Source organism: Streptomyces sp. B1866, from assembly GCF_031932565.1.
In the GTDB taxonomy this organism is placed as follows: domain Bacteria; phylum Actinomycetota; class Actinomycetes; order Streptomycetales; family Streptomycetaceae; genus Streptomyces.
On the sequence record NZ_JAVSCF010000001.1, the window covers coordinates 1 to 57,671 of the forward strand.

Genomic DNA, 57,671 nt, shown 5'->3' on the forward strand with positions numbered 1-57,671 from the left:
TCAGCTCGGTCGTCATCTCCAGCTCCGTAAGGTCCCAGGCGGTGAGCTGCTCGCGGACGTACTTGCGCGCCTGGGAGGCGGCCACCGGGTCCTCCGGCAGTGACCAGGACGCCATGGCCTCGGGCGCGAGGGCGCGCGTACGGGCGATGAGCAGGGCGGTGTCGTCGGGCGCCGGGCGGTCGGCGGGCAGCAGCGCGGCGATGACCGCGTCGCACAGCCGCTCCGGCGCGCCGCTGCCGTCCGGTGCCGGTCCGCCGCCGTCGGCCAGGGCCGTGGACAGGGTCCGGGTCAGCCGGGCCATGCCGTCCTCGATGTCCCCGCCCGGCACCTCCACGAGGCCGTCGGTGTACAGGACGAGGTGGCTGCCCTCGGGCAGGCGCACCTCGTGCGTCTCGAACGGCGGCGCGGCCACGCCCAGCGGCGGGTCGGGCACCAGGGACGGGAAGGACACCGTGCCGTCCGGCAGGGCGACCGCCGGGGGCAGGTGCCCGGCGTCGGCGTAGGCCAGGACGCAGGTGGTGGGGTCGTACACCCCGTACAGGCACGTGGTGAACGACTCCTCGCCCAGCTCGGCCACCACGTCGTTCACCCGGGCCAGCACCTCGTCCGGCGGCAGCTCCAGATCCGACAGCGTGCGCACCGCCGTCCGCAGCCGGCCCATCGTCGCCGCCTCCGGCATCCCGTGCCCCATCACGTCCCCGATCACCAGCGCCACCCGGTCCGCCGACAGCGGGATCACGTCGTACCAGTCCCCGCCCACGTCCGAGCCCCGGGCCGCGGGCAGGTAGCGGACGGCGGCGGTCAGCGCGGGCAGCGACGGCAGGACGCGCGGCAGCAGCGCGCGTTGCAGCTCCTGCGCGCGGGAGGTGGCCGCGTCGTACAGGCTCGCCCGGTCCAGCGCCTGCGCCACCAGGCCGCTCAGCGCCGTCAGCAGCGTCCGCTCGTCCTCGGTGAAGTGGTGCGGCCCGTCGTAGGAGATCACGCACACGCCGATGGGCCGGCCCGAGGCGATCAGCGGCAGGAACGTCGCGGCCTGCTTCCCGCCCGCTTTCGCCAGGTGGCTCGGGTGCCGGGCGCGGAACTCCGCCGGCGACTCGGAGAACTCGGCGGTACGGGTGGCCAGCGCGTCCCGGGTGACGGCGCCCGACAGCGGCGTGCCGTGGATCTGGTCGAGGTACGCGCGCGAGTAGCCGACCGAGCCGACCACGTTCAGCCGGTCGCTCTCCAGCGCCTGCACGATCAGCCCGGTGGCGCCGAACGGCGGCAGCACGCTGGCGGCGACGGCGTCCACCACGTCCTGGGCGGTGACCGCCTCGGCCAGCGCCCGCGTCACCCGCGACATCAGCGCGGCCCGCTCGGTGGCCGCCCGCTCCGCCGCCTGCCGCTCGGCCTCCCGGCGCCGCCGCTCGGTGACGTCGGCGACGTACACCGTCAGCCGGTCGGGTACGGGCACCAGGCGCAGGTGGTACCACTGGTCGCGGCCGGGGCCCGGCACCTCGAAGCCCTCCGGCTCGTTCCGGGCCATGGCCTGGCGGCACCGCTCCCGCACCCCGGGCACGTCCCGCAGGGCGGGCACGTCCCACAGCAGCCTGCCGATCATCTCCCGCGCCGGGCCCAGCAGCTTCTCGGCCGCCGCGTTGACGAACCCGACCCGGCCGTCGCCGCTCAGGGACAGGAAGCCGTCGCTCATGTGCAGCAGGGCCCGGCCCACCGACTCCAGGGCCTCGTGCGTGTCGGTGGTGTTCCAGGCGGTGCCGAGGAAGCGGATCGGTTCGCCGTGCTCGTCGACGACGGTCTCGCTGCGGATACGGGCCCAGGCGTACGTGCCGTCCGCGCGGCGCACCCGGACCTCCAGGTCGTACACGCCGCGGGTGCGCAGGGCCCGGTCGGTCTCGGGTACGGCCCAGGCCAGGTCGTCGGGGTGGATGAGGTCGACCCAGTCCTGGACGTGCCCGTGGAACGCGTCCGGGTCGATGCCGAGGGAGTCCAGGAACTCCGGGTCCAGGTACATCTCCCCGGTGCGCAGGTCCCACTCGCCCCGCCAGCCCGGCGCGGGCTCCGGCGCCCGCTCCGTGCCCACGCCCTCCCGGTGCACCAGCGTGGGCGACACGCCGCCGGGGCCGCCCGGGGCCAGCCGCAGCCGCTCGGCGGCCCAGTCGGCCACCTCCTCGAAGAACGCCCGCTGCGCGGGGCGCGGCGCCGCGCCCGGCCGGGTCACCACGGACAGCGTGCCCAGCGGGTCGTCCGGCCCGGCCAGCACCACCGCGGCCATCCCGGCGCCCGGCGGCACGGCGGCGGGGTCGGGGGCGACCGGCGTGTCCCCGTACGTCGGCTCGGGCACGGCGAGGGCGGGCTGGTAGACGTAACCGCCCTCCCGCAGCGCCCGCGCCGGAGCCGCCGAACCCTGGTCGGAGATCGCCGTCCAGGACCGGGTGAAGCCGGATGACAGGCCGCAGCTCACCACCAGCCGCATGGACCCGGCGGGCCTGCGCGCGTACACGTGCCCCATGCCGCCCAGCCCGCCCAGCTCGGCCGTCACGTGCAGCAGGGCGTGCAGCATCACCTCGACGTCGCCCTGGCCCTCGTCCACCGTCTCCAGCAGCCGCAGCCGCAGGGCCCGCGTGGGCTCCCGGCGCCGACCGGGGCCCTCACTCCGCGGGGAGGCCACGGCCGTCGCCTCGCTGCGCTATCGGCTGCTCGGTCCAGATGGACTTGCCGGTCGCGGTGTACCGGGTGCCCCAGCGGGCGGCCATGGCCGCCACCAGCTGGAGCCCCCGGCCGCTCTCGTCCAGCGCGGACGGGTGCCGGATGTGCGGCGTGGTCAGAGAGCCGTCGGACACCTCGCAGATCAGGGTCCGGCTGCGCAGCAGGCGCAGCGCCACCGGGCCCCGGGCGTGCCGGACCACGTTGCCCACCAGCTCGCTCACGATCAGCTCGGTCGTCGTCTCCAGGTCCTCCAGGTGCCAGGCGGCGAGCTGCTCGCGGGTGTACTTGCGCGCCTGGGAGGCGGCGACCGGGTCGTCCGGCAGCGGCCAGGAGGCCACCGCGTCGGCAGGCAGGGCACGGGTACGGACGACGAGCAGCGCGGTGTCGTCCGGGGCGGGCCGGTCGGCGGGCAGCAGGGCCGCCGTCACCGTGTCGCACAGCTCCTCCGGCCGCACGGCCCGCCCGTCGCCGTCACCGCCCTCGCCGTGCAGCGCGGTGGCCAGGGTGCGGGTCAGGCGGCCCATGCCGTCCTCGATGTCGCCGCCCGGGACCTCCACCAGGCCGTCGGTGTACAGCGCCAGCACGCTGCCGTCCGGCAGGGCCACCTCGTGGGTCTCGAACGGCGGGTCGGCCACGCCCAGCGGCGGATCCGGGTCCAGCCTGGGGAAGGACACCGAGCCGTCCGGCAGGGCCACGGCGGGCGGCAGGTGCCCGGCGTCGGCGTAGGCCAGGACCCGGGTCGTCGGGTCGTACACCCCGTACAGGCAGGTGGTGAACGCCTCCTCCCCCAGCTCGCCCACCAGGTCGTTCACCCGGGCCAGCACCTCGTCCGGCGGCAGCTCCAGATCGGACAGGGTGCGTACGGCCGTCCGCAGCCGGCCCATCGTCGCCGCCTCCGGCATCCCGTGCCCCATCACGTCCCCGATCACCACCGCGACCCGGTCGGCGGACAGCGGGATGACGTCGTACCAGTCGCCGCCCACCTCCGAGCCGCGCGTGGAGGGCAGGTAGCGGGCGGCGGCGGTCAGCGCGGGCAGGGACGGCAGCGCCCGGGGCAGCAGGGCCCGCTGGAGGTCGCGGGCCCGGCCGGTGGCCGCGTCGTACAGTCCGGCCCGCTCCAGCGCCTGGGCCACCAGGCCGCTCAGCGCCGTCAGCAGCGTCCGCTCGTCCTCGGTGAAGGCGTGCGGGCCGTCGTACGCGATCACGCACACCCCGACCATGTGGCCGGAGGCGATGAGCGGCAGGAACGCCGCCGCCTGCTTGCCGCCCGGGATCAGCTCGGCCGCCTGCGGGTGCCGGGAGACCAGTTCCTCCGGCGATTCGGCGAACTCCGGTGTCCGGGTGCGCAGGGCGTCCCGGGTGATGGCGTCGGCCAGCGGCGTGCCGTGGACCCGCCGGACGAACGCGTCCGGGTAGCCCGCCGAGCCGACCACGTTCAGCCGCTCCTTTTCCAGCACCGCGACGATCAGGCCGGTGGCGCCGAACGGCGGCAGCACGCTGGCGGCGACGGCGTCCACCACGTCCCGGGCCGTCACCGCCTCGGCCAGCGCCCGGGTCAGCCCGGACACCAGGGCGGCCCGATCGGCCGCCGCCCGCTCGGCCGCTCGGTGCTCGGCCTCCCGGCGGCGCCGCTCGGTGACGTCGGTGACGTACGCCGTCAGCCCGCCGGGTACGGGCACGAGCCGCAGGTTGTACCACTGGTCACGGCCCGGACCCGGCACCTCGAAGTCCACCGGCTTCCTCCCGGCGAGGGCCGGACGGCACCGCTGCGCCACCTCGGGCACGTCCCGCAGCGCGGGCACCTCCCACAGCGGCCGGCCGATCATCTCCCGGGCCGGGTCCAGCAGGCGCTCGGCCGCCGCGTTCACGAAGACGACCCGCCCGTCCCCGGTCGTCGACACCAGGCCGTCGCTCATGTGCAGCAGCGCCCGGCCCACCGACTCCAGCGCCTCGTGGGTCTTCGAGGCGTTCCACATCCGGCCCTCGCTGCGGAGCGGTTCGCCGTGCTCGTCGACGACGATCTGGCCCTGGAACTGCGCCCACGCGTAGGAGCCGTCCGCCCGGCGCAGCCGGTTGGCCAGGTCCAGCCGCCCCGCGGTCCGGATCGCCCGGTCGGTCTCCCCCGCCACCCAGGGGAGGTCGTCGGGGTGGATGAGGTCCGTCCAGGACTCGATCGTGCCGTCGAACGCCGCCGGGTCGACGCCCAGGTCCTCCAGCACCGACCTGTCCAGGACCACCTCGCCGGTGCGCACGTCCCACACCCAGTTCGGGGCGGCCACCGGGCCCGCGGGCCGCGGGGCCTCCTCCTGCGGTCCCGGCGGGCCGAGCAGGTTGGGGGACACGCCCTCCGGGCCCAGCGGGGTCAGCCGCAGCAGCCCGCCGGCCCACCGGGCCACCTCCGCACAGAACGCCCGCTGCCTTGGGTTCGGCGCCCGGGACGCGGGCAGCAGCACCGACAGGGCGCCCAGCAGCCTGCCGTCCGGGCCGGGCAGCGGCGCCGCGGCCATTCCCGCGCCCTCCGGGACGGGGACCGGCTCGTAGAGCTCCGGGACCCGCCCGAACCGCTGCTCGGGCACCCCGGCGGCCGGCAGGTAGACGAACGCGTTCTCCCGGACGGCTCGCACCGGAGCCGCCGAGCCCCGGAGGGCGATGCCGGCCCACTCGCGGGTGAACGCGTAGGGCAGCCCGTTGCTCGTCACCATCCGCAGGTGCTCGGGGCCCCCCGCGTACACGTGCGCCATGCCGCCGTACCCGCCCAGCTCCGCCGTCACGTGCAGCAGGGCGTGCAGCAGCACCGCCGAGTCGCCGTGGCCGACGTCCACGGCCGCGAGCAGCCGCAGGCGGTCGGCCCGTACGAGGTCGGGCCGTACGGTGCCGGGCCGCCGTCCGCGCCCCTCGTCACGTCCGCGGGTCATGGCCGCCACCTGCCTCCCAGCCGCAGGTCCCCGGCGATGTTCGGCGCGCGCATGTGCGCGAGGCCGCCGAGCCCGCCCAGCTCGGCCGTCACGTGCAGCAGCGCGGGCAGCAGCACCTCGGGGTCCCCCTGGCTGCCGTCCACGGTCGCGAGCAGGCCGAACCGGTCGGCCCGCACCGGGTCCGACGGGTCCGGCGACGTCTCGCGCGTGGTGCTCATGGCCGTCCTCGCCCTCCAGGGGTCCCCACCATGCTCCCGTCAGATGACCTCCTTCGCCATATACATACTTTTATTACTCCGTAATCGATGAAAACGCCGCGAGAGTGCCGGCCGGTGACGGCTCTGGTGCGGTGCGGGACCCGGCCCGGCGCCGCCGCCCGGCCCTCCGCACCGCGCCGTACTCACCGCCCTGACAAGGTCCGAATACGGTCTTGTCGGATACCGAGGAAATCGCCCCGGTCTGTAGGAGCCGCGGGGCGCCCGGGTTAGCGTCGGCGGCGAGCCGCGGCCGGAGTACGGGCCCGGCGCGGGGCGGGTGGTACGGGCCGGGGTGCGGCCCGGCCCGAACCATCCGGTCGCACCGCCCGCGCGGCCCCTCCGGCGCGTGACGGCTCGGCGTGCGGACCGGCCGTGCCGCTCGGGGGCACGGCCGGTCCGCACGGGCGCTCCGTACGGCCGGCCCGTACGGGCGGCGGCGTGGGCGGTCCGTACGGGTGCGGTCCGTACGAGTGCGGTCCGTACAGGCGGCGGCGTGGACCGGGTGGCGGCGAGGCGAAGGGACGTGGGCGGTGGGCGGCACCCGGCTGTACGCGGCACTCGCGCTCGTCACCCTGACCGGCTTCATCACCACCCTCGACAACACCGTCGCCAACGTCGCCCTGCCCACCCTGCAACGCGTCTTCTCCCTCGACTCCCAGAAGCTGGAGCAGGTCGGCGTCTCCTACGTGCTCAGCTTCGGCGCGCTGCTGCTGCTCGGCGGCCGTCTCGCCGACCTGTGGGGGCGGCGGGCGCTGCTGGCCTGGGGGCACGCGCTGTTCGCCGGGGCGTCCGTGCTCGCCGGGCTCAGCGGCAGCGCGGACGTGCTCATCGCCGCCCGTACCGCGCAGGGCGTGGGCGCAGCGCTGCTGGTCCCGGCCGCCCTGTCGGTCGTGGCCGCCGACCTGCCCGCCAACCGACGGCCGCTCGGCGTGGGCCTGTGGACCGCCGCGCTCGCCGTCGCCCTGGCGCTCGGCCCGCTGACCGGCGGCCTGGTCACCGAGCACTGGAGCTGGCGCTGGGTGTTCCTGATGAACGTGCCGTTCAGCGCGCTGGCGCTGCCGCTGATCGCCCTGCTGCCGGGCCGGGAGAAGCCGGCGCGCGCGGCCGCCGGGGCGCGGGTGCGGCTGGACCTGCCGGGCGTGGTGCTGTCCGGCACGGCCCTGTACGCGCTGACGTACGCGCTGCTGCGGGCGGGCGAGTCCGGGTTCGGCGACCCGGCCGCGCGCGCCTGGTTCCTGCTCGCCGCCCCGGCCGGAGTGGCGTTCGTGCTGGTGGAGCGGCGGGCGCGGGACCCGCTGGTGGACGCCGGGCTGTTCCGCAGCCGGCTGTTCAGCGGCGGCACGGCCGCGCAGGTGCTGTGGGGCGTCGGCGTCAACGGCGTCTTCTTCTTCACCGCCCTCTTCCTCCAGGACACCCTCGGCTTCTCCCCGGGCAAGGCCGGACTCGCCTTCCTGCCCCTGGCGCTCGCCCTGATGGCGACCACGCCGCTGGCCGAGCGGCTGTCCGCCGCGTACGGCGCGCACCGGGTGGTGTCCGTCGGCCTGCTGCTGGTCGCGGGCGGGCTGCTGCTGGTGGCGGGCCAGGGGCACGGCGCCACGTACCTCTCGCTTCAGCCGGGCCTGCTGGTCATCGGCGCGGGCTCGGGCCTGACCGTCCCGCTCACCCTGCGGTCGATGGCCGAGGTGCCGCCCGCCGCCACCGGCATGGCCTCCGGGGTGATCAGCGCGGCCCGTGAGGTGTCCGGCGCCATCGGCATCGCCCTGGTCGGCCTGGTGCTCCAGACCAGCCGCCGCGACAGCCTGCACGACGGCACCCCGCCCGCCGACGCCTTCCTGCACGGCTACCGCGACGGCCTGCACGTGGCGGCGGGCTGCGTGGCCCTGGGCGCCCTGATCACCTTCACGACCCTGCGCCTGCGCGGCCGCCACCGCCGGACGGCTCCGGCCCGGGTCCGTACCCTGCCGGTCGGCGCCGTCCCCATCGGCGTGGACCCGGACCCCACCACCGCCGGGCGGGCCGGGGCACGCCGGGCCCGTGCGGGAGGCGGCCGGGCCACCGGGCCCCGGCACGCCGCCCGGTGACCGGCACGCCGCCCGGTGGTCCAATGATCCAATGCGGCCCGGTCCGGGGCGCTTTGTGGGAATCCGGTGGAACCACTGGGCCGTGGGCCGCGTGGTGTCCTACGGTGCCTGACGACGCGAGCGGACGGTGAACAGCGGGCGGCCGACAGCCGGATGGGGGAGGTGCTGGGTGGGCGACGCGACCAGCACAGGCGGTGCGACCAGCACAGGCGGTGCGACCGGCACAGGCGGTGCGACCGGCACAGGCGGTGCGACCAGCACGGGCGACGCGACCGGCACGGGCGGCACACAGGGCGCGGCCGGAGGGGGGCGGGCCTGACATGGGCGACGGCAAGGACCTGAAGGTCGACCCGCACAGCGTGCAGCAGATCACCCGCGGCCTGCGGGCGGCCGTGGCCGAGCTGCGGGACGTCGGCGGCGGCACCGGCGCCGTGCTCGGCAAGGGCCTGTCCGACCTGGCCATGACCGGCATGGAGGCCGGGCACCACGGCCTGTCCGTGGACTTCGAGGACTTCTGCGAGCGGTGGGAGTGGGGCGTGCGGGCGCTGGTCCAGGACGCCAACGCCATCGCCGCGAAGCTGGGCCTGGCGGCGGGCAGGCACTGGGAGGAGGACCAGTACCGCCAGGGCACGTTCAAGATCGCCGTGAACGCGGTGGTCGGCAACCCGCACGCCTCCGAGGAGGAGATCGTCCGGCAGGGCTGGGGCGACGTGCTCACCCCGGACTTCGTGCACCCGGACTACAGCGCCGCGTCGTTCCGGCAGTCGGGCGAGGACATGGCACAGACCTGGAAGGACACCGGCCGGGCCCTGGTGACCGAGGGCAACGGCGGTCGCCAGGCGCGCCTCATGAACGACCTGCTCGGCGTCGACCAGCAGCAGTTCGACCAGCAGGTGGACCGGACGTTCGGCCCCTCCCCCGAGGAGCGGGCCGGGCAGGGGCGGCCGGACGGCGAGAACGGGGGCGGCTGACCGGTGGGCTTCGGGGACTTCATCAGCGACATCACCCCCGACTCCGTCGAGAACGCGATCGAGGACGGCACCGAGTGGCTGGGCGACCGCGTCGAGGACGCGGGGAACTGGACCGCGGACCGGCTGGAGGACGTCGGCTGGGAGTCGGGCGCGGACTGGGTCCGCGAGCACTCCCGTTCACTTGCGAACCGCATGGGCGCGGAAGTGGACGAGATGGACCTCGGGCAGACCGAGGACAAGGACAAACTGGTGTACGGCAGCCCGGGGAAGATCCGGTCGGCCGCTTCCCACCTGCGTGACTTGCAACGTGCGTTCGACGACGTCGGCGGCGGGCTGAAGGGCCTGGACGCCGAGTCGCTGCGGGGCAGGACGGCGGACGCGTTCCGGGAGTCGGTGTCGATCCAGCCACCGAAGTGGTTCAGGGGCGCGGACGCGTTCGAGAAGGCGGCCGGCGCGCTGGAGTCGTTCGCCGGGACGGTGGAGTGGGCGCAGGGCCAGGCGCAGACGGCGATCGACACGTGGAAGGCCGGCACCCAGGCGTCCGCGGACGCGCGGGACGCGCACAAGAAGAAGGTCGACGCCTACAACAGCGCCGTCGACACGTACAACGCGAAACCCGCTGACCAGCGCGACCCGTCCTCCCTGCCGCCCAGGCCGGGGGCTTTCACCGACCCGGGCAAGGCGCAGATGGACGAGGCGCAGGAGATCCTCGCCGAGGCCAGGCGGCAGCGGAACACCGCCGCGGAGACCGCGCGCTCCGCCATCCGCGCGGCCCGCGACACCGCCCCGCCCAAGCCCTCGTACGCCGAGCAGGCCACGGACGGCCTCGAAGAACTGCCCGTGATGTACGAGCACTTCCAGGGCGGCGTCATCAAGGGCACGGCCGGGCTGCTGACCTTCGTACGCGGGATCAACCCCACCGACCCGTACAACCTCACCCATCCCGCCGAGTACGCCACCAACCTCAACAGCACCGCGGCCGGCCTGGTGCAGGTGGCCAACGACCCGTGGGGCGCAGGCCAGCGGATGGTCTCCGAGTTCATGAAGGACCCCTCCGAGGGCCTGGGCCGGCTCGCCCCGGACGTGCTGCTCACCGTCGCCACCGGCGGCGCGGGCGCCGGTGCGCGGGCGGCCCGGATCGCCAAGGAGGGCGCCGACCTGGCCGCCGACGCGAACCGCGCCCGCCGCCTGGTGGACGACGCGCCGCGCGGCACCCACGACCGGCCGCACGGCGAGCGGACCACCACCGGCACCGACCCGGTGGACCTGGCCTCGGGCCGGATGTTCCTGCCGCAGACCGACGTGGCGCTGCCCGGCGACCTGCCGCTGGTCTTCACCCGCCGCGTGGAGTCCGGCTACACGGCGGGCCGGTTCTTCGGCCCGTCCTGGTCGTCCACGGTGGACGAGCGGCTGGAGATCGACGCGACCGGCGTCGTGCACGTCACCGCCGACGGCCTGCTGCTCGCCTATCCGCACCCGGCGCCCGGCCTGCCCACGTGGCCGCTGACCGGCACCTGCCGCCGCGCGCTGGCCCGCGGCCCGTCCGGCGACTACACGGTCACCGACCCGGACACCGGCCTCGTACGGCACTTCAGCGGCCCGGCCGGAACGCCGCCCGGCGGCGACGGCGAGGCGTGGCTGGCCGAGACCGCCGACCGCAACGGCCACCGGATCACCGTCGACCGGACCGCCGACGGCACCCCGCTGGCCCTGGTGCACTCCGCGGGCCACCGCCTCACCGTGACCGCCGTCGGCGGGCGGATCACCGCGCTGACGCTGGGCACGGGCCCGGGCGCGCACATCCTGATGACGTACGGCTACCGCGGCGGCGACCTCACCGCCGTCACCAAGCCGTCCGGCGCCACCCTCGCCTTCACCTACGACGACCGCCACCGGGTCACCTCCTGGACCGATTCCAACGGGCGCCGCTACGCCTACGCCTACGACGACCGGGACCGGGTCGTCGCCGAGGGCGGCGAGGCCGGGCACCTCCAGCTCACCCTCGACTACGGCGCGCCGGACCCGGCCACCGGCCACCGGGTGACCACCCTGACCACCGCCGCCGGGCACGCCACCCGGCACCTGATCGGCGACGGCTGCCGGGTGCTGGCCACCACCGACCCGCTCGGCCACACCACCCGCTTCACCTACGACGCGCGCGGCAACCGGCTCAGCGGCACCGACCCGCTCGGCCGCACCACCGCCTACGGCTACGACGGCGACGGCAGGCTCACCGCCGTCACCCGCCCGGACGGCGCCGAACTGCGCGCGGAGCGCGACGAGGCGGGCCGGATCACCGCGTTCACCGGGCCGGACGGGGCGGTGTGGCGGCAGGAGTACGACGCGCGCGGCAACCGCACCGCGGTCACCGATCCGGCGGGCCACACCACCCGCTACGCCTACGACTCACGCGGGCGCCTGACCTCCCTCACCGACCCGCTGGGCGCCGTCACGCGCGTGCGCTGCGACGCGGCGGGCCTGCCCGCGGAGGTGACCGACCCGCTCGGCGCGGTGACCCGCTACGACCGCGACGCCTTCGGCCGCCCGGTGCGCGTCACGGACCCGCTGGGCGCGGCCACCACCCTCCAGTGGACCGCCGACGGCGACCTGGCCCGCCGCACGGCCCCGGACGGCGCGGCCGAGTCGTGGACGTACGACGGCGAGGGCAACCGCACGGCCCACACCGACGCCGCCGGCCACACCACCCGCTTCGAGTACACCCACTTCGACCTGCTCGCCGCGCGCACCGACCCGGACGGCACCCGCCACGAGTTCACCCACGACGCCGGGCTGCGCCTGACCGGCGTGACCAACCCGCAGGGCCTGACCTGGAGTTACGCCTACGACCCGGCCGGCCGCCTGACCTCGGAGACCGACTTCGACGGCCGCACCACCGCGTACGTACGCGACCCGGCCGGGCAGCTCACCGCCCGCACCACCCCGCTCGGCGAGACGATCGGCTACGAGCACGACGCGCTGGGCCGCCTGACCCGCAAGGACGCCGCGGGCCGCGTCTCGGCGTACGCGTACGACCCGGAGGGCCGCCTGCTGCGGGCCGAGGGACCGGACGGCGAACTGGTCCGCCAGTACGACCGCGTGGGCCGCCTGAAGACCGAACTGGCCGACGGCCGGGCCACCACGTACGCGTACGACGCCGCGGGCCGCCGCACCCGCCGCACCACCCCCACCGGCCAGGTCACCACCTACACCCACGACGCGGCGGGCCGCACCACCGAACTCACCGCGGGCGGCCGCCGCATCGCCTTCACCCACGACGCGACCGGCCGCGAACGCGAGCGCGCCATCGGCGACTTCCTGCGCCTGACCTCGGCCTGGGACGCGGCCGGCCGCCTGGCCACCCATTCCCTGACCGCAGGCGACCGCGTCCTGAACCGCCGCGCCTACACCTACCGCGCCGACGGCGCCCTGGCCGCCCTGGACGACACCCTGCGCGGCCCCGCCCGCTTCGCCCTCGACCCGGCCGGCCGGGTCACCGAGGTCACCGCCGAAGGCTGGCAGGAGACGTACGCCTACGACGCCGCCGGCAACCTCACCACCGCCACCTGGCCCGCCTCCCACCCCGGCCAGGAGGCCACCGGCCCGCGCGCCTACACCGGCACCGCCGTCACCCGCGCGGGCGGCGTCCGCTACGAACACGACGCCGCGGGCCGCATCACCCTGCGCCAACGCACCCGCCTCTCGCGCAAGCCGGACACCTGGCGCTACGAATGGGACGCCGAGGACCGCCTCACCGCGGTGACCACCCCGGACGGCACCCGCTGGCACTACCGCTACGACCCGCTGGGCCGCCGCACCGCCAAGCAGCGCCTGGACGCGGAGGGCCGGGTGGTGGAGGAGACCCGGTTCACCTGGGACGGCACCAGCCTGTGCGAGCAGACCACCACCTCCCCCGACCTCCCCCACCCCGTCGCCCTCACCTGGGACCACCAGGGCCTGCGCCCCCTGGCCCAGACCGAACGCCTGCTGCCGGCGGACGACTCCCGCGCGGCGGTGGACGAACGCTTCTTCGCCATCGCCACCGACCTGCTGGGCACGCCGACGGAACTGGTGGACGAGTCCGGGGGGTTGGCCTGGCACACCCGCACCACCCTGTGGGGCACCACGACGTGGGCGAAGACCAGCACGGCGTACACCCCGCTGCGCTTCCCCGGCCAGTACTACGACCCGGAAACCGGCCTCCACTACAACCTCCACCGCCACTACGACCCCCAGACGGCCCGCTACCTGACCCCGGACCCCCTGGGCCTGGCCCCGGCGCCGAACCCGGTGGCGTACGTGCACAATCCGCACACGTGGGCGGATCCGCTGGGGCTGAGCCCCTACCGGCCCGGTCCTCCCCAAGGGGTTTCTCCTGAGGACTTTGGCGAAGCTGGCCGGATGCTGCGCGAGGGGACGGGACACCTCGGCGACGACGTCGTGGTGCAGGGCAGCCGCGCCGCCGGAACTGCCCGCCCGACCTCCGACATAGACTTCGCGATCCGCGTCGACTCCGATCGCTTCGACCAGTTGATCAGGGAGCGCTTCGGCACTCCCAATCCGGACAGCGCGAAGGAGAGGACTATGCTGCACGCCATGGAGACTGGGAAGATCCAGGCAGGTGAGGCAGGACTGCGGAGCCTGAGAAAGGCGTTGGAGGCCCAACTGGGAATGGATGTCGACCTGTCCGTCATCCGGCGCGGCGGCCCGTTCGACAACCCTCCTTTTGTTCGGATCCCGTGAGCGCCATGAGTCGGTACTCGTACTGCAAGATCCTGGTTATCGGCCTGGGAGTCGAGGAAGCGCAGGCCCTCCTGAGCGAGTCGTTCGAGGGCACCTTCGAACGGCACACCATGACTGTGGGCGGTCTCGACCTGGAGGTGCGTCGGAACCCGGATTCCCGGACGGACGCGGTACCTGCCGACGACTTCGTCTGGTGGCCCGTGCAGGTCGAGTTGGAGCCGGTGGCTCCGCACGGTGAGGCAGCCATGGTGGAGACGGTCACGCGCACACTCGAAGCGCTGTGGGGAGTGAACGCGCAGGCTGTGGCCGCCTGCGACTTCGAAGACGAGTTGCCCTGGAACGGCGGTATCCAGTTGCTCAGGCAGTCTGGATCGCCCTAACGAATCTCTAAGCACCTCCTTTGCCGCAACGGAGGCGCCCCAGCGAGTGTGGGGATCGACACCGAGGGGCTCAAGTCCGGAACATGGAGAACTGCTGGCCATTCGGGCGACCATTGACGAGTGACATGCAAGCGCCGCCGAACGCAGCCCACTATTCCGTACACATGGCCAGTCAGCTGTACGGTCCGAGAAACCGTTCCCCATTGAAGTGGATCAAGTGAGTGGGATTGTCGGCGCACCACACATCCGTCTCCCACGCGATATCCTTGAGATATTTGCGAATTTCAACGCGGGACGGCAGTGCAGAAATGAAGACCAGACCTGCCGTCGAACCACGGAACAGTTCCTTCAGTTCTCGGTACCTTTTATGGTCTACCGGCCCGTGGCTTGACGCCGCCTCGATGAGTACAAGCCAATTCTTCTTACGGAGGTAGACAACGACGTCAGGCATTTTCCCGTGGGAATCAATCTCCACCCCCAGCGACCCGAGCACGTCCTCTTCAAATACTGCCCACTTGTCGTCAGCGTCCCCGATGTAAAGCACCTCCCCGTTGGGCGTGTATCGTTCACAGAACTCATTGATGATCTGGACGATGAGCACATTCTGACCGCCAGGACTGAGGCTGACCTCACCCCCGCCGGGAAGCCGAAGAGGGATCCTGTTCATATCACGCTCGCGTGCATAGAGGGCCTGCAAGCCAGGGCGTTCAACAAGATACCTGATCAGTCTTTCCTGGAAGTCTCTCTGCTTGAAATCCGCAAGGAGCCCGTAAGCCACTGGTTCTATCTGGTAGCACCACTTCGGCGAGTTGGTGGGGCGATCCGGCTGGTCGGGATTATGAATGACAAGTCCCGCTTCTGCAAACTGATGGAGGGTGAACCGGCGAATGGCCTCCCGAGTGTTCGGCTTGTAGTCCTTTCCGTACTTCTCGCGAAGCCACCGCATGATCTGGACCGTGCGCAACATAGGCCGATCAGCTTCATACCACTCCGCCATAGGATCCAATTCAAGCAAGGCCAGCAACACCAGAGCAGAGCGCTCGTTGCAGCGTTCGGCATCGAATCCCAGCATGCCGAGAATTTGTTGCGCCTCAGCAATCTTCCCCTATCGCGGACCACCGGGAACATTCATTACGTCCTGCTCTCTCACCTGTTTCCGGCCCTTGTCTTTCATTTTACGTTCTGGCGGATCAGCTCATCGATCTCTTCCTGCCCTGGCCAGACATCACGCCTGCACGAGCGGCCCATCGCCGAAAGCTGCTCCATGCTCGGATAACGCAGATTTCTCAGATCGGTTGCGTTGACCTGCGTGTGCCCGTTGAACCGCCGGATAAAGCGGTCGAGTATGGTGGAATTCAGCCAGATACACAGCCCCCTGGCCGTCTCTGCGGGTAGGCCAGCGCCGTCCATATGGAAGACGTTCACGTGGTTCTCGAATCCAATCCGCTCACAGGGAACCTGTTCGGGGTCGAACACGGCAGCGACCACACGGTGCTTCTCCTCCTTCGAGGAAAGCCGCTTGACAACAACGTAATGCCCCAACGGGAAAGTCAGTTTCTCCGTCTCCTCGTTGAGCAGGATCGCGTTATTCTTCTTCGCTCCAAGTGCCGGCCACTTCACGGCGCCCTCACGCATGTGAAGTGGATAAATCAACGGCACCGCCCCGTCAACCATATGAGGGCGGAGATATTCCTTGCTTCGGAAGTCGACGACGCGCCCCGTCGAGACCTTGAGCCTCAAGTCGGGGAGAGTGGCCGACAAACTCGCGTGCGCGGCGGCGAGTTCAGTGCCCTCTTCGTCTGCACTGATGTGAATAAAGGACTCAGGATCGCCCGGGTGCACCATCTCCGCATAAGGCACCGAACGCTGGCGCACCTCTTCCGAATAGCTACGACTGGCCGACACCACGACAGGTTTTCGTTCAACATCGACCATTCGCGTTGCCACAGTGATCACATTCTCTTGCAGCACCGCCGCGTCAGCGAAAACTTTGTTTCGGGTCTCAAAAACATGCACGCGATCAATATGCATCCGTTTCAGGAAGTACTGACGGAAGGGCCGGAAATAGGGGCCGTTAGCAAAACTGCGCGGGGTAATCGCCAGGAGCTGGCCCCCAGGACTCAAGAGGTGGACCCCGAGTGCCATGAACGCCGAATAAAGATTCGATGTCTCGGCGCAGACCGCCGAGACAAGGTTCCGCTCACGTGAGCTTGCCGCGAGCTTCTTGTACGGCGGGTTCATGACGACCAAGTCGAACAGCTGAGGCGGCTGGCCGAACAAGCCGTCGCCTTCCGTGGCCCACGCGATGAAGTCGCCGAGGACGAGGTTCACTTCAAGGGATGCACCATAACCAATCGCCGTGTTGACGCAGTCGTCGAGCGTGGCTTGCAGCGCAGGGTGCAGCTGCGGGTCGACCTCGCATGCCGTGACGCTGATCTCCGCCCCGGGACGTTCTTCGAGGACTCTTGCGACGAGGGACGCGGTGAGAGAGCCAGTACCCGCCCCGGGATCGAGGATGCGCAGAATTCCCGCCTCGGGCAGCCTGGCCAGCGACGCGATGAAGTCAGCGGCTGGCGATGGCGTGAAGAACTGGCCGAGCTTGCCACGCCGGACTGAATCCAGGGCGACCGAGGATTCCTGTCGCCGCTTCTCCGTCCGGAGAACGAGATCCGTCGCCGGTGCAGGTGCCTCCGTTGCCATGCGCACAGCCTACGTACCCTGAGGGCACTGGTGTGCCCTCGTCTGTCCGACCGCCTCGGCTCTCCTATGCGGGACTTCGACGCAGCCCCTGGGGTGGGCGAGCCGTGCGGGGCATTCGGCAGCCCGCACGGGTGGTGGCAGGGGGCCTATCGGGCAGCGGGACGACGACGGCCCCCGTGGTCACGGGGGCCGCCTCTGAAGGGTGATGGCGTGGCTCAGGCGGGGAACTCCCCGCACCTGACGGCGGTCACGAACGACGACCACGCGGCCGACCCGAAGACCAGCGCGGCGCGGTCAGGGTCCTTGCTGTCGCGGACGGGCACGACAACCGGGAAGCCGTCAGCCACCTCGACGCACTGGCCGCCGTCCTGGTTGCTGTACGAGCTCTTCCGCCACGCCGCAGTGCTCAGGTCGATGGGTCGCACGGCGATTCCTCCAACATCTGGATGACGAACTTCCGCGACTCGTCAGGAGACAGGGCCAGGTCGCGTACAAGATCGTACCTGAGCTGGAGCTTTTCGACGTCTGTCGCGTCCTGGACCAGCTCTCCCGAGTACCCGGTCTCCACCCACGCCACAGTACGGCCATCCGCGCCGCGCAGGAACATGGTGTCGATGTTCGTCAGCGCATTGAGCCCCACGGACTGCGGCAGCACATGCACGGCCACGTTCTTGCGCTCGCTCATGCTCACCAGGTGTTCGAGCTGCTTGTGCCACTCCGCGGCGTCCCGCAGCGGCGTGCGCAGGACCGTCTCGGAGATGATCGTGCGGAACCGGGGCGCGTTGTCGCCCGTCAGCAGGTCGCTGCGCCCGATGCGCGCGTCGACCTGCCGGGCCAGCTCCTCACCGTCGAGGCCGCCGACCGCGAGCAGCTCGCGCGCGTAGCCCTCGGTCTGGAGCAGCCCGGGCAGGGCGCACACGGCGTAGTGCCACAGGCTCACCGCCTCGGCCTCCAGGGCCATGTACCGGCGGTACTTCTCGCGGAACTGCGTCGTGTCACTGACCGCCAGCTCCCAGAGGGCCAGCAAGAGGCCGGGCGTGCCGTAGTACTGGTCCAGGGCTTCGGCGACTTCCGGGCCGCCGATGGTCTCCCCGCTCTCGATCTTGCTGAACAGGGACGGATCCCATCCCAGCGCCTCGCCCAGCTTTCGCAGGCTGTCTCCGCGCTGTGTGCGCAGGAGGCGGATCTCCTCCGCGTAACGACGGCGCGGTTCCTGACTCCGTCCGGTGATCACTCGCCTCGGTGGCACGATGCCTCCTCGTCGGAAGTGGAAGCAGTGCCGCGTGACGGGAAGACAGATTCCGCAGCGGCGTTCCTGCCCGGTCCCGGGTCCGTGCTTGTAGCACCCGGACCACGCACAGTAATCCAAGCCCCGCCCCTCACACGGGGATTGGCCGGACGGAGCGGAGCCCACGGCGGTACGGCGGCCGGGGGGACCCGAGGGGGCGGAGGTCCGTGACGCTTCGGTTCCGGCTCCCGAATCCCGTTTCCATGAAGGGGAGTTGACGCACGCTGCACCACTCAGCCGCGCGGCCCTGGCGAGGCTGCCGAGGCCGCTGCCACCGGGGTGGCTGACCGTTGCGCGGGCAGGCGCGCCGACGCGCCGTGCGCCGCCGTCCGCGCGGGCGGGCGCCCGGCACGGCTGCCGCGCCGGGCCGAGGGCAACCCGGGCGTCGCCCGGGGAACGTACCGGGCGGCGGCGGCAGCGGCGGCATGTCGGCGTCGTCATCGGCGGCGGGCGCGGTGGCTCGCCGTGCACGGCATCGGTCCCGGGCCGCGCGCGTACCCCTCGGTTTGACTACTATTGTCACGTTACGTAGCGATCAGGCTTCCCGCGCCAGGCCAGCGCTGATCGGAGGCGGAGACGGCCGTGGACGCCAGGCGCCAGCACGACGCGCAGGGTGCGCAGGACTCGCCGGGGCCCGTGCGGGCCGACCGGCTGCGGATGCTCGCGGCCGTGGACGAGTCCCGCGGGGACACCGGCGTGCTGCTGGCCGCCCTTCAGCACCTGACGACCGAGCTCGGCGGGCTCGGCGGGATGGCGCATCTGCGGCTGAAGGACTTCCCGCGCGGCGTGCTGCGCATGGTGGCCGGCAGCGGGCTGCCGGAGGGCTTCACGCGGGCCTGGGAGGCCATCGCGGACGGCGGGTCGTCGGCGCCGGCCAGGGCCGCGCGGGAGGGCGGGGTGGTGTGGGTGGCCGAGGTCGGGGTGCCCGAGCAGGCGGCGGGCAAGCCGGCGGTCCGGCCGGAGGACTCGGGGGTTCCGGCGGGGGCCGGGCTCGCGGCGGTGGCGCTGCCCCGGGCGGAGGGGCCGCTGGGCGCGCTGTCCGTGGTGACACCGCCGTCGGCACGCGCGCCGGACGCCGGGCAGCGGGCGTTCCTGGTGGACGTGGCGCGGTGGACGGGCGGGCGGCTGCGGATGGCGACGCCCCGGCCCGAGGGGCTGTCCACGGCCATGGTGACCGAAGCGCGGGGCGAGGAGGGGGCGGTCGCCGCGTACGACTGGGATCTGCGCGCCGGGCGGCTGACCATCGACGAGATGTGGCTCGCCCAGCTGCGTATCGACCGTAAGGGGACCGACTGGGCGGAGACCTGGGGCGATCTGCTGCACCCCGACGACTGGGCGTACATGCTGCGCGGCAACGAGGCGGCGATCCGCGCGGGCGGCTCGTACGACGGGGAGTACCGGGTGCGCCGCGCGGACGGCGGGTACGCCTGGGTGCGCGACCGCGGCGAGGTGGTCCGGGACGAGGCGGGCCGGCCGGTGCGGATGGTCGGCACGCTGCGGGACACCAGCCGGGCGCACGCCGCGCTGGAGTCCGTGGGCCGGGCGCTGCGGCACATGAGCGACGGGTTCCTGTCCGTCTCCGGCACCTGGCGCGTCGAGTTCGTCAACGTGACGGCCCAGCTGCTGCTCGCCGCCCCGCGCGGGCTGGTCGGCAGGCGGCTGTGGGACGTCCCGGCGGTGCGGCGCGTGGCCGGGCTGCGGGAGCGGTGCGAGCGGGCCGTGGCCGACGGGGAGCCGACCGGGTTCGACGTGCGGTGGCCGGACAGCGAACGCTGGTACCACCTGCGGCTGGTCCCGGTGCCCGACGGGGGTCTGGCCCTGTACATCGCCGATATCACCGAGCGGCGGCTGCGCGAGGCCGCCGAGCGGGCCGCCGCCGAGCGGGCCGCGCTGATGGCCCGGCTGACCCGGGCGCTGTCCGAGGCGGTCACCGCCCACGACGTGGTGGAGGCCGTGGCGGGCAGCGTGCTGCCGCCGTTCGGCGCCACCGGGCTGATCGTCGCGGTGCTGGAGCACGACCGGCTGAACGTCGTCGGCTCCACGGGCTACCCCCGCTCGTTCATCGAGCGCGTCCACGGCACCCCGCTGCCGTCCGCCGCCACCGGCGACGCGCTGCGCGCCCGTGCTCCGGAATTCATCGAGTCGGTGGAGGACTTCCTCGTCCGGCATCCGCAGCGGGCCGACCTGGCGGGCGCCGGGGGCAAGCAGGCGGCGGCCTTCCTGCCGCTGATCGCCTCCGGCCGCCCCATCGGCATGTGCGTGATCACCTTCGACGACCCGCGCCCCTTCGGCGAGGACGAGCGGACCGTGCTCACCGCGCTCAGCGGCCTGGTCGCCCAGGCGCTGGAGCGCGCCAGCCTGTACGACGCGGCCACCGCCCGCGCCCGCGACCTCCAGCGCGCCCTGCTGCCCCGGGCGCTGCCCTCCCTGCCCGCGCTGACCGCCGCCGCCCGCTACCTGCCCGCCGGGCGCGGCGCGGACGTGGGCGGCGACTGGTACGACGTCATCCCGCTGTCGGCCGACCGGGTCGCCCTGGTCATCGGGGACGTGATGGGCCACGGCATGTCGGAGGCCGCCACCATGGGCCGCCTGCGCACCGCCGTCCGCACGCTCTCCGACCTCGAACTGCCCCCGGGCGAGATCCTGGCGCGCCTGGACGACGTCGTCGCCGACCTCGGCGAGGACCGCTTCGCGACCTGCCTGTACGGCATCTACGACCCGGTCACCGGCCGTTTCGCGCACGCCAGCGCCGGGCACCCGCCCCCGGCCACCGTCCGCCCCGACGGCGCGGTGGCCTTCCCCACGCCCGTGCCGGACCTGCCGCTGGGCGCCGCCGCGCCGCCGTACGAGACCGCCGAGACCCGGCTGCCGGACGGCAGCCTGCTGGTGCTGTACACCGACGGCCTGGTCGAGTCCCGGCACCGCGACATCGACGACGGCATGGACCTGCTCGCCCGCGTCCTGCGCACGGGGCGCGGCGGCGGCGTGGACGCCCTGTGCGACGAGGTCACCGCGGCGCTGCTGCCCGCCGACCAGCCCATCGGCGACGACGCGGCGCTGCTGGTGGCCCGCGTGCACCGGTTCGCGCCCGACGCCGTGGCGTCCTGGCCGCTGCCGCAGGAGCCGGTGGCGGCCCGGCGGGCGCGCGAGCTGGTCCGCGCCCAGCTCGCCGCCTGGCGCCTGGAGGAGCTGGAGACCACCACCGAGCTGATCGCGAGCGAGCTCGTCGGCAACGTCATCCGGCACGCCCGGGGGCCGATGGCCCTGCGCCTGCTGCGCAGCCGCACCCTGACCTGCGAGGTCTCCGACGCGAGCCTCACCACCCCGCACATCCGGCAGCCGGCGCTGACGGACGAGGGCGGCCGCGGCCTGCGCCTGGTCGCCGCGATGGCCGGGCGCTGGGGCACCCGTTTCACGCCCACCGGCAAGTGCATCTGGACCGAGCAGCCGCTGCCGGCCGGGGCTCCCGGCCCGGTACGCGCCGGGGAGCGGGAGCCGCGGTAGGCCGCCCGGCGCCGGTACGGCCCGTACCGGCTGCCGCCCGCGAACCGGCTCACATCGGCAAGGAGGCGTCATGTCCCACCACGCAGCGACCGGCCCCGCCGCCGCCGGCGGACCAGGCGGCCGCCGGGAAACGGGCCTGCGCGGCACCCTCGGGACCGGCCAGGTCGCCCTCATGGTCGTGGCGGCGGCGGCCCCGCTCGCGGTCGTCTCGGCCCCCGCCCCGCTGGCCGTGGCGCTGGGCAACGGCCCCGGCGCCGCGGGCACGTTCCTGCTCGTCGCGGCCGCGATGCTGCTGTTCACCGTGTCGATGTCGGCGCTGGCCCCGTACGTCCGCAGCTCCGGCGCGTTCTACGCGTACGTCGGGCACGGCCTCGGACCCGTGCCAGGTCTGGCCGCGGCCGGCGTCTCGTGGCTGACGTACACCGTCATCCAGTGGTGCGTCTGCGCGTACCTGGGGGTGCAGTGCGACGCCGTCGTCCGACTGCTGGGCGGCCCGGACGGCCCCTGGTGGCTGTACACCCTGCTCGGCGTGGCGGTGATCGCCGTGCTCGGCCACCTGCGGATCGACCTCAGCGCGCGGGTGCTGGGCGCCGCCCTGGCCCTGGAGGTGGGGGGCGTGCTCGCGGTGGACCTCGGCGTGCTGGTCCAGGGCGGCGCGGAGGGAATCCACGCGACCGGCTTCACGCCGGGGGCGGTCTTCCCCGGCGGTTCGGCGTTCGCGGTCTCCGCGATGCTGTGCGCCACGGCGTTCCTCGGCTTCGAGACCACGGCGGTCTTCCGCGACGAGGCCAGGGACCCCGACCGTACCGTGCCCCGAGCGACCTACCTCGCCATCTGCTTCATCGGGCTGTTCTACGCGCTGTCCACCTGGCTGGTGTGCCTGGCCTGGCCCGGCGGCGAGCTGGCCCGGGTGTCGGTCCAGGGGGCGCCGTTCCTGCTCGGCGCGGCGCGGGGGTTCGTCGGCGGGACACTGTCCGACATCCTCCAGGTGCTGCTCACCACGAGCCTGTTCGCCTGCGCCCTGTCCCTGCACAACGTCCTGGCCCGCTACGACCACGTGCTGGCCCGCTCCGGCGTGCTGCCCGCGGCGCTGGGGCGCGTGCACCGCCGCCACGCCTCCCCGTACGTCGCCTCGGCCTTCACCGCGCTGGTGACGCTGGCGGCCTTCGGGGTGATGGTCCCGCTCGGGCTCGACCCCGTGACCGGGATCGTGGCGCCGGGCAACGGCCTGGCCGCGCTCGGTTTCCTCGTCCTGCTGTGCCTGACCTGCCTGTCCGCGCTCGTCTTCTTCGCCCGCGCGGGGACGGGCGGGCGGCCGTGGCGGACCCGGGTCTGGCCGGCCTTCGGGTTCCTGGCCCTGGCCGCGCTGGCCGCCGTGACCTACCGGCACTTCCCCGCGCTGGTGGGCAAGGATCCGGCGGTCGCCCACGCCCTCGCCGCGGCCTTCCCGCTGGCCGCGCTGGCGGGCGCGGCCCGGGCCGGGTGGCTGCGGCGGCGCCGGCCCGAGCGGTACGCGCGCGTGCTGGCGCTGACGGGGGGCGCGGCCACCGGGCACGGGCCGACTGCCGGGCCGGGGCCGCCCGGCGGACGCTGACGCTGACTCCGCCCGCCGGCCTGGGGCCTCGCGGGCCTCACGCGCGTACGGCCGACCGGGGGGCCGCCGCCCGGCCGGGCGTGCGGTGGCCGGGTTCCCCGGCCGTCACGTGGCCCTTTCGTACGCCCGGCGCAGCAGCGGGCCGACGAGGGCGCGCGGGCCGAACCGGCCGCCGACGGTCTGCGCCTTGGCGAACCCGCCGGGCACCACCCGCGCCCTGCCCTTCGCCAGGCCCCGTACGGCCAGTTCGGCGGCGCGCTCGGCGGGCATCCACAGGGGGCCCGGGACCAGTCCGGCCGCGCGCGAGACCTCGGCCGCGTCGGCGAACCCGGTGCGCACCGGGCCGGGCGCGAGCAGGGTGCAGCCCACGCCGGTGCCCTTCAGCTCGTAGTGCAGGGACTCGGCGAAGTTGTTGGCGAACGCCTTGGTCGCGGCGTACGTCGTGTTGCGCGGCCCGGGCTGGTTGCCCGCGGCGGACCCGGTGACCAGGATGGCGCCGGCCCGGCGCTCGATCATGCCGGGCAGCACCGCGAGCGTGAGGTCCAGCACGGCGACGGCGTTCAGCTCGGCCTGCCGCAGTTCGCGGGCGGGGTCGGCGGCGGACAGCGGGCCGTACGTGCCGAAGCCCGCGTTGTTGCACAGCACCGCGACCTCGCGGCCGGCCAGTTCGGCGGCGAGGGCCTGGCGGGCGGCCCGGTCGGCGAGGTCGCAGGCGCGCACCTCGGCCTCGACCCGGTGGGCCGCGGTCAGCCGCGCCGCCAGGTCGCGCAGCCGGTCCTCGCGCCGGGCCACCAGGACCAGGTGGTGTCCGCGCCGGGCCAGGGCCGCGGCGAGGGCCGCGCCGATGCCGGACGACGCGCCGGTGACCACGGCGCGGGCGCGGGGAGTGGGGGCGGGCAGGGTCATGCGGCGTCCTCCTGGCGAGACCGGCTGTGGCTGGTGGGGCTGGTGGGGTTTCTGTGGCCTTCGTGTCTGGCGGTGGCTTTCGTGCGGGGGTCTCCGGCGGGTGCGCTCCGCGTCGCCGGGTGCGGTGTCCGCCGCGTGGGCGGCTTGCGTACGTAGCGTCTCGCGCCGACTGCTCGACCGCGAGGCGGACGCGCCCTCGCCGAGGCCACCGGCGCCGGGGCCTGAGCACGCCGGGTCGGCCCGCGCGTGTTGGCTCGCGGCGACAAACCACGGCCCGCCGATGCTGACGCACGGCACTAGTCTTCCGCGGCCCGCTGCCCCACAGTGGGCGCAGGGCGCGAACCATGGCCGTACTTCCTCGGAAGGACGGACCCCGGAGCCGCGCCGCACCTGTCGCGCACGATGTGTCGAGGAGGCCGGGTTGCTGGCATACGAGCGGATCGGGACCGGCGAGCCGCTGCTGCTGCTGCACGGCATCGCGCACCGGCGGCAGGCCTGGCAGCCGGTGGTGGACCGGCTGGCCGAGCACCGCGAGCTGATCCTGGTCGACCTGCCCGGCCACGGCGAGTCGCCGTCGCTGAAGCCGTGGCGGCGCAACCCCTCGGAGGCCATCCGCGAGGAACTGCTCGCCTTCATCGACGAGCAGGGCCTGGACCGGCCGCACGTGGCCGGCAACTCCATCGGCGCGCGGTTCGCGCTGGAACTGGCCGAGGCGGGGGCGGTGCGCAGCTGCACCCTGCTGTCGCCGGGCGGCTTCTGGTATTCGCGCGTGGACTTCCTGTACACCCTCGGCCTGTTCGGCACCGTCATGAGCGTCGGCACCGTGCTCAGCCCGCTGGCCCGGCGGCTGACGGCGACCCGCGCGGGGCGCGCGTTCCTGTTCTTCTGGCTGTACGGCAAGCCCACGCGGCCGGAGCCCGACCTGGCGTACGGCGACTACCGCGGTCTGCTGCGGGCCCGCCCGGCGCTGCTGCGCTTCATCACCGAGGGCGCGCCGTACAAGGGGACGGTCGGGCCGGACGTCCCCGTCACCATCGGCTGGGGGACCCGGGACCTGGTGCTGCCCCGCTACCAGGCGCGCGTCGCCCGCAAGCGGCTGCCCGGCGCCGAGCTGACGATGCTGCCCGGCTGCGGCCATGTGCCCATGGGGGACGACCCCGAGCGGGTCGCCGACCTGATCCTCAAGGGCTCCAGCTGACCCTCGCGGACGAACGGCGAACGGTCCCGCGCGTACGCGTACGGCCCGTACGGCACGTACGGCCACGAGCACGCGCGGGATGACGACGGGCGCATGACGACGGCGCGTTACGGGCAGGCGAACCGGCGTCAATTCTCCGTTTCCGCCGAACCGGACGACTCCCGGTTCCCCTGACGGAAAACGACGGGCACGTTACGGATACACGAACGCGCGTCAACTCTCGATTGACCGGCTCTCCCGGCGAATCCCGGGCCCGGCGGGAGCGGGGACGTCCGGCACGTTACAGGCGTACGAACCGGCATGACCGCACGATTTCCCGCGACTCTCGGCAACTCCCGGGACAGTAGGAGCGGGACGGAACGCCGGGGCAATCCCCGTTCCCTACGCTCGGCGGGGACGCATATCGCGTCGCATCCAGGCGACCACCTGTGTCCGGCCAGTGCAAGGGGAACTACCGTGCCCAGCCCACCTCGCCGCCTGCCCGCCCTCGCGGCGTCGGCGCTGCCCCAGACCATCCGCGGCCGACTGCCGCTGCTACTGGCCCTGCCCACCTGTGCCCTGGTGGCCATCGCCACCGTCGGCACCATCGACGAGTCCGGCCGCTACGGGGCGGCCGGGCGCACCCGCGACCGCGTCACGCTGGTGCTCGGCACCGAGGAACTGGTCCACCAGCTCCAGCGCGAGCGCGGGATGACGGCCGGTCTGCTTGGCGGAGACCGGGAGTTCCGCGGCCGGCTCGTCACCCAGCGCCGGGCCTCCGACCAGGCGCGTACGGCGCTGGGCAGGCGGCTGGCGGACGCTTCGCCCGGCGCGGGCGCGGTGCGGGTGGCGCTGGCGCAGCTCGACGGTCTCGACGGCGTACGCGGCGAGGTGAACGCCGGCAGCGCCCGCCGCGCCGACGCGCTCGTCTTCTACACGCGGGCCATCACCGCCCTGTCCGAGGCCGCGTTCGGCCGCGGCACCGAGCTGTCCGACGCCCGGCTCAGCGCCCACCTGGCGACACTGCGGACGCTCGGGGAGGCGGTGGAGGCCACCGCGCTGGAGCGCGGCACGCTCAACGGCATCCTCGCCGCGGGCGCCTTCCAGGGCCGCGACTACCAGACCTTCGCCACCCTGGCCGGCGCCCGTAAGGACGCGCTCGACGAGGTGGACCGCACGGCGACCTCCGCGCAGGGCCACACGCTGGACGCGACGCTGAGCGGGCCGGACGTGGCGGCGTTCACGCGCATGGAGCAGCGGGTCCTGGACTCCTACGGCGCCCGGCGGCTGCCGGTCGGCGCGGCCGAGTGGTGGAAGTCGGCCACCGCCGTGGTGGACGGCTTGCACAAGGTCCAGATCGGCGTCGCCGACGACGCCCGCGGCCGCGCCGAGCAGCTGCGCGACGACGCGCTGCGGCGGCTGCTGCTGGAGGCGGCCCTGGCGCTGCTGGCCATCGCCGGGGCCGCGGTGCTGGCGGTGGCGGCGGTACGGTCCGTGCTGCGCCCGCTGAGCGCGCTCACCGAGGAGGCCCACCGGCTCGCCGACGTCACCTTGCCGCGGGCCGTGGCGCGCGTCCAGCAGGCCGCCGCGTCCGACGACTCGGGCACGAGCGAGGCGGGGCCCGGGGGTGCCGGGTCCCGGAACGGCGGGTCGAGGAGCGCACGGTCCAAGGACGCGCGGTCCGGGGACGGCGGTCCCGGGGGCGCCGACGGCGCGGCGGCGGGCGACGCCTTCACCGGCTCCGCGCTCACCGCGCGCGGCGACGAGATCGCCGAGGTGGCGGGCGCGCTGGACCGGGTCGCGGACACCGCCCTGCAACTCGCCGTCGACCAGGCCGTCCTGCGGCGCAACAGCACCGAGTCGCTGGCCAGCCTCGGCCGCCGCACCCAGGACCTGGTCAGCCGCCAGATCGGCTTCCTCAGCGCCCTGGAGCGCGACGAGAGCGACCCGGACACCCTGGCCAACCTCTTCCAACTCGACCACCTTGCGACTCAGATGCGGCGCAACGCCGAGAGCCTGCTGGTCCTGGCCGGGGAGCGCAGCCCGCGCCGCTGGTCCCGCCCGGTGCCCATGGGCGACGTGCTGCGCTCCGCGCTGGGCGAGGTGGACGACTACCGGCGCGTCCGGCTGCACCACTCCGACCGGGCCCTGCTCGACGGCGGCGCCGTCACCGAGGTCTCCCACCTGCTGGCCGAGCTGCTCGACAACGCCCTGGCCGCCTCGCCCCCGGAGGCGGCCGTGGAGGTCTACGCCCGGGCGCACGGCGAGGACTACCTGGTCGCCGTCGTCGACCACGGCCCGGGCCTCGCCGAGTCGGCGCTGGCCACCGCGAACCGGCGGCTGTCCGGCGAGGAGAGCTTCCTGGTCGGCAGCGGCCGCCTGCTGGGCCACTACGTCGTCGGCCGGCTCGCGGCCGGGATCGGCGCGCGCGTGTGGCTCACCCCCTCGCCGTTGCGCGGCGTGACCGCCTCCGTGGTGCTGCCCGGCCGACTGCTGTCCGGCCAGTCCCAGCCCGACCCGGCCGACCTGGCCGCCGCGCGATGAACAGGCCCGCGGCGAACCCGCCCGAGCCGGGTCTGGACAGCGGCGACGTGGTCCGCCCGTTCATCGTCACCGGCGGCCGCACCCGCCCGGACCGCCCGCACCTGCGCATCGAGACCCTGGTGTCGGCCCTGCCGGGCGCGCTGGCCGCGCCGCTCGGCCACGAGTCGCGCGCGATCGTGGAACTGTGCCTGCACCCGCGCTCGGTGGCCGAGATCGCCGCCCTGCTGCCGGTGCCGCTCGGCGTGGCCCGGGTGCTGGTCTCGGACCTGTCGGCGGACGGGTACGTGTACGTGCACGACCAGCGGTACGGGTGGCCGCCCGGTGCGACGTACGGGCGGCAGGAGACGTACGGGCGGCAGGACGAGCGGTCCGGCGGCCCGTACGAGCACGGCGAGCCGCACGGGCGCGGCGAGGACCGGCCGTACGGCCTCCCGCCCTCGCCGTTCGACGCCCCGTCCCCGTACGACAGCCCGCTGGACAGCCCGAACGGCGGTCAGCCCGGCGGCCCGTACGGCGGTCGGCCCGACGGCCCGTACGACAGCCCGTACGACCACGACGACCGGCCTACGGTGGCCCTGCTGGAGCGGATCAGGGACTCGCTGCTGCGGCTGTGAGCCCCGGCCGGAGGAGACCCCGACGACCACCCCAGGCGCGAGCCGGACCGGTAGACCCTGAGCCGGACCGCCATGGCCCCTCGCCCGGACCCCGCCGCGCGCATGGCGTCGCGGGGCCCGGGCAGAGTTCAGTCCCGGCGCATCGTTACGATGATCCGTTCGCAACGTGCAAGTGCGACAAGACGAGCGGGCCCGGAGCGACCTGGGAGACGGCATGAGCAACCCCGCGGCAGGCCCGGAGCACCCGGCGCGGCGGCGGGCCGACGGCCGACGCGCGAGCCGGACCACGGGCCGACGCGCGGGCCGGACCACGGGCCGACGCGCGGGCCGGAGCGCGGGCCGGGGCACGAGCGCCCGTACGGGCCCGCGTACCGCCGTCACGTCCTGCGCGGCGGCCCTGGTCCTGCTGGCCGGGGCCGCCGTCCCCGCCCGCGCCGCCGCTCCCGCGCGCGAGGAGGTGTGCCCGGGCGTCCCCGTGCCCACCGTGGCGAGCGCGGTCCCCGACACCCGCCGCACCGAGGCCGCCGTCGCGTACGCCGAGGAGCCCACCACCGGCCCCGGCCACTGGACCGGCGGCGACGGCACGTACTCGGCGCGACTGCCGGACGGCGACGTCGTGTGGATCTTCTCCGACACCTTCCTCGGCCAGGTGAACCCGGACGGCTCCCGCTCGCAGACCGCCGAGGACGGCCGTCCGACGCCGTTCCTGAACAACTCCTTCGTACGGACGGGACGGGGCCGCACGACCACGATCACCGGCGGCACCCGGCACGACCCGGCGTCCGTGCTGCCGCCGCGCGCCCCCGGGCACTGGTACTGGGCGCGGGACGGCCTGGTGCTGGACGGACGGCTGAACGCGGTCTACAGCGAGTTCGAGCGCACCGGGCCGAACTCCTTCGACTTCCGGCTGACCGGCAACGTCCTGGCCCGGTTCCGCCCCGACCGCCTCAGCCGCCCGGAGAGCGTGTCGCCGCTGCCGTCGTCCGCCGGGATCTCCTGGGGCGCGTGGCTGCTCCGGGACGGCCGCCACACCTACGTCTACGGCGTGGAGGACCGCGACGGCCAGCGCCACCCGCACCTGGCGCGCGTGGCCGGGACCGACCTGCTACGCCCGTGGGAGTACCTGACGGCGGACGGCACGTGGTCGCGCGAGGAGTCGGCGTCGGCCCGGCTGGGCGGCGCGGCCGGGGTGCGGGTGTCCAACGAGTTCAGCGTGGTGCGGCACGGCCGGGTGTACGTGCTGGTCACCCAGGACAGCCGCGAGCCGCTGGCGGCCGGGGTCGACCTGGCGTACGCGTGCTCGCCGACCGGCCCGTTCGGCCACGAGACCACCGCGTACCGCGCGCCGGAGGGCGGCCCGTTCGGCTCGTACGGCAACCCGAACGTCTACACCTACAACCCGCACGAGCACCGGGAGCTGGGCGACCGCCGCCGCCTGGTGGTGTCGTACAGCGTCAACAGCTTCGCGGGCGAGGACCTGTACCGGGACGCGTCGATCTACCGCCCGAGGTTCGTGGACATCACCCTGAACCCGAACTGACGGCTCTGGATCGACACTCCGGATAACCTCGGTTCACCGAGGGCGGAACGCCGCCTCCTCGCGGCCCGCGCGGGCCGCTCCTACGCTGAGGGGATGAGCAGCCACGCCCCGGACCGCGCCCGCGTCGTCCCGCTGCGGCGGGCCGAGCCGACCCCGCCCGAGACCGCCCGCGCCACCAGGCCGACGAGACCCGGAAAGCCCGGGACGCACGAGAAGCCCGCGGCACCCGGGAAGCCCGCCAAGGAGCCCCTGTGGCGGCACGTGGTGGGCGGCGTGCTGCGCCGCGAGCGGCTGGCGCAGGAGCGCACGCTCCAGGACGTGGCCGACGCGGCCCGGATCTCCATGCCGTACCTGTCGGAGCTGGAGCGCGGCCGCAAGGAGGCGTCCTCGGAGGTCCTCGCGGCCGCCGCCCGCGCCCTGGGCCTGAGCCTGGCCGACCTGCTGGCCCTGGCGCACGAGGAGCTGGTGACGGCGTCGGCGGCCCCGGTGGTGGAGCTGAGCGCGCGGCGTACGAGCCCGCGCGGGCCAAGGCCGGGCGAGGTGCGGCTGGCCGCCTGACGGCCTGACCGCCGCCGCTCCCCCCGTAGGAGCGGCGGCGGCGCGACCGTACGGCCGTCGGCGGACCGCGTCGAGTCGGTCAGGCGGCGGCCAGGGCCCGCCTGCCGGTGACGACCTCGTCGGCGAGCCCGTACGCGACGGCCTCCTCGGCGGTGAAGACCTTGTCCCGGTCCATGTCCGCGCGGAGGGTCGCCACGTCGTGGCGCGTGTGCCGGGCCAGGACCTCCTCGACCTGGGAGCGGATGCGGATCATCTCCTTGGCCTGGAGAGCGAGATCCGTGACCGTCCCCTGCCGCCCGCCGCTGGCTGGCTGCCCCAGCAGCACCCGCGCGTGCTGGAGCACGAACCGCCGCCCGGCGTCTCCCCCGGCCAGCAGCACCGCCGCCGTGGACGCGGCCTGGCCGACGCAGAAGGTGGAGATGGGCGCGCGGACGAAGGTCATCGTGTCGTAGATCGCCATCAGGGAGGTGTACGAGCCGCCCGGCGAGTTGATGTAGAGGGCGATCTCGCCGTCGGGGTTGGACGATTCGAGGTGGAGGAGCTGCGCGATGACGACGTTCGCGACGCCGTCGTCGATCTCGGTGCCGAGGAAGACGATCCGCTCGGACAGCAGTCGGCTGTAGACGTCGAAGGCGCGTTCGCCGTGCGGGGTGCGCTCGATGACGGTGGGAATCGTGTACTGGCTCATGGTCGTCACAGCCCCAACCGCCGCCGGGGCCCGGCCGGGCGCACGTCCTCAAGCGACTCCACGACCCGGTCCACCATGCCGTACTCCTTCGCCTGCTCCGCCGTGAACCACCGGTCGCGGTCCCCGTCCCGGGCGATCGTCTCCTCGCTCTGCCCGGTGTGCTCGGCGGTGATCCGCTCGATCGCCCGCTTGGTGAACTCCAGGTTCTCCGCCTGGATCTCGATGTCGGCGGTGGTGCCGCCGATACCGGCCGAGGGCTGGTGCATCATGATCCGCGCGTTCGGCAGCGCGAACCGCTTCCCGGCCGTACCGACGCCGAGCAGGAACTGCCCCATGCTGGCGGCCAGGCCCATGGCGAGGGTGGAGACGTCGTTGGGGATCAGCCGCATGGTGTCGTAGATCGCCAGCCCGGCGGTGACCGACCCGCCGGGGCTGTTGATGTACAGGCTGATGTCGCTCTTCGGGTCCTCGGCGGACAGCAGGAGCAGCTGCGCGCAGATCCGGTTGGCGGAGGTCTCGTCCACCTGGGTGCCGAGGAAGACGATCCGCTGCATGAGGAGCTGGGCGGCGAGGTGGTCGTCGAACCGGGTGGGCGGCGTGTCGCCGTCCTCGGCCCGGGGTGCCGGGACGGGGTCCTGGCGGGTGGTGAGGAGCGGGGGCATGGTCCGTACCTCCTGGGGGTGGTGGTGTGGCCTTCTGGGCTTCTGGCCTTGGGGGCGCGGCCGGGTGGCCGGGCTGTCACCACTGTCGGCCGGAGGAGGCGGCCAGGGGAGGGATCTCGGCTTGCGGCAGATTCGCGGAGGGCGTAGGGGGTGGGCGGGTTTGGGGCGACCCCCGCACGCGCGGGGAGCAGCGCTGGCTCCGTGACCCGCAACCGACCGACCCGGGGTCACCCCCGCGTGCGGGGGGAGCAGACTAAATGACCTGGGCTTCTACGGCCCCAGCGTACCGATTTCCGTCACTTCCGCAGCCCGGCCCCCGCACGAGGTGGCCCGGCCCGCCAAACCCCGCCCGGACAGGAGTAAACGGGGTCGGCGGACCGGGCCGGAGGGGCGGGCGCGCTGGGTCCTCGGGTCCGGCCGGGGGTACCGGACGGCCAGCGCGCCCGCCCCGGTCTACGGGCCCGAGGGCGGCCGGTGGGGGCAGCGGCGCCCGCGCAGGATGTCCCGCAGGCGCGGCCGCCGCTGCCTGCCGCAGGTGGCGCACCGGCAGCGCCAGGCGTACCTGACCCGGCCCGGGTACGCCTCCAGCGGCTCGTACCCGGCCTCCCGGGCGGTCGCCTCGGCCCAGTCCGGGTCCGTACCCCCGCGCGAGGCAGGCGCGCCGACCGGCAGACCGAGGCTCGACCAGCGAGGCCCGAAAGGCCGGAGCACCCGGTCGTGGTGGCAGCGGCACGAGCACCGGCTCGCCTCAAAAGGCCCGGGGCACAGCACGTGGGCCGCGCCCAACGCGGGGTCGCGTACGGCCGTCTCGCACTGGGCCGACAGCCGCCCGGCGCCGGACGGGACGGCCCAGCTCACCCGGCCCCTCCCGTCCCACCGTGCCGCCCGCCGTCGCCGTCGCCGCCCGCGCGCAGCTGCTCCCCTAGCCGGTCGGCCACGCGCAAGGCGTCCGCCAGGGATTCGATCAACCGGCCGACCATGAAATCGGCCTGCGGACACGGGACCTTCGGGTCCATCAGCAGGTGCAGCGCGTGACCCAGCAGGACGCGGGCCATGTGGAGCCGCTGCCGCTCGTCCGGGTCGGCGGCGGCCGCCGTCACGCGCTCGCCCCGGCACACGGCCACGGTGATCACCTCGGCCAGCGACCGGACCAGCCGGACGGCGAACAGGCGCAGACGTTCGGCGTCGCCTGCGGCGGCGTTGAGGCGTTCCGGGGACTGTTCGAGGAGGGCGCGGCCGACGCCGAGCCGCAGGACTTCCACGGAGTCGGCGATCCGGCCGACGATGCGGGCGCCCTCGGCAGGCGTGTCGGAGAGGTACAGGGGCCGCCCGTCGGCTCCGGGCCACGGCAGCAGCCGCATGCCGGGGATGCGGGTCACCGGGCGACCTCGATTCCGTGGACGCGGCGGGGCCCGATGTCGACGCCGTGCACGGCCGTCCACGTCGCCCGCCGCCGTGGCCGCTGCACCAGGCGCTCCTCGCGGTCGCGCTCCTGGGCCCGCGCGAGCGCCCGTTCGTGCGCGACGACGAAGGGGCGTACGAGCGGGGCCGGGTCGTCCCAGATCACGGCGCCGCGGGGGTCGGGCTCCACCTCGGCCGACGGGATCGGCTGGGTGTCCGCCAACCCAGCGCCCGCCCGTAACGGGTCGGCAGCGGCGGCGGGTCCGACGACGACTCGGGGCGGCGCGGCGGGCACGGCACCCGCCCGGTGCCGACCACTCGACCGGCTTCCGGCCATACGTGCCACCCACGCGGAGAATCGCTCAAGCGTGTCCAGTACGCGCGCGCCGAGGCCGGCGGCCAGACCGGGCGGCGCGGCGCACGGCATCCCCTGGCTGAACACGGTTACCTCCTGGCGTCCACCTCGTTGACCTGTGTGCCCCACCAGTGCACCGTCTCGGCGGACCTCATGGGCCGTTGGCGACCGGACGTTCAGGCGGACGTTTTCGGCGGAGCGCACCGCCCCGCAGAGGTCCGTCACTACGGTGGGGGACGACCTCGCACGTGAGGGGATGTGCATGGCGGTCAAGGGCGTCGGCAGCCTGGCACGGCTGCGCAAGGAGGCGGGGTACACCCAGGCGACGTTCGTCGCCGCCTTCCTGCGCGAGGCCGCGCATCTCGGTCTGGACGCTTCGGTCAGCGAACGACAGCTCAGGCGATGGGAGAACGAGGAACCGCCGCCGCTGCCGCATCCGGGGCAGCAGGCCGTCCTTGAGACGATGTTCGGTCTGCCGCTCGCCGAGATGGGATTCGACGTCCCCGACCACCGCAGTATGACTACCGAGTTGATCGGTGACGATGGGGAGGTGAAACGTCGAGCCTTCGTCAGAGGTACGGGAGCGATTGCCCCGGCGGCCATGCTCCCCCACCAGCACGGTTCCCGCATCGGCGCCAGCGAGGTCGCGGCGCTCCGCGCCCGACTGGCCGATCTGTACACCGTGGACCACAGCTCGGGCGGCATCCCCGCCAAAGCTCGGGCCCAGCAACTCGGGCAGAAGATCACAGGTGCTTTAAGCAGCGGTGTCTACACGAGCAAGGTCGGCCGCGACCTCCAAGCTTTGCTATCCGAGCTGCGCAGCAACCAAGCGTGGTACGGCTACGACGGCGGGACGATAGACGAAGCTCGCGTTGCCTCACTGGAGTCGCTTACCACCGCTCAACTCATCGGTGATCATTTGTTGCAACTTTCGGCGCTCGAAACCCTCGTACTTATCGATCTCAAGGCAGATCGGGCCTGGGAAGCCACATCAGCGGTAGAGACCGCGTACGGCTTGGCCAAAAGGGCCGGTGCGGGACCGACCGTGCACCTTCTCATTGCTCTCAGGGAAGCCAACGTGGCCACCCACCTGGGAGATGGGACGGGGGCCCGCCGGGCGCTCAGCCGCGCTCTGTCGTTTCAGAGCCGCGCGGACGAAGATGCGGAGGTACCCCACTGGGCGCAGTTCGCTGGTCCGGTCGAGGTGGACTACGCGACGGCCGCGTACTACACCAGGCTAGGGCAGCCTGCACTAGCAGTCCCCTTCTTGCGCTCGGCAGTCACCAGCCTCGGCGGAGGCTACACCCGCAACACCGCCTGGTACCGCGCGCGTCTGGCGCAGACTTTGCTCGACACAAACGAGGTTGAGGAGGCATGTCACGAGGTGTCGGGTGTACTCGACGCCTGTCAGGGCGTGTCCTCAGTGAGGCTGCACGGCCGCCTGCGTGCCTTCCAAAAGCGGATCACCGTCATCGACACGGCCCTTACGCGCACCACCTCTGACCGTATCCACGAGGCCATCCGGGGAGTCGACGTATGAGCCAATCAACTGCTGTCACCGTAGAACGTATGGACGGCCGGGCCGCAGCAGAGGCCGAGTATGCATTCACGCTCGTCTACGCCGACGCATTCGCCGAACCGCCCTACTGCCAGACCCCGGAGGACGTCGCGTCCAACTTCCGCCGCTTCCGCGCCCAGGTCCGTAAGGCCACCTTCCGCGCGGCCCTGGCCCGTACGGCCGAGGGCGAGCCGGTCGGCATCGCGTACGGCTATCCGCTCAGCCCGGCCACCGGCTGGTGGGACCGGCTGACCACCCCGGTGTCCGACGAGCTGCGCCGCGAGGACGGCCGCCGGACGTTCGGCTTGATGGAACTGGCGGTACGCGCCCCCTGGCGCCGCATGGGCGTGGCCCGGCGCATGCACGACGCGCTGCTGTCCGGGGCCGCGGAGGAGCGGGTGCTGCTCAACGCCCGGCCGGACGTGGCGGCGGCTCAGGCCGCGTACCGGGCGTGGGGGTACCGCAAGGTGGGCGAGGCCCACCCGTGGGACGGGGCCGATCTCCACGACGTGATGGTGCTCGACCGGCGCCGCCCGGCTTCCTGAAAACCGGCCTCCAGAGAAAGGCGCCTGCCCCGGGGGCGGCGGGCGGACGAGAACGGGAGTCCACGCGACGGGCGGTGGACTCCCGGGCCCGGGTCGGGCGGGCCTCGCCGGATGACGGGCGGGCGTCAGGCGGTGATGGTGAACTTGGCCAGGACGTTGTTCTGGCCCGGGAGCTGCGTGCAGGGCGCGGTGAAGGTCTCGTTGCCGTCGTCGTCGAGGTCGATCACCGCGCCGGCGCCGTTCCTTATCGACAGCGTCAGGACGATGTCCCCGACGGTGATCGTCCCGGAGCCCGCCTGACGGAACTGGAGGGAGGGAGCGGCGCCGCTGGCCGCGACGGTGAACGAGCCCTCTTCGGGGACGTTGGTCGACGGGATCGCGAAGGTCGGCTTGACGGTGACCTTGCCCTGCGGGACGGAGACCGTCGCGCTCGCCTTGGCCGAGCCCTGGAGCGTCGTGGCGCCGACGAGGCCGAGGGCCGTGGTGACGTCGGCGTTCACCGTGGTGACGGTGCTGATGTTGATCTTTCCGGTCGGGGTGTTGACCGCGATCGTCTGGGGAATGTCCGAGCTGATTTTGACCTGGATGGGCTGCTCGTCCAGCAGCGGGAAGACGCAGGAGTAGTTGAGCGTCAGGGAGACCGGGACCGCCGAGGCGGACCCGACTCCCACGGTGCCGAGCACGGCCGCCGCCAGTCCGATGGTCGCGGCGGTGGCCGTGGTGGCTCTGAGTCTGGTTCTCTTCGTCGCTCTGGTGCGCATGGAATTACCTCCCGTTTGCACCCGGGGCGCGGCACGGCGAGGTGCGCGCCTCCGGATTCGGTGCAGGACTGAAAACGACGTGCACAGGACGTGCGAACACACCTGTCGAACCTGACACCGGACACTTTCCGGGCAGGCTTCACCCCGCCCCGTATCAGGTATTTCCCGGCCTTACAGAGATAGCGCGGAATCCTCCGCAGCCACGGGGATCATCCCGTGGCGTGCGCCTTCCTCCCGATTCGGAAAGTACAGTTGCCCGTGTCACCCGTCAAGGGATGTACCCGTTTCCCCGAGAGGTGAGAAGAAGGTTGCGGATTCCTTCGGCCGCCGCCTCCCGGAGTTGTTACGGAATTGAGCAACGAGCCGCCGCCGCCCATCACCGGAAGCGAATGCGCCTGACTGCGGACCACTACGGACACCGCGGAGTCGAATAGCGGACCAGCGGGCCGACAGGAGCGGCGGGGACCGGCGCCTCCAGGGCGGCCGGGCAGGGGGCCGGGCAGGGGCCGAGCACGGCACACGCGCGCCCTGCACGCGCGTACGGCAGGAGGGAGACCCGGCCCGGCCCCGGCCGCACCGCGGGCCCGGGCCGGGCGAGCGTCACCGGCCCCGGGCCGGACGATCCGTCGCCGGTCGCCAGTCGACGGCGGGAGGCGACTGGGCGAGAACATTGTTCTGGCCCGGGAGTTGCGCGCAGGGGACGGTGAAGGTGCCGTCGCCGTCGCCGTCGAGGTCGATCGGCGTGCCGGTGGCGTCCTTCAGCGACAGGTTCAGGTCGATGTTCCCGAGGACGACCTTCCAGGTGTCCGGCTTGCTGGAATACGGGAGGGAGGCGCTGCCGGTGGCCGGGAAGGACGCCGGGCCCTCCTGGGTGACGCCGGTCGGCGTGATCCCGAGGGTCGGCTTGACGGTGACATCGCCCTGGGGAGCGATGACCTTCACAGACACCCGGGTCGAGCCTCCGAGCGTTCTGACGCCCCCGTAGTAGAGCTGCCTGGAGAGATCGGAACCCAGTGTGTTGACCGTGCTGAGCGTGATCTTCACGGCCCGGAAGCCGGGCTGAACGGAGCCTGAAAGGTCCGCGTTCGCCTGGACGCGGAGCGACTGGGAGCCGATCTGCGGGAAGACGCAAGAGTAGTCGAGCGTCAGGGAGACCGGGTCCGCCGAGGCGGAGCCGGTCCCCAGCGTGCCGAGCACGGCCGCCGCCAGTCCGAAGGCCGCGGCGGTGGCCCGCACGGCTGTGGTCCTGGGGCTCGTGGTCGCTCGGGTGCGCATGGAATGACCTCCCGTGGCGCCCGGGTCGCGGCGCGACGAGGCGCGCGCTCGCCGGATTCGGTGCAGGACTGGAAACGACGTGCACAGGACGTGCGAACGTACTCGGCGCACCTGGCGGCGGGCGCTGCCTGCGGCACGGCTCACCCGGCCCGGCGTCAGGGGCTTCAGACTCTTGCGGAAATCCTCGAATACGGCGCGACCCTGGGGAATCCCCGGGATCACCCCTGGGAACGTGCGTGAATTCGTCCTGCTCGGAAAGTACAGTTGCGCCCACCACACGTCAAGACGTGTAACCTGCCACCGGGAAGGCGGGAAGAAGGCGGGTGATTCACCGGGTTCCCATGTTCCGGAGTTGTCATGGAATTGAGCAGGGAATCTCCGCCGTCCCTCATCGGACGCCAATTCGACAGTGCGGATTCCGGATAGCGCCCGCCGGGCCGGTAGCGGCGGCAGCCGTACGGCCGCGCTCCCCGGCTTCCCCGGCCCGCCGGACACCCCCGCGGTCACGTCAGCCCCGCCCAGATCCCCGGCGCCCCCGCCGCGTAGAACCGCAGCAGCCCCAGCAGCCGACTGGCCGACGGCGCGGTCCAGTGGCGTTCGCCGGGGCGCGGGGCCGGGTCCCGCAGCCGGGCGAGGGCCCAGGTGAGGTGGCACCACAGCACCCGCGCCGCCCAGGCCCGCCCGCTCGCCGCGGCGGCGCCTCCGCCCGCCTCCCGCCCGTACCCCGCGAGCATGGCCGGAACACCGGTCGGCGGGATCTTGGCGAACTCGGCGGCCGGGTCGGCCCACTGGGCGTCGCCCCAGTCCACGATGCCCGTCAGGCTCGCGTCGCGCGGGGAGACCACGAGGTTCTGCGGGGCGATGTCGCCGTGCGTCAGGACCCGGGGGCTGTCCCGGGGACGGTGCTCCGACAGCCGGTCGAACCAGCCGGTCAGCCACCGGGCCGCCCCGGCGTCGATCCAGCCCTCCGCCAGCAGACGCGCCACCAGGTCCCGCGGGTCCCCGCCCTCGTCGTCCTCGGGCACCGCGGACCGCAGGCCCGGGGCCTCGGGCGACGCCGGAGACAGGCGGTGGAGTCTGGCCAGTTCCCGGCCCACCTGGTGGTAGACCCGGTCCGCGGCCTCCTCCGGCAGGTCGGCCGCCGCCAGGTCCGCACCCGGCGCGCGGGCGAGCACCATGTACGGCACGCCCACCGACGAGCAGGTGCCGTCGAACGCCACGACCTCGGGCGTACGTACCCCGGCGGCCCGCGCCGCCGGGATGACGGCGGCCTCCTTGGCCAGGCCGGGCAGGAACCGCCGACTGCGCGGGATGCGCAGCACCAGGCGGTCCCCCAGCGCGAAGACGTGGTTCGCCCCGCCCGAGGGGAAGGCCGGGACCAGGGGGCGCACCCGGTCGGGGGCGGCGCCGTGCAGGGCGGCTATCGCGGCCAGCGTCTCGCCGCCCGGCTCGTACGCGCACTCGCCGCCGTACGGGTATGCGCCGCCGTACGGGGACTGGCTGCCGTACGAGTACCGGTGCCCGTACCCGTACCCGTACTCCTCCGTCGTCTCGTCCATGGCCGTGCATGCTGGCACGGTCCGGGCCTCGGCTCGTACTCGTACCCCTACGGGACCCGAGGGGCGGCGGGCTCAGCAGGCGGCCGCGCGACCGTACCGCCGCGCCAGCGCGTGGAAGGACTCCTTCGGCTCCCAGTGCCAGTCGGACTCCGGGTCCGCCGGGTCGTCCCGGATCGTCTTCACAAGGCTGTAGCTGGCCATGTCGAGGTCGTGGAGCGGGTCGCCGGGCCAGTGGGGCGCGTCCGGGGTGACGAATTCGTACACCATCGCCGCGTACAGGCCCATGGACTCGAAGACGTCCATCACGTCCGACAGGTACGCGGCCTGGGTCCGCTCGCTGCGCACCAGGCCGCCGGTGATCTCCGGGGGCGTCTTGCCGTAGTCCACGACATCCCAGCCCATGCCGCCCGCCTCCGGGGCGCCCTCGAACGTGCAGGTGCCGCACTCGCTGATGGCGACCGGCTTGCCCCAGCGCCGGTACGCCGACAGCTCACGGACGTACGCGGCCCGGTCGCGGTGGTACTCGTAGTAGTTGACGCTGACGATGTCGAACAGGGTCCAGTCGACCTCGTCGCCGTGCGCCCCGTCGTACGTCAGCGGGCCGCGGAAGACGGACCGGCCGACCTCGGCGGCGCGGGCGATGACGCGGCGCAGCTCGCGGCTCAGGTGCTCGGGGTCGTAGTTGCCCTTGGTGATGTTCTCGATCCGCTCGACGGCGTTCGCGCCGGGCACGATGCCCGGTACGAACAGCACGAACTCGCAGCCCACGCTGAGGTGCACGCGCGCGCCGTGCCGCCGCATCCGCTCGGCGTGGCGGCCGGTCTCGGCGAGGTGGTCGAAGATGTCGGCCTCGGGCACGTCGCCGAGGCGCGGCTGGAGCCAGACGTGCAGGCCGAGGTCGGCGGCGTGGTGGGCGGTGGCGGCCAGCCGCTCGACGCCGTCGCCGAAGACGCTGACCGAGTTGGCGTGCAGGTCGTTTTGGATGGCGTGCAAGTCGGCGCGCATGCGGACTGGATTCCAGCCGGTGGCAGGGGTCTCACCGTCGGAGACCGCGTAGTCGACGCCGCGGTAGGTCAGGCCGCCGCGGCGGCGGGCCGACCGGTCGGGGCGCCGGTGCCCCGCCGCGCTCGCAGCTCCAGCGGTCGGCAGCGCCCCCGTCGCCGCCACGACCCCGGCCGCCCCCGCCGCCGCCAGGAACCGGCCCCGGCTGATGCCCTCGCTCGCCACCGCTGTGTCTCCCCTCGTGTCGCCTTGTTCCGCCGCGCCCTGTGGTCCCGCGGCGTGGTCGCCAGCCTGCCGTTCGGAGGGCGGCGCGGGCGTCGGCCTGCGGGGCGGTCGGCGGGTACGACCTGGGGCGGCCTTCGGGCCCGGGGCTCGACTTTGGTCGTAGGGGCGCGTACGGGCGTCTCGTCGGAGCCGGACCGCGACGGGCGGGCCAGCGGCAGGGCCTCGACGGCCCGAGGATCCGACCGAGGGCGGATCCTGACCCTGCCCCCTCGCCGAAAGTCGAAGCCCGGCCTGCCCCGCGCGCACGATGCGGCCCGCCCGCGCCGGTCCGTAGCGTCGCTCACCGACCGACCCGCCAGCCAGAACGGACGTCAGCCATGCCGCCGAGCCCGCGTCGCGCCGCGTGCGCCGCCCTGCTCGCCCTCCCCCTGCTGGCCGCCTCGACCGGGCCGGCCACCCCGGCCGCGGCCGCCCCGCCCACCCAGTTGTACGTCGCGCCCTGGGGCGACGACCACGGCCCGGGCACCGCCGAGCACCCGTTCGCCACGCCGGCCCGCGCGCAGCGGGCCGTACGCGCCCTGACCCCCCGCATGACCTCGGACATCGTGGTCAACCTGCGCGGCGGCACGTACCGGCTGACCCGCCCACTGGCCCTGTCCGCCCAGGCCGGGGACTCCGGGACCGGCGGCCACCGGGTCGTCTACCAGGCGTACGGCTACGGGACCGGCCGCCAGGAGCCCGTCACCCTCGACGGCGGCCGTACGGTCACCGGCTGGCAGCGGGCCGAGGGCGGGGTGTGGCGGGCGGACGTGGGCGACCTGGACACGCGCCAGCTCTTCGTGAACGGCGAGCGGGCGCGACGGGCGGCGCTGCGCGGCAGGCTGCCGGAGCTGTACCCGACCGACAAGGGCTACATCACCGAGAGCACGGCGCCGCAGTCCTGGCAGCGGCCGCAGGACGTGGAGTTCGTGTACACCTTCGCGACCTCCTACTCGGAGGGCCGGTGCGGGGTGGCGGGCGTCCGGGGCGACGCCACGGGCACCGAGATCACCATGGACCAGCCGTGCTACCGGCGCGCGAAGGAGCTGTACCAGAGCTTGTACGGCGACCCGGGCCTGACCGCGCCGACCGCCGTGGAGAACAGCGCGTCCTTCCTGCGCGACCAGCCGGGAAGCTGGTACCTGGACCGGTCCCGGCCCGGCCACCACGTGCTGTACTACCACGGGCTGCCGCGGAACGTCGTCGCCCCGGTCCTCCAGCACCTCGTCACGGGGGACGGCCGGGCGGGCGCGCCGCTGCACCACGTGGCGCTGCGCGGCCTGGAGTTCGCGCACACCACCTGGCTGGCCCCGGACAGGCCGACGGGCTTCCCGCACGTCATCGGCACCTGGTACTACGTGGGCGACGACCCGGTCGAGCAGGCGTCGGCCGCCATCCCGTCCGCCGTCTCCTTCCGCCGCGCGAGCCGGATCACCTTCGAGGGCGACCGCTTCACGAGGCTGGGCACGACCGCCCTGGGGCTGGGCGAGGGCAGCCGGGACATCGCGGTGCGCGGCAGCACGATCGAGGACGTCTCGGGCGGCGGCATCCACGTCCAGAGCGAGGCGGACGGCGCGGCGGCGGCGCCGCGCGACATCCGCATCGAGGACAACCGGGTGCACGACGTGGGCCGGGACTACCGCGGCTCGTGGGGCATCCTGCTGAACGAGACGTACGACGCGACGGTGGCGCACAACGAGGTCGACCACATCCCGTACTCGGGCATCGTCTACCTGAACAGCGGCGGGACCGCGACGAGTTCGGGTGGGGTGCGCGTGGTGGGCAACCTGGTGCACCACACGAACTCCGTCCTGATCGACGGGGGCGGCATCTACGGCAACGGGCCGCAGGGGCCGTCGTTCGAGAAGGGCGCCGTGGTCGAGCGGAATGTCGTCCACGACGTCGACAGCCGGGCGGCGACGGGGGCGAACTTCCCGCCGTACGCGCTGTATCCGGACGACGGCGGCGACCACATCACCTTCCGCGACAACGTGCTCTATCGCAACCAGAACAACTTGGGCGGGGTGTCGCCTCGGCGGATCCGCGTCACGGGGAACTTCTGGGACGCGGACCGGGCGTGGTGGTGGGAGGGCGACGGCCGGGAGGTCGAGTACCAGGGCAACACGAAGCTGCCGCGACTGGCACCGGAGGCGGGCTGCCGCAAGCGGCGGGGGTGCGCGGCGGTGCTGGAGGGGGCGGGACCGCTGACCCGGCGCTGACCTCGCCTGCCCCTCCGCCCTGTCTCTGTGCTCCGGGCGCCCGGAGCACAGGGACAGGGCGCCATCAGGAGTTCGCCAAGCCTGTCCACCGAACTTCTCTACGAAATGGCGTTGTCCGCTTCGTCGCCGCACTCGTGATAGATGTACTGATCGATGTCAAGTGACGCCTTGGCCGCACCCATCCAGGCCAGCAGGTCGGCTCCAAGGAAGATGCCCTTCTGCTGCGGGTCGTCGAGGTCTCTGATCTCCTGAACGATCACCAGAGAGACGGCGGCCTCACCGGAGTCGGCGAGACGACCGAGAGCATCCGCGAGGTCCGGCCCCCAGCCGACAACCACCTGTTCCAGATCCTCCGGCCTGTCGCAGCCTCCCGCAGCCCCGACGCGTCGGATCCAGGTCGCATGCGACCGCGGAGGCGACTGCGGGTACCTGCGGCTTCCGATCGACGTCGACTCGTCGGGCTCCACTCCCAGCCTCTTGGACATGCCCTCCGGCTGCAAGGACTGGCTTACCACCCTGAGGTACATGCGAAATGCGCTCATTGGACGTGCCCGCTGATTTCCAGAAGGGGTGAGTAGTGGTCGCGATAGCCGACCCAGTACCGAGTCAGGCCGCTTCTGTCGGTCCGGCACAGGGGATTCCAGGACATGCTACGGTCGCGGGCGTCTCGGGTATTCCTTCTCTTCCACGGCCTCGGGGATGTCCACAATCAACTCGGGGCCACCTCCGTGCGCGAATTGATCGATTTTCTGGATTACCACACCGACATCTTCCCGAGCCCATCCGGTTCGGATATAGAACTCGGCACACGAAAGCCCGTTCACCGCCTCCATCAGACACGCCTAGACCGAGAAGTTCCTCGCCGTCCATCTCGATACAGAATCGTTCTCCGTCACGTCCAGTCGAAGGCTGACCAAAGTCTCGCAGGGCGGCTCCCTGCGACGCCCGCCCTTCGCTCTCACTGCGCCTCTTGACACAGAGACCATCCATTACTCCTGCGCCCGAGTACCCAGGGAATGGCCGATGAGCGGCAGGACCGTTCGCGCCAGTTTGCGTTGAACGGACCGCAGAATTTTCACCGTCTCCTCGTCGGAGAAACCGGTAGTGATTGACCAGTCATGCCCCGATCCCACGACGTCACTCACGAAGGCGACTTCCGTAGCAAGGAGAGCCCGTGCCCAGTCGACTGGCTCCAGCCCCTCTCCATGGGCAAGCGACGACCGAATCCTTTTGCTCTCCCGAAGCAGTTCCGCAAGGCTCGAAAAGCCCATGGCGACCGCGAACTCTTCCGTACCACGAGCAGGTCCGCTCCACTCGAGCAGTCCACACCGGAGCACCTTCAACTCTTTCTCCGTCAGCACCGACTCTCCCCCTTCGCCCCATTCTCCGCTACCCAAAATCACTCCAGCCCTGTCCAGTATTCATCAATCGCATTTTCCCCTACGATACTATACGCGAACGGTGATGCCCGAAGAGCCACCGAATTCGGCGAAATCAATGGCGCGACCCTCCGACAGTTCGGAGTCAATCACCTTTCATTCTCTGCCGGCAGGGAAATTTGACCCTGCCACACATCTGGCCACTCATCCTTTGCGGGCGCTGCATTGAAGAACAAGATAGCTTGCAGGAATCGAGTCAAGTCAATCACCGGAGATCCACAGGTAACCTCTGCGCCTGACCACCCCGTCTAGAATTGACTTGAATTCCACCGCATCACTCTTTGCGTCGAAATTTCGCTCAACCAAGAGGTCAATTTCGCCCATTACCCGCACCAACTGAGGAGAGTTGAACATTGTGTCACCATGAAGATGAACTCCCGCTAGAAGGGCATCAGCATCAACGTACGGCAAGATCGCTTCGAGGTAAGCTCCAACCTCCCTACCTGCATACACCCGCTGATGATTCTGATCTTCAATGTAAACCGCAAGACCCATTAAAACTCCCACTCTATTTCGTGGGGTCGGCCCGCAAAGACCGAGCCGACCCCACGAACAACTGCCGACTTCGGAATCGGATGCATTGTGATCACGCCGCCGTACTTGTCTTGGACGACTCGATACCACGTCGTGGGCAACCCACCAGCGTCATCCGATAGGCGACCGAACACAGTACCCGCATTGACGTCGCGCTCAAAGTTCCCGTTCGCATTCGGACCATGACACTTGCATCGATTTGCTTTATCCACCAGGTCGTCCAGGTCCACGTCTGAATTGAAGACGCTCTTGTCAGAAGTGACCTGACGCCCTCCGGGCATGTGCTCACCTCGCACGTACGCCTCAGAGGCATCATCGAGCATCGCATCAACGCAGTTTGCATTGTGAACGAGAACCGGAGTCTCGCCCGCCAGCACATAGTACGTGTGCAGGCCAGGCCGCTCCTACCTGCAAGTTTGCTGGCCAGCGGGCAATTTGGCAGTCGCCAGATGTTCGTGCTCGTGCGCTGGAGTCTGCTGGTGTTGCCGTCACTACTGCCGTCGGTGGTCTACATCGCCTGGGGAATTCCAGGAATTCCGAATGCGTGTCAAGCGGCTTTGTCGTGCGGGGTGAGGCTGATGGTCAGGTCGGCGCCGAGAGCCTGAGCCAGCCGGCGCAGGAGGGGAAGCGTGGGCACGGTCCCGCCGCCTTCGAAGCGGGAGATCTGCGGCTGCTTCATCCCGCACCGCTCCGCCAGCTCGGCCTGGGACAGCCCGAGCTCGATGCGCCGGTGGTGGACGAGTTGCCCGAGCTCACGGGCGAGCGCGGAAGGCGGGTCCTGCATGGTTCCTCCCCGCCTCAGGCCGCCGGGGCGACGATGGTGACGGTGGGCTCGTCTCCGCCGGCGAGGTGCACGTCCACCGTGAGGTCCAGTGCGCGGGCCAGGCGCATGATGACCGCGATGGGCGGCAGCTCAGTGGCCGTCTCGATACCTTCGATGTCATCAACGTCGACTTGCATGCGCTCGGCGAGATCGGCCTCGCTCAGACCCAGCTGCTTACGCCGGTCGCAGACGGCCTTGCCCAGTGTCATGGCAAGGCCGGCCTCTTCGTAGACCCGGTCGTACTCGGGGTCAGCGTCCAGGTGTTCGCCCAGCAGCTGGCGGTGGCGGCGGGTCCTCCATTCGCTGTGGTTCATTGAGACTCCTTGAGGTTGCGGCTGTAGAGGTCGTGCTCAGCGGCGGCATCATGCTCTGCCTCGCACCATCGCTGTGCGGCGTGGGCGCGGTCCACTTCGGCCTGCTCGCGCATCTTGGTCTTGCGGAACACGGTGAGCAGCACGACACGTCGGCCGGGCGCCAGCCAGTAGGTGATCCGCTGATGGGCATCACCCAGGCGGAAGCGCAGCTCGCGGAGCTTGCCGCCCAGGTGGCGGGAGTGCGGTTCGTCAAGGGTGGTGGGCTGCTCGGCGAGCAGGTCGGCGACGCGTTCGGCCTGCTTGTAGTGATGGGCGGGAATGTTCTCCAGCCACAGCCGCACCTCCGGCTCGATCTCGATCGAGTACCGCCCGCTGTCCATATCGCCGATGATATATGGCACGAGGTGCGAGAGCGCGAATACGCAGTTCAGGTCGCGTATCGTCGCCGCGACCGCAGCCACTCCAGCGTCGCACACCCCCGCACTCCCCCCTTCGTCCTGACGGTCGGCTTCTTTCGGCAGGATCGCGCCCGAGCGGGAGAGGCAGCGTACGGCCGGGCTGGTGCGTCGCCCGGTCTGACGGCGCGGGGCGGGGGCGGGAGGAGTCGGCCTCCGACGGAGGCAACGCCGACCACCGCGCTCGGCGAGTCCGCCGGCGGGCGTGAGGGTCGGCCCCCCTGGTCAGCCATGTGCCTGCGATCCGGCCGTAGGACGGTCGTAGGCGACAACTCGCTGTGCGACAGGCAAGGACTCCACCCCGCACAACTTGCGCCCGGTGGCACCAAGTCAGCTCCCGCTCGCGCCCGCGTCTGGCCGTCTGCCTGCGCCTCACGCGGGCGTCGGCTGCTCGCCCGACGGTGGGTCGGTCGGCGACGGTGGCCAGCTCTGGCGGGCGGGCGCCGCCTTGAACCTCGTAGAGAAAATCTGGACGCAGGACCTGGTCTACCCGGAACGGGAGGTCAGCGGCCGGGCTCGTCGTTGCCCGCTTCCAGAACTGCGACGCGGGCGCGGAGCTCGGCGAGCTGCCCGACTGCATCGGCCAGCGCCTGCTCCAGTGCCTCGACGCGGGCCGCCGTCCCGCCTGCGGGGGCGGTCGCTTCCCGGTGATCGAGGTCATCCGCGCCGGCCTGGTCGTGGTGGGCGACGAAGGCGCCCTTGCCGGGGCGCGATACCGCCCAGCTGTCCTGCTTGAGCAGGGCCATGGCCTTCTGCACGGTCAGGCTGGAGGCTCCGAACTCCCGCATCAACGCGGTCTGCGTCGGCAGCGCATCGCCCGGCTTCAGCCGCCCGGAGTGGATCTGCTCCCGCAGGGTCTCGGCGATGACCTCGAACGTCAACTGCACCGCGCTACCCGCCGGCCTGCGCCCGCGCCGAGTCGTCATTACGCCCGCCACCCCGTCGCCTTCAGTGCCCACTATCAGCTATTTCCGGCCCGTCCAAACCGGGAAACCGGCCCCACACTACCCGCGTCCCGCCGCCCACAGAAAGGAATGAGGAGGGATGCACATGAATGCGCCAGAGACCATCCATTACTCCTGCGCCCGAGTACCCAGGTAATGGCCGATGAGCGGCAGGACCGTTCGCGCCAGCTTACGCTGGACGGACCGCAGAATTTTCACCGCCTCCTCATCGGAGAAACCGGTAGTGATTGACCAGTCATGCCCCGATCCGACGACGTCACTCACGAAGGCGACTTCCGTAGCAAGGAGAACCCGCGCCCAGTCGACTGGTTCCAGCCCCTCTCCCTGTGCAAGCGCCGAGCGAATCCTTTTGCTCTCCCGAAGCAGTTCCGCAAGGCTCGAAAAGCCCATGGCGACCGCGAACTCTTCCGTACCACGAGCAGAACCGCTCCACTCAAGCAGTCCGCATCGGAGCACCTTCAACTCCTTCTCCGTCAACGCCTGCACTCCCCCTTCGTTCCGGTCTTCGCTACCCGAACTCATTCCAGCCCTTCCCAGTAGTCGTCAACCGCATTCCCGCTGCGGCACCGGAGTGTCCTCAGCGAGCACGTAGTAGGCGTGGACACCACAGACGGTGAGGTCGTAGGTACGCTGCCGCTAACGTTCGGAGCCAGCACAGCCCTCCGGACGTCTCCAGAAGCGCGGCCTCCACCAGTAGAGAAGAGTGCGATCCTCTGGCCAATCAGCCTCCATCACCCTCGTAGGCTCGAAGTTATCGACCTCCGGATCAGCAGGGCGAAAACCAACATCGATCGGCCAAGGGGCGCTTGCTGTGCGAGCTGTCAACGCGAGATCGTGATCAGCGGTCTCCCGCCTCCTGTAGAGCCGCTGAGCCTCGATGAGCGAGAGGCGGTTGGCTCCGCTCTCACACTGTGGCCAGCGAAGCTGTATCAGGTCGTCCTCCCAGCCACATACAGGGCAGATCTGGTACGACCCCGGCGGAGCGTCGTGCACGAGGCGGCCACAGCAGTGGCATGGATAGGATCCCATCTAAGGAATCTCCACCCCCGGCTGACGCCTGAAATACTCCATCTCGTTATCCGGCTTGAAGTAGGTAATAATTCCGCGAGGACCTGCTGATCCAAATTCTCCCGTCTCCGGATCGAAGAATCTCCGGGTTTCCCCGTCGCGCTTAACAAGGACGCCAGGCCTGCATCCACCACAAGTGCACATCAGGTCCTGTGCCGCATATTTGTACTCAGCCACGGTATACACGCCCACATCGGCGTCACCGCGACCGTGTACGCCCACGTCCGACTCCGCCTCCAACGCGACGCCATCGACCTCCTCGGCCGCGCACCCTACGCAACACCGCCGAGACCACCAGCAAGCCCGACGACGGCGACCAACCATCCCTCGCCGAAGCCGCCGTCCGCTGACGTTGCCGTCAGCCACTGCCGTCAAGTGTGCCCCACCAGGAATAGTCGCTGGTGGGGCACACTGGCATTCTCTGGCCGCCCATAGGCGACCACACGCGCTTTTTAGAACGACGCAGAAAACCGGTCTAGATCTCTACGAATCGGCCCAGAGCGCGGAATGCGCGTCCACCACCATCCACGCACCCTATCCTCATCGCCATCAAGCCGAGGAAGGGTGCCTAGTTCTTCGGCTTCCGTATACGAGAGAAATCTCGAATCCACCTCAGCAAGGGCAGCATTGAAATTCCTCGACCCCCTCTCGGAAATCATCTCCAATCCTCTGGCGATGAAATCCCGTAGAGAGTCAGCCGCAATCAAATCGTGCGCGCCCCAGGCGGACCTGTCGGAGTCGGGGAGGCCAATCTCACTCTCGATTCGCGCCACATGCTCGTACCAGGCAAGTAGCAGCGTGACCAGGCCCAACGATCGAGCAGGGGACACGCTTACCGCAGTTCTCTCCAACTGGTCCGCCTCGGCGGCTCCCAGGTGACGGCTAAGCCATTCACGCGCCTGAACTTCCATCATGCCATCATCTCCCCGGGTAATAGGCTGTCGATTTCCACGGCATATCCCATTTTACGATGACGCGGGCCCCATTGTGGTCAAATCGGGATGAATTCTGTCCTTCAATCTGACGCGGCCCAGCTTGCCTCAACGTGGTTTCCACTTCAGCCGCCGAGGGCCTACCCATCGTCGGATTACCATCACCGGTGTGCCCATTCACGAATTCGGTGATCTCATCCAGGGAATATTCGCTGCCATGGAAATCCTCTCCGCCAAGGTGGTCGCCATTCTTACCCCCAAACGGAACTCCACAGTTGGGCCCTGAATTATGAACGAGGATCGGAGTCGCCCCGTCCGGTACATAGTACGTGTGCTACACAGCACCGCACTACCTGTTTCTTCGCAGGTTCAGCGCGTGATTTGCGTTCCGCTGGTGTCCGTGGATATGCGGGGAAGTCCCTGGACGTTGCCGTCGCTACTGCCGTGAACGGCTCGGGGCAAGCGATCGCGCTGCCGCTGCTTGGTGTCGGTGCGGCGGGACTCTACTGCCACGTGCCAGGCTCGGCACGGACGAGAGCGCGGACGGTCTGCTCGACGACCCTGCCAACAGCCAGTTGATCTGCAACGACGGCGACGACCCGGCCGCTGTGCGAAGCCACTGTCCGCTGACGTTTCCGTTACCTACTGCCGTCACCCACCGCAGAAGGCCCCGCCAGGACGCAGTTGACGGACTTCACTTCGCTTTGCGATCGAGCGCATAGGTTGCGAGATCGGGCCGTGAGGTTCCACCTCGCACCGCGGTGTCGCGCGTCGGGGATGTGTCCATCTCCGCCGGTGCCCGTACTCACCGTTGCCGGTACAGATCCTCCGAGTACCTCAGGAACTCCTCTAGCCTTTCGGCCATTCCAGAAATTCCGTTCTTACCCCCAGGAGGGGGAGGCACATATTTCACGAAGCCCTCCATCTCCTCAGGGTACTCAAAGTCCGAATACAACTCCTCGATAACGTTGAACAATTGTTGTTCGCTCAGTCCTCTTTGATGGAGCCAGGCTAGCGATAGATAGATCCACACGGCGGACAGCTCACGGCAGTCGCCCAGGTCCTCATACGAAAGGTCCGGAAGATCCCCGGACTGGATCTCCTCCGAGAGCGCGAGCGCCCACCTTTCCTCCACGTCAAGCAGCGGGCGGCCGGATTGCATTTTGCGCATGTAGATCTGCACGATGGCATAATCGTCCAACCACCCCCAATGCTTCCCGTAAGCAACTTCCCGGGTCGTCAGATCAACTCGATCCACAACAAAGCTACCTGGGATCTTGAACTTAGCCATCGCGTTCATGGTTTGTTGGGGATTCCGTTCATCGACCCTCCGTTTACAAATCTTTGATGAGTGATCAGGTTTCCGCTCCTGCCGCGCTCAACTATCCACTCAAAGCGTCCAGCCTTTCCGTTCATCTCTCCCGGCATCTGCACCAACAAGCGCTCCACTCCATCTCCGCCAATAAGTCGAGTGGTTACACCTTTCGTTGCGATATCACCGACAACGAAATCTGCCGCCCTGTGCCCAGCATCCTGCTTCAGCCCGGACCCATACCCCTTGGCATTCTGGATGATTTCCTGAGCTTCTGCGGAGTCGACCCCGCACCACGGTCCGCTGTTGTGAACGAGTACCGGCGTCTCGCCCGCCCGCACATAGTACGTGTGGACGCCGTCCACCGTGAGGTCGTACGTCCGTTGCCGCTGCTCGTAGTGGCGCACCGCGACGATCTCCACCGCCTCGCCCTTGTCGGTGCGGAGGGTGGTGCCGGGGGTGAGGTCGCCCGCGTCCGTCCAGCGGTGCTGGCCGGGCGTCCAGAAGGGATGGGTGTCGGTGGCGATGATCGAGGCCGTGCCGTGCGGGGTCTTCACCGTCAGCTCGGTGAAGTCCTTGTCGTGGCCGGTGATGATCGTGGCGACGACCGGGTGTTCCTCGGTTCGGCCGGTCGCCGGGTCCGTGGTGAGGACGCGGTCGCCGACCTTCACGTCCTCGATGTTCTTATGGCCGCCGCCTGCGAGTGCGACGGTGGTGCCGGCGGTGAAGCTGTGGGTGAGGCACTCCTGCGCTTCCTTCGCGACCTTCTTGAGATCCTTACCCGCCCGTTTGGCCGCCTCCAGTTGTCTCTTCAGCGCTTTCAGCTCTCTGACGGCTTTCAGGGCCTTCCCGGCAGGGAGTGACTCCAGCGCCAGCAGGCCGCAGGCCGTCACGTCCAAGTCGGCGCAGTCCATGAGCTGCTGCGGGTCGAGAATGATCCGTGCGATGTCGATGATCACCGGGACGGCGGCCTTGACGAACTTCTTGACCGGTTTCAGGAAGCCCCACGGGTTGTGGTGCTTGTGGTGCTTTTTGTGGGGATGTACGGGGGTGCTCTTGGTGTGCGGGTGGTAGTTCTTGTTCGGCTCTTCGTGCCAGCCGCCGTTGTCCTGAAGCCAGCAGCTGATACCGGGGTCCATGCACTCGTCCGGCCGTAGTCCGTCCGGATCGGAGTAGGTGGCCGGGTTGTTGTTGCCGTAGGTGTAGCCGTTGATCTGCTGCGGGTCGGCAAGGTCCATGACCGGGTCCACTGACAGGAAACGGCCGATGGACGGGTCGTACTCGCGGGCGCCGAGATGGGTCAGGCCGGTGGACGCGTCATGGGTGCCGCCTACGAAGCCCTTGGTGCCGGGCCAGGCCGCCGGTTGCGGGCCGCGTGGGGTGCCGAAGGGGGTGGTGCGGCGCTGGGTCATCGCCAGGTCGCCGGCGCTGATGGCCAGTTCGCCGGTGTCGTGGTGGTCGGCGATGGTGAAGGTGACGCCGCCGTTGTCGGCCTGGACGGCCTGCTGGCCGTTGTCGAGGTCGATGTAGCGGGTGGCCTTCGGGGCTGTGGCGCCCTTGGCCAGGGTGACCTCGGTGTTCTCCAGGTAGAGCGTGGTCTCGGTGTCGGTGCGGCCGATCAGCCGAGTTCCGGCGGCGTCGTAGAGGTACGTGGTGGTCTTGGCGCCGCCGTCGCCGGTGGGTGCCGTGACCTTGGCCAGGTGGCCCTCGGCGTCCCAGTCGAGCTTCTGGGTGTCGCCCGCCAGAGTGCGGGTGGCGGTGTCGCCGATCTCGTCGTACGTGTAGGTGTCCCGCGCGGTGCCGGTGGGTCCCGTCGTGGTGACCGAGGTGAGGGTGTGCGGCTGCGGCTGGCCCGGGTCGGGGTAGGCGTACGTGCGGGTGGTGTCGCCCGCCGGGTCGTGCCGGGTTTCGGTGCGGCGGTTGCCGACCTTGTCGTAGCCGAAGGACTGCCAGTACGGGGCCGGGCCGCCCACCGCCGCGGCCGACGGCGTGTCCGCGCAGGTCTTGGTCGGCTGGGTCCACGCCTCGGTCAGCCGGCGCAGGTAGTCGTAGGTGTAGCACTGGGTGTCGGTGCCGGACCGGGACACGTCGGAGACGGCGCGGACGTTGCCGACCTGGTCGTAGGTGTAGGCGGCGTTCTTGTCGACGCCGCTCACGTCCATGCGGTCCACGCGGGTGGTGGCCAGCCGCCGGGTGCCCCACTCGTAGGTGTTGGTGACCTGGGCGAACTTCGCGCCGCTGCCGTTTTGTACCTGCGTCTGAAGGATCTGACCTACGTGGTTGTAGGAGGTCACGGACGACTTCACCGACCCCGGGCCGTTCTGCACGGTGGGCCGCAGAATGGAGTCGTAGGTGAACACCATGGTGTCGGCGGGCAGCCCGCCCGCGCCGGGCAGGCCGATGCCCTGGATCGTGCCGTTGCTGTTGTAGGCCGTGTCGAACTCGTAGCTGCCCGCGAGGGCCCCTTCCCCTGCGGGAATGGTGACCGTGTGGCGGCGGACCCGGTAGAGCGGGTCGTAGTCGGTCACCGTGTCCGTGTAGGCGTTGCCGCCCTCGTAGCGGGTGCTGGAGGCGAGCTGGCCCTTGGCGTTGGTGACGGTGTCGTACGTCCACTCGGCGCGCTTGGGGCCGGTGGCCGACCCCTCGCGGAGCTCGGTCTTCCGGCCGCGTCCGTCGTAGGAGTAGAAGAGGCTGGTGCCGCGGGCGTCGGTGGTGGAAACGAGCTGACCCCGGTCGTCGTAGGCACTGGTGGTGGCGCCCTTGTCGGGGTCGGTGGTCTTGATCGTGCGGCCGAGCTGGTCGTAGGTGTACGTCCATACATTGCCCGCCGCGTCGGTGACCCTGGCCTGCTCGCCGGCCGGCGTGTAGGCGTAGCGGGTGGTGTCGTAGGCGGCCTCGGCGGCGCGCGCGTGGTGCTGGCGCAACTCGGTGACGCGGTCGCGGGCGTCGGTGACGGTGGTGGTGGCGGTGCCGCCCTCGGGCGGGATGACGGTGGTGCGGTCGCCGCCGTAGATCGTGCGGGTGGTGCCGAGCACCGCGCCGCCGTCGCCGTTGCCCGCGATCTGCCGGGCCTCGGTCTCCCGGGCCAGGCCGTCGTAGGTGTGCCAGGTCTGGGACTCCACGCTCAGCGCGTCGTCCACCGCGAACAGGTCCCGGGCGGGGGCACCCGTGGCGTAGTACGGCTCGAAGGTCTTCGCCGTCAGGCCGCGCGCGTCGTAGAAGGTGTCGGTCAGCAGGCGGCCGCCGTCGGGGCCCGGCGCCTGGGTCTGCCGGGGCCGCAGGAACCCGTCGTAGAGCGCGTAGGTGGTCAGCACCGCTGCGCTGTGCAGGCCCAGGGTGGTGGTTCCGACCGCGACCGGCTTGCCGTCGGTGACGGTGTAGGTGAACGAGAAGGAGGCCGGGATACTGCCGCCCTTGGGCAGGTGGGGCAGCCAGATCCTGGACGACCGGCCGAGCGCGTCGTAGGTGAAGTCGGTGCGCCGACCGTTGGTGTCCGTCCGCGTCTGCGGCTGGCCGCGCAGCGGCTCCAGGACCGTCGTGGTGGTCTGGGCCGTGGAGTTGTCGCCGGGCTTGGCGGGCGAGGTGGTGACGGTGCTCTGCGTGGGCAGGCCGGTGGCCGGGGTGTAGGCGGTGGTGGACGTGCGGCCGTCACTACGCGGGGTGCGGACGGGGGCTGCGGCGCCGTCGACCATGACCGTGGCGGTCAGGTCGGTAGTGGTGAGCTGCCGGCCGTATCCGTCGAAGGTGGCGCCGTTCTCCAGGTACGTGGCCCGGGTGCCGTCGTGCTGCTTCAGCGTGGCCGTGGCGGTGACATCGCCCTTGGTGGGTGTGGCTCCGTAGCCAAGGCCGTCGAAGGCGGAGCGCGCGTCGGAGATGACGTCCTTGGTACGGTCCGGCGTGGCGCCGCAGGCCACGGCTACGGTTTCCACGCGGGAAGGCAGGTTGAGGATGTTCGCGGAGGTGTTGTCGGCGTATGCGGTGCGGGTGCACTGGTCGTCCGCGGCCGTGGACGTGTCACCCAGGTCCTCCTTCTGGACTGGTCGGCCGGCGACGGTGTCGTAGGTGGTGCTGATCGCGGTCTGCCGCCACCGGTCGCCCGCGCCCTGGTCCAGGGAGGTGAACTCGCGCGTGGCGGAGCTGCCGCTGAGGTTGGCGGTGACGGTGCCCCAGGAGCGGACGCGGCGGGCCGTCTCGTGGTGCCAGGGCCGGTTGACCGTCTTCTCCAGCACCTTGCCGCCCGGTGCCGAGTACGACTCCACCTTGTACTCGAAGCCCTCGGCGGACGAGTGGTCCGCGATCGGGTCGCCCTCGCCACCGGCCAGGCTCACCTGCACGTCCTTGGTGCCGCCGTCGGGCCCGGCCCGGTCGCCGTCCATGCCGCGCAGGAAGTAGTGGTCTTCCTGGGACTTCATGCCGTCGCTGCCCTGGCCGCCGGTCCTCACCCGCACGTGCCCGTAGCCGCGGTACGTCGACCAGGTCTTGAACTTCTCCTTGGTCAGCCCGTCGTCATCGTCGTAGTGCCAGGCCGCGCCGCCCAGGTACTCGTACCGGTTGACCTGGTCCGGCGCGCCGCCGGTGCGGTCGGTGGCGGTGACGGAGTCCACGACGTACTTGTTGAACCACTGCCGGGTGGGGTCGTCGGTGGTGTCGCCGCCCATGTACTGCGGGAAGCAGCGGGAGGTGTTGGACTGCGGGGTGGGCAGCGCGTCCCAGGAGCACGCCGGGGCGATGTAGCCCACGTCGATCTGGCCGCCGTACTCGTCCGCGACCGTGGACACCCGCGCCTTGATGAAGGGCGCCTTGCCGTCGCCCGTCTTGTCGAGGCGGTTGGCGAGCTGCGTGTAGGCGAAGGTGGTCTTCGGCAGGGTGATCGCCGGGGTGGCCGCCTGGCCGGTGTGCTGGATCGAGTCGAGCAGCAACTGGTAGTCGGTGTCGGCCATGCCCCAGCGGTGGGTGAGCTTCCACGTGTCGAGGCCGGCGTACGTGCCGTCGCTCTTGAGGACCTGCGTGGTGACGTCGGTGAGGCGTTTGCGGGTCCAGAAGCTGGGGGCGAGGCGGCCCTTGTCGCAGTCGGTGCCGGCCTTGCAGTTCAGGTCCCAGGGCGTGTCGTACCAGTAGAACGCCTTGTCGTCGATCGTGTCCGGCGCGCAGGTCACGCCGTCCTGCGGGATGCACCGCTCGGCGCTGGTGAAGTCGACCTTGGCCAGGGGCTTGTCGGCGTACAGGTCGGCGGACTTCAGGCCGTACTCGACCCGGTCGGGGTAGCCGCCGCGCACGTACGGGGTGTCGTCCGCGGCCTTCAGGTTGCGGCCGTAGGAGTTGGTCTCCTTGTCGTAGTAGTACGCCATCGCGTTGCCGTGCGGGTCCACGACGTAGTCGAGGTTCCAGCGCCACGCCTGCTGGCACCAGGAGGAGGCGAACGAGTCGGCGTGGCAGGGCTCGCCGGAGTCGTCGCCGTAGACCGGCACCGTCCAGGTGGAGTCGGTGGTCTCCTTGCCCGACGCCCAGCCGGGCAGCTTGTGGTAGCCGAAGAAGTACTGGGTGCCGTCGGGGTCGGTCACCCGCCAGTACTCGTTGTCGTTGTCGCCGTTGTCGCGGTCACCTCCGGTGAGACGGGTGATCTTCGTGCCGTCGTCGTTCTTCAGCCGCCACTCGTTGCCCCCGGCCGGGACCAGCTCGCCGCCCTTGCCGTTGAAGGAGATCGTCGCGTTGTCGTAGCCCCAGCACAGGTCGGCCGGCTTGTTGCCGTCGGCGTTCTTCACGTCGTCGTCCGCGCAGGGCTTTTGACATCCTCGTCGCCCTGAAGGACGGCGATTCCCGCCTACCGCGCCGTTGAAGGGTGCGGTGTCGAGTGGGTTCCTGCTTCACCGCGCGGTGCCGGGAGGAGTCCCGGTCTTACCTGCGCTCCACAGGCTGACACGGCCAGTCCGGCCGCCTTGGCGACGTTGACCGCCGCGTTGATGTCCCGGTCCAGGACGGCCCCGCATGCCCCGCAGGTCCACACACGGACGTGCAGGGGCTTGGGGCCGTCCTTGACGCCGCACTGCGAGCACACCTGAGAGGTCGGCTCGAAACGGCCGATCTTCACGAAGGTGCGCCCGTACCGGGCGGCCTTGTATTCCAGCATGCTCACGAACGCCGACCATCCGGCGTCGTGCACGGACGTGGCCAGGCGCGTACGCGCGAGTCCCTTCACGGCCAGGTCCTCCACGGCGACCGCTTGGTTGTCACGGATCAGCTTGGTGGAGAGCTGGTGATGGAAGTCGCGGCGTGCGTCCGCGACGCGGGCGTGTGCCCGTGCGACGCGGGCCCTGGCCTTGTCCCTGTTCCTGCTGCCCTTCTCCTTGCGGGAGAGGGCGCGCTGGGCTTTCTTCAGGCGCTTCTCGGCCCGGCGCAGGAAGCGCGGGCTGTCGATCTTCGTGCCGTCCGAGAGGACCGCGAAGTGCCCGAGACCGAGGTCGATGCCCAGCTCGGGCGTCGTCTGCGGCAGCACTTCCCCGGGGCCGCTCTCCACGACGAAGCTCGCGAAGTACCGGCCCGCGCTGTCCTTGACCACTGTCACCGTGGAGGGAGTGGAGGGCAGGTTGCGCGACCACGTGACCTTGAGGTCGCCGATCTTCGGCAGGCGCAGCTTCTGCCCCGGTGTGATGGACCAGCGGGCGTTGGCGGTGAAGCGGACGGCCTGCCGGGTGTCCTTGCGCGACTTGTACCGGGGCGCGCCCATGCGCGGGCGTTTGCCCTTCAGCCCGTCGAAGAAGTTCTTGTACGCGGTGTCCAGGTCGCGCAGGGACTGCTGGAGGACGACCGCTGACACCTCGCCGAGCCAAGCGCGCTCTTCGGTGCGCTTGGCCTCGGTGATCAGCAGCTTGGACAGGTCCCCGGTCTTCGGGAACGGCAGGCCTTCGCCGCGGGCGGTCTCCCGAGCGCGGAGCGCGTCGTTGTAGACCACCCGCGCGCACCCGAACGCCCTCGCCAGCGCCATGCGCTGACCGGCGCTGGGGTACAGGCGGAAGCTGTACCGAAGCTGCATACGGATCATGATACGCATTTGGTTTATGGTTATCG

Annotated in this window: 41 protein-coding genes and 2 pseudogenes; 14 read left to right on the forward strand and 29 right to left on the reverse strand. The window is 71.5% G+C overall.

The features are described from left to right. From RKE29_RS00005 to RKE29_RS00015, 3 genes are all read right to left on the reverse strand, one after another. Positions 1 to 2,668 (reverse strand): SpoIIE family protein phosphatase (locus RKE29_RS00005; RefSeq protein ID WP_312002828.1); only part of this gene is annotated, 2,668 nt, incomplete at its 3' end. Further along, on the reverse strand, positions 2,649 to 5,621 hold the full coding sequence (locus RKE29_RS00010; protein WP_312002829.1) for a SpoIIE family protein phosphatase: 2,973 nt from the start codon (positions 5,619 to 5,621) through the stop codon (positions 2,649 to 2,651). The genes RKE29_RS00010 and RKE29_RS00005, both read right to left, overlap by 20 nt. After that, positions 5,618 to 5,839, reverse strand: a complete 222-nt coding sequence (locus RKE29_RS00015; RefSeq protein WP_312002830.1) for a hypothetical protein — start codon at positions 5,837 to 5,839, stop codon at positions 5,618 to 5,620. Before RKE29_RS00015 ends, RKE29_RS00010 begins: the two co-directional genes overlap by 4 nt. A 569-nt stretch (positions 5,840 to 6,408) precedes the next feature. On the opposite strand from RKE29_RS00015, the gene RKE29_RS00020 reads away from it, so the two are divergent. The 4 genes from RKE29_RS00020 to RKE29_RS00035 all read left to right on the forward strand — a co-directional run bounded on the left by RKE29_RS00020 (position 6,409) and on the right by RKE29_RS00035 (position 14,050). After that, positions 6,409 to 7,959 (forward strand): MFS transporter, encoded by a 1,551-nt coding sequence (locus RKE29_RS00020; protein ID WP_312002831.1) that lies wholly within the window; start codon positions 6,409 to 6,411, stop codon positions 7,957 to 7,959. Between the two features lie 320 nt (positions 7,960 to 8,279). Further along, the gene (locus RKE29_RS00025) at positions 8,280 to 8,930 is read left to right on the forward strand and encodes a hypothetical protein (RefSeq protein WP_312002832.1); all 651 of its coding nucleotides are present in this window, start codon (positions 8,280 to 8,282) and stop codon (positions 8,928 to 8,930) included. Positions 8,931 to 8,933: 3 nt separating this feature from the next. Continuing rightward, positions 8,934 to 13,670 (forward strand): putative T7SS-secreted protein, encoded by a 4,737-nt coding sequence (locus RKE29_RS00030; RefSeq protein ID WP_312002834.1) that lies wholly within the window; start codon positions 8,934 to 8,936, stop codon positions 13,668 to 13,670. Next, positions 13,667 to 14,050, forward strand: coding sequence for a hypothetical protein (locus tag RKE29_RS00035; RefSeq protein WP_312002835.1), 384 nt, complete (start codon positions 13,667 to 13,669; stop codon positions 14,048 to 14,050). The genes RKE29_RS00030 and RKE29_RS00035 overlap by 4 nt, the downstream gene beginning before the upstream one ends. Positions 14,051 to 14,222: 172 nt before the next feature. Here the strand turns inward: RKE29_RS00035 and RKE29_RS00040 are convergent, their stop codons facing one another. The 4 genes from RKE29_RS00040 to RKE29_RS00055 form a co-directional block, all read right to left on the reverse strand. Then, on the reverse strand, positions 14,223 to 15,149 hold the full coding sequence (locus RKE29_RS00040) for a BsuBI/PstI family type II restriction endonuclease (protein ID WP_312002905.1): 927 nt from the start codon (positions 15,147 to 15,149) through the stop codon (positions 14,223 to 14,225). 71 nt (positions 15,150 to 15,220) lie between these two features. Further along, the gene (locus tag RKE29_RS00045) at positions 15,221 to 16,750 is read right to left on the reverse strand and encodes an Eco57I restriction-modification methylase domain-containing protein (RefSeq protein WP_312002836.1); all 1,530 of its coding nucleotides are present in this window, start codon (positions 16,748 to 16,750) and stop codon (positions 15,221 to 15,223) included. A gap of 215 nt (positions 16,751 to 16,965) precedes the next feature. Further along, positions 16,966 to 17,175 carry a DUF397 domain-containing protein gene (locus RKE29_RS00050; protein WP_312002837.1) on the reverse strand — a complete coding sequence of 70 codons (210 nt, stop codon included), beginning with the start codon at positions 17,173 to 17,175 and terminating at the stop codon, positions 16,966 to 16,968. After that, positions 17,157 to 17,999 (reverse strand): helix-turn-helix transcriptional regulator, encoded by an 843-nt coding sequence (locus RKE29_RS00055; RefSeq protein WP_312002838.1) that lies wholly within the window; start codon positions 17,997 to 17,999, stop codon positions 17,157 to 17,159. The genes RKE29_RS00050 and RKE29_RS00055 overlap by 19 nt, the downstream gene beginning before the upstream one ends. Before the next feature lie 621 nt (positions 18,000 to 18,620). Between RKE29_RS00055 and RKE29_RS00060 the strand changes: the two genes are divergently transcribed. Then, entirely contained in the window at positions 18,621 to 21,542 is a 2,922-nt protein-coding gene (locus tag RKE29_RS00060) for a SpoIIE family protein phosphatase (RefSeq protein WP_312002839.1), read from the forward strand. A 70-nt stretch (positions 21,543 to 21,612) separates the two neighbouring features. After that, on the forward strand, positions 21,613 to 23,136 hold the full coding sequence (locus tag RKE29_RS00065) for an APC family permease (protein WP_312002840.1): 1,524 nt from the start codon (positions 21,613 to 21,615) through the stop codon (positions 23,134 to 23,136). 105 nt (positions 23,137 to 23,241) lie between these two features. Here the strand turns inward: RKE29_RS00065 and RKE29_RS00070 are convergent, their stop codons facing one another. Then, positions 23,242 to 24,042 (reverse strand): SDR family oxidoreductase, encoded by an 801-nt coding sequence (locus tag RKE29_RS00070; protein WP_312002841.1) that lies wholly within the window; start codon positions 24,040 to 24,042, stop codon positions 23,242 to 23,244. A 421-nt stretch (positions 24,043 to 24,463) separates the two neighbouring features. Between RKE29_RS00070 and RKE29_RS00075 the strand changes: the two genes are divergently transcribed. The 5 genes from RKE29_RS00075 (at position 24,464) to RKE29_RS00095 (ending at position 30,475) form a co-directional block, all read left to right on the forward strand. Beyond that, positions 24,464 to 25,240 carry an alpha/beta fold hydrolase gene (locus RKE29_RS00075; RefSeq protein WP_312002842.1) on the forward strand — a complete coding sequence of 259 codons (777 nt, stop codon included), beginning with the start codon at positions 24,464 to 24,466 and terminating at the stop codon, positions 25,238 to 25,240. A 456-nt stretch (positions 25,241 to 25,696) separates the two neighbouring features. Next, complete coding sequence (locus RKE29_RS00080) at positions 25,697 to 27,763, forward strand: nitrate- and nitrite sensing domain-containing protein (RefSeq protein WP_312002843.1); 2,067 nt, start codon at positions 25,697 to 25,699, stop codon at positions 27,761 to 27,763. Beyond that, positions 27,760 to 28,377, forward strand: coding sequence for a DUF742 domain-containing protein (locus RKE29_RS00085; protein ID WP_312002844.1), 618 nt, complete (start codon positions 27,760 to 27,762; stop codon positions 28,375 to 28,377). The genes RKE29_RS00080 and RKE29_RS00085 overlap by 4 nt, the downstream gene beginning before the upstream one ends. 166 nt (positions 28,378 to 28,543) lie before the next feature. After that, positions 28,544 to 29,917: a hypothetical protein gene (locus tag RKE29_RS00090; RefSeq protein ID WP_312002845.1), complete on the forward strand. Its 1,374-nt coding sequence runs from the start codon at positions 28,544 to 28,546 to the stop codon at positions 29,915 to 29,917. Between the two features lie 93 nt (positions 29,918 to 30,010). Next, a complete protein-coding gene (locus RKE29_RS00095) occupies positions 30,011 to 30,475 on the forward strand; it encodes a helix-turn-helix transcriptional regulator (protein WP_312002846.1) in 465 nt (154 codons plus the stop codon). Positions 30,476 to 30,554: 79 nt separating this feature from the next. Here the strand turns inward: RKE29_RS00095 and RKE29_RS00100 are convergent, their stop codons facing one another. The 5 genes from RKE29_RS00100 to RKE29_RS00120 form a co-directional block, all read right to left on the reverse strand. Next, the gene (locus tag RKE29_RS00100) at positions 30,555 to 31,163 is read right to left on the reverse strand and encodes an ATP-dependent Clp protease proteolytic subunit (protein ID WP_312002906.1); all 609 of its coding nucleotides are present in this window, start codon (positions 31,161 to 31,163) and stop codon (positions 30,555 to 30,557) included. A 5-nt stretch (positions 31,164 to 31,168) separates the two neighbouring features. Further along, a complete protein-coding gene (locus RKE29_RS00105) occupies positions 31,169 to 31,825 on the reverse strand; it encodes an ATP-dependent Clp protease proteolytic subunit (RefSeq protein ID WP_312002847.1) in 657 nt (218 codons plus the stop codon). Positions 31,826 to 32,278: 453 nt separating this feature from the next. Next, positions 32,279 to 32,683, reverse strand: a complete 405-nt coding sequence (locus tag RKE29_RS00110; RefSeq protein WP_312002848.1) for a hypothetical protein — start codon at positions 32,681 to 32,683, stop codon at positions 32,279 to 32,281. Further along, positions 32,680 to 33,204: a hypothetical protein gene (locus RKE29_RS00115; protein ID WP_312002849.1), complete on the reverse strand. Its 525-nt coding sequence runs from the start codon at positions 33,202 to 33,204 to the stop codon at positions 32,680 to 32,682. The genes RKE29_RS00110 and RKE29_RS00115 overlap by 4 nt, the downstream gene beginning before the upstream one ends. Further along, the gene (locus RKE29_RS00120) at positions 33,201 to 33,668 is read right to left on the reverse strand and encodes a hypothetical protein (protein ID WP_312002850.1); all 468 of its coding nucleotides are present in this window, start codon (positions 33,666 to 33,668) and stop codon (positions 33,201 to 33,203) included. The genes RKE29_RS00115 and RKE29_RS00120 overlap by 4 nt, the downstream gene beginning before the upstream one ends. Before the next feature lie 175 nt (positions 33,669 to 33,843). Between RKE29_RS00120 and RKE29_RS00125 the strand changes: the two genes are divergently transcribed. Both RKE29_RS00125 and RKE29_RS00130 read left to right on the forward strand, forming a co-directional pair. Beyond that, positions 33,844 to 35,121: a hypothetical protein gene (locus RKE29_RS00125; RefSeq protein ID WP_312002851.1), complete on the forward strand. Its 1,278-nt coding sequence runs from the start codon at positions 33,844 to 33,846 to the stop codon at positions 35,119 to 35,121. Next, complete coding sequence (locus RKE29_RS00130) at positions 35,118 to 35,684, forward strand: GNAT family N-acetyltransferase (protein ID WP_312002852.1); 567 nt, start codon at positions 35,118 to 35,120, stop codon at positions 35,682 to 35,684. Before RKE29_RS00125 ends, RKE29_RS00130 begins: the two co-directional genes overlap by 4 nt. 125 nt (positions 35,685 to 35,809) lie before the next feature. On the opposite strand, the gene RKE29_RS00135 is transcribed toward RKE29_RS00130, so the two are convergent. From RKE29_RS00135 to RKE29_RS00150, 4 genes are all read right to left on the reverse strand, one after another. After that, positions 35,810 to 36,445 (reverse strand): DUF6801 domain-containing protein, encoded by a 636-nt coding sequence (locus RKE29_RS00135; RefSeq protein ID WP_312002853.1) that lies wholly within the window; start codon positions 36,443 to 36,445, stop codon positions 35,810 to 35,812. Positions 36,446 to 37,045: 600 nt separating this feature from the next. Continuing rightward, positions 37,046 to 37,720, reverse strand: a complete 675-nt coding sequence (locus RKE29_RS00140) for a DUF6801 domain-containing protein (RefSeq protein WP_312002854.1) — start codon at positions 37,718 to 37,720, stop codon at positions 37,046 to 37,048. 503 nt (positions 37,721 to 38,223) lie between these two features. Continuing rightward, positions 38,224 to 39,279: an aminoglycoside phosphotransferase family protein gene (locus RKE29_RS00145; protein ID WP_312002855.1), complete on the reverse strand. Its 1,056-nt coding sequence runs from the start codon at positions 39,277 to 39,279 to the stop codon at positions 38,224 to 38,226. Positions 39,280 to 39,351: 72 nt separating this feature from the next. Beyond that, positions 39,352 to 40,506 (reverse strand): abortive phage infection protein, encoded by a 1,155-nt coding sequence (locus RKE29_RS00150; RefSeq protein WP_312002856.1) that lies wholly within the window; start codon positions 40,504 to 40,506, stop codon positions 39,352 to 39,354. A gap of 377 nt (positions 40,507 to 40,883) precedes the next feature. Between RKE29_RS00150 and RKE29_RS00155 the strand changes: the two genes are divergently transcribed. Then, positions 40,884 to 42,764 carry a right-handed parallel beta-helix repeat-containing protein gene (locus RKE29_RS00155; RefSeq protein ID WP_312002857.1) on the forward strand — a complete coding sequence of 627 codons (1,881 nt, stop codon included), beginning with the start codon at positions 40,884 to 40,886 and terminating at the stop codon, positions 42,762 to 42,764. A 98-nt stretch (positions 42,765 to 42,862) separates the two neighbouring features. Here RKE29_RS00155 and RKE29_RS00160 read toward each other — a convergent pair whose 3' ends face one another. The 12 genes and pseudogenes from RKE29_RS00160 to RKE29_RS00215 form a co-directional block, all read right to left on the reverse strand. Further along, entirely contained in the window at positions 42,863 to 43,291 is a 429-nt protein-coding gene (locus RKE29_RS00160; protein WP_312002858.1) for a DUF4279 domain-containing protein, read from the reverse strand. A 462-nt stretch (positions 43,292 to 43,753) separates the two neighbouring features. Further along, positions 43,754 to 44,125, reverse strand: coding sequence for a hypothetical protein (locus RKE29_RS00165; RefSeq protein WP_312002859.1), 372 nt, complete (start codon positions 44,123 to 44,125; stop codon positions 43,754 to 43,756). Between the two features lie 279 nt (positions 44,126 to 44,404). Further along, positions 44,405 to 44,698: a hypothetical protein gene (locus RKE29_RS00170; RefSeq protein WP_312002860.1), complete on the reverse strand. Its 294-nt coding sequence runs from the start codon at positions 44,696 to 44,698 to the stop codon at positions 44,405 to 44,407. Between the two features lie 586 nt (positions 44,699 to 45,284). Then, positions 45,285 to 45,506 (reverse strand): annotated as a pseudogene (locus RKE29_RS00175) (helix-turn-helix domain-containing protein); the annotation flags it as partial. A gap of 29 nt (positions 45,507 to 45,535) precedes the next feature. Next, positions 45,536 to 45,874 (reverse strand): helix-turn-helix domain-containing protein, encoded by a 339-nt coding sequence (locus RKE29_RS00180; RefSeq protein WP_312002861.1) that lies wholly within the window; start codon positions 45,872 to 45,874, stop codon positions 45,536 to 45,538. After that, a complete protein-coding gene (locus RKE29_RS00185) occupies positions 45,871 to 46,254 on the reverse strand; it encodes a type II toxin-antitoxin system RelE/ParE family toxin (protein ID WP_312002907.1) in 384 nt (127 codons plus the stop codon). The genes RKE29_RS00180 and RKE29_RS00185 overlap by 4 nt, the downstream gene beginning before the upstream one ends. A gap of 578 nt (positions 46,255 to 46,832) precedes the next feature. Beyond that, positions 46,833 to 47,216, reverse strand: a complete 384-nt coding sequence (locus tag RKE29_RS00190) for a winged helix-turn-helix domain-containing protein (protein WP_312002862.1) — start codon at positions 47,214 to 47,216, stop codon at positions 46,833 to 46,835. Positions 47,217 to 47,402: 186 nt separating this feature from the next. Further along, positions 47,403 to 47,771: a hypothetical protein gene (locus tag RKE29_RS00195; RefSeq protein ID WP_312002863.1), complete on the reverse strand. Its 369-nt coding sequence runs from the start codon at positions 47,769 to 47,771 to the stop codon at positions 47,403 to 47,405. Between the two features lie 159 nt (positions 47,772 to 47,930). Then, positions 47,931 to 48,323 (reverse strand): CPCC family cysteine-rich protein, encoded by a 393-nt coding sequence (locus tag RKE29_RS00200; protein ID WP_312002864.1) that lies wholly within the window; start codon positions 48,321 to 48,323, stop codon positions 47,931 to 47,933. Positions 48,324 to 50,099: 1,776 nt separating this feature from the next. Continuing rightward, positions 50,100 to 50,585: a DUF2247 family protein gene (locus RKE29_RS00205; protein WP_312002865.1), complete on the reverse strand. Its 486-nt coding sequence runs from the start codon at positions 50,583 to 50,585 to the stop codon at positions 50,100 to 50,102. Positions 50,586 to 50,908: 323 nt separating this feature from the next. Next, positions 50,909 to 56,389: pseudogene (locus RKE29_RS00210) on the reverse strand (polymorphic toxin-type HINT domain-containing protein); the annotation flags it as partial. A 38-nt stretch (positions 56,390 to 56,427) separates the two neighbouring features. After that, positions 56,428 to 57,636: an RNA-guided endonuclease TnpB family protein gene (locus RKE29_RS00215; RefSeq protein WP_312002866.1), complete on the reverse strand. Its 1,209-nt coding sequence runs from the start codon at positions 57,634 to 57,636 to the stop codon at positions 56,428 to 56,430. Positions 57,637 to 57,671: the final 35 nt, after the last annotated feature.

Bases quoted from the DNA above. Each gene is read 5' to 3' on its own strand.
- RKE29_RS00010 (WP_312002829.1), bottom strand. From the start codon at position 5,621: ATGACCCGCGGACGTGACGAGGGGCGCGGACGGCGGCCCGGCACCGTA.
- RKE29_RS00015 (WP_312002830.1), bottom strand. From the start codon at position 5,839: ATGAGCACCACGCGCGAGACGTCGCCGGACCCGTCGGACCCGGTGCGG.
- RKE29_RS00025 (WP_312002832.1), top strand. From the start codon at position 8,280: ATGGGCGACGGCAAGGACCTGAAGGTCGACCCGCACAGCGTGCAGCAG.
- RKE29_RS00045 (WP_312002836.1), bottom strand. From the start codon at position 16,750: ATGGCAACGGAGGCACCTGCACCGGCGACGGATCTCGTTCTCCGGACG.
- RKE29_RS00065 (WP_312002840.1), top strand. From the start codon at position 21,613: ATGTCCCACCACGCAGCGACCGGCCCCGCCGCCGCCGGCGGACCAGGC.
- RKE29_RS00070 (WP_312002841.1), bottom strand. From the start codon at position 24,042: ATGACCCTGCCCGCCCCCACTCCCCGCGCCCGCGCCGTGGTCACCGGC.
- RKE29_RS00085 (WP_312002844.1), top strand. From the start codon at position 27,760: ATGAACAGGCCCGCGGCGAACCCGCCCGAGCCGGGTCTGGACAGCGGC.
- RKE29_RS00095 (WP_312002846.1), top strand. From the start codon at position 30,011: ATGAGCAGCCACGCCCCGGACCGCGCCCGCGTCGTCCCGCTGCGGCGG.
- RKE29_RS00100 (WP_312002906.1), bottom strand. From the start codon at position 31,163: ATGAGCCAGTACACGATTCCCACCGTCATCGAGCGCACCCCGCACGGC.
- RKE29_RS00105 (WP_312002847.1), bottom strand. From the start codon at position 31,825: ATGCCCCCGCTCCTCACCACCCGCCAGGACCCCGTCCCGGCACCCCGG.
- RKE29_RS00125 (WP_312002851.1), top strand. From the start codon at position 33,844: ATGGCGGTCAAGGGCGTCGGCAGCCTGGCACGGCTGCGCAAGGAGGCG.
- RKE29_RS00130 (WP_312002852.1), top strand. From the start codon at position 35,118: ATGAGCCAATCAACTGCTGTCACCGTAGAACGTATGGACGGCCGGGCC.
- RKE29_RS00135 (WP_312002853.1), bottom strand. From the start codon at position 36,445: ATGCGCACCAGAGCGACGAAGAGAACCAGACTCAGAGCCACCACGGCC.
- RKE29_RS00140 (WP_312002854.1), bottom strand. From the start codon at position 37,720: ATGCGCACCCGAGCGACCACGAGCCCCAGGACCACAGCCGTGCGGGCC.
- RKE29_RS00145 (WP_312002855.1), bottom strand. From the start codon at position 39,279: ATGGACGAGACGACGGAGGAGTACGGGTACGGGTACGGGCACCGGTAC.
- RKE29_RS00155 (WP_312002857.1), top strand. From the start codon at position 40,884: ATGCCGCCGAGCCCGCGTCGCGCCGCGTGCGCCGCCCTGCTCGCCCTC.
- RKE29_RS00160 (WP_312002858.1), bottom strand. From the start codon at position 43,291: ATGTACCTCAGGGTGGTAAGCCAGTCCTTGCAGCCGGAGGGCATGTCC.
- RKE29_RS00170 (WP_312002860.1), bottom strand. From the start codon at position 44,698: ATGGGTCTTGCGGTTTACATTGAAGATCAGAATCATCAGCGGGTGTAT.
- RKE29_RS00180 (WP_312002861.1), bottom strand. From the start codon at position 45,874: ATGAACCACAGCGAATGGAGGACCCGCCGCCACCGCCAGCTGCTGGGC.
- RKE29_RS00185 (WP_312002907.1), bottom strand. From the start codon at position 46,254: ATGGACAGCGGGCGGTACTCGATCGAGATCGAGCCGGAGGTGCGGCTG.
- RKE29_RS00200 (WP_312002864.1), bottom strand. From the start codon at position 48,323: ATGGGATCCTATCCATGCCACTGCTGTGGCCGCCTCGTGCACGACGCT.
- RKE29_RS00205 (WP_312002865.1), bottom strand. From the start codon at position 50,585: ATGGCTAAGTTCAAGATCCCAGGTAGCTTTGTTGTGGATCGAGTTGAT.
- RKE29_RS00215 (WP_312002866.1), bottom strand. From the start codon at position 57,636: ATGCAGCTTCGGTACAGCTTCCGCCTGTACCCCAGCGCCGGTCAGCGC.